Annotated in this window: 52 protein-coding genes and 2 pseudogenes (2 of these 54 cut by a window edge); 18 read left to right on the top strand and 36 right to left on the bottom strand. The window is 63.6% G+C overall.

Annotation, left to right across the window (positions count from 1 at the left end):
- On the top strand, positions 1–98 hold the 3' end of the coding sequence (locus JWS14_RS44875; protein WP_206016695.1) for a ParA family protein. Its footprint begins 760 nt before the window's first position; 98 of the gene's 858 nt are visible here — the last part of the coding sequence; its start codon lies off the left edge, out of view; its stop codon occupies positions 96–98.
- Positions 99–594: 496 nt separating this feature from the next.
- Here the strand turns inward: JWS14_RS44875 and JWS14_RS44885 are convergent, their stop codons facing one another.
- Positions 595–831 (bottom strand): hypothetical protein, encoded by a 237-nt coding sequence (locus JWS14_RS44885; protein WP_206016696.1) that lies wholly within the window; start codon positions 829–831, stop codon positions 595–597.
- 925 nt (positions 832–1,756) lie between these two features.
- On the bottom strand, positions 1,757–2,677 hold the full coding sequence (locus JWS14_RS44890) for a ParA family protein (RefSeq protein ID WP_043792356.1): 921 nt from the start codon (positions 2,675–2,677) through the stop codon (positions 1,757–1,759).
- 1,650 nt (positions 2,678–4,327) lie between these two features.
- Here JWS14_RS44890 and JWS14_RS44895 point away from each other — a divergent pair.
- On the top strand, positions 4,328–5,422 hold the full coding sequence (locus JWS14_RS44895; RefSeq protein ID WP_241031807.1) for an integrase: 1,095 nt from the start codon (positions 4,328–4,330) through the stop codon (positions 5,420–5,422).
- A gap of 252 nt (positions 5,423–5,674) precedes the next feature.
- The gene (locus JWS14_RS44900) at positions 5,675–6,784 is read left to right on the top strand and encodes a hypothetical protein (RefSeq protein WP_206016697.1); all 1,110 of its coding nucleotides are present in this window, start codon (positions 5,675–5,677) and stop codon (positions 6,782–6,784) included.
- 292 nt (positions 6,785–7,076) lie between these two features.
- On the opposite strand, the gene JWS14_RS44905 is transcribed toward JWS14_RS44900, so the two are convergent.
- Positions 7,077–7,583, bottom strand: coding sequence for a helicase associated domain-containing protein (locus tag JWS14_RS44905; RefSeq protein WP_206016698.1), 507 nt, complete (start codon positions 7,581–7,583; stop codon positions 7,077–7,079).
- A gap of 650 nt (positions 7,584–8,233) precedes the next feature.
- Between JWS14_RS44905 and JWS14_RS44910 the strand changes: the two genes are divergently transcribed.
- Positions 8,234–8,575, top strand: coding sequence for a histone-like nucleoid-structuring protein Lsr2 (locus tag JWS14_RS44910; protein WP_005564738.1), 342 nt, complete (start codon positions 8,234–8,236; stop codon positions 8,573–8,575).
- Positions 8,576–8,656: 81 nt separating this feature from the next.
- Here the strand turns inward: JWS14_RS44910 and mihF are convergent, their stop codons facing one another.
- On the bottom strand, positions 8,657–8,974 hold the full coding sequence (gene mihF, locus JWS14_RS44915; RefSeq protein WP_005564740.1) for an integration host factor, actinobacterial type: 318 nt from the start codon (positions 8,972–8,974) through the stop codon (positions 8,657–8,659).
- Between the two features lie 372 nt (positions 8,975–9,346).
- Here mihF and JWS14_RS52030 point away from each other — a divergent pair, with 372 nt between their 5' ends.
- Complete coding sequence (locus tag JWS14_RS52030) at positions 9,347–9,559, top strand: zinc finger domain-containing protein (RefSeq protein ID WP_420855168.1); 213 nt, start codon at positions 9,347–9,349, stop codon at positions 9,557–9,559.
- 536 nt (positions 9,560–10,095) lie between these two features.
- On the opposite strand, the gene JWS14_RS44920 is transcribed toward JWS14_RS52030, so the two are convergent.
- Positions 10,096–10,764 (bottom strand): ScbR family autoregulator-binding transcription factor, encoded by a 669-nt coding sequence (locus JWS14_RS44920; protein WP_275957911.1) that lies wholly within the window; start codon positions 10,762–10,764, stop codon positions 10,096–10,098.
- Positions 10,765–11,811: 1,047 nt separating this feature from the next.
- On the opposite strand from JWS14_RS44920, the gene JWS14_RS44925 reads away from it, so the two are divergent.
- A complete protein-coding gene (locus JWS14_RS44925; protein WP_206016968.1) occupies positions 11,812–13,659 on the top strand; it encodes an RNB domain-containing ribonuclease in 1,848 nt (615 codons plus the stop codon).
- Between the two features lie 453 nt (positions 13,660–14,112).
- Here the strand turns inward: JWS14_RS44925 and tnpA are convergent, their stop codons facing one another.
- Positions 14,113–14,559, bottom strand: a complete 447-nt coding sequence (tnpA, locus tag JWS14_RS44930; RefSeq protein ID WP_206016699.1) for an IS200/IS605 family transposase — start codon at positions 14,557–14,559, stop codon at positions 14,113–14,115.
- Positions 14,560–14,581: 22 nt separating this feature from the next.
- On the opposite strand from tnpA, the gene JWS14_RS44935 reads away from it, so the two are divergent.
- Together JWS14_RS44935 and JWS14_RS44940 are read left to right on the top strand one after the other, a co-directional pair.
- A complete protein-coding gene (locus JWS14_RS44935) occupies positions 14,582–15,730 on the top strand; it encodes an RNA-guided endonuclease InsQ/TnpB family protein (protein ID WP_206016700.1) in 1,149 nt (382 codons plus the stop codon).
- A gap of 128 nt (positions 15,731–15,858) precedes the next feature.
- Positions 15,859–16,071, top strand: coding sequence for a hypothetical protein (locus JWS14_RS44940; protein WP_206016701.1), 213 nt, complete (start codon positions 15,859–15,861; stop codon positions 16,069–16,071).
- Positions 16,072–16,318: 247 nt separating this feature from the next.
- Here JWS14_RS44940 and JWS14_RS44945 read toward each other — a convergent pair whose 3' ends face one another.
- The 12 genes and pseudogenes from JWS14_RS44945 to JWS14_RS45000 form a co-directional block, all read right to left on the bottom strand.
- A complete protein-coding gene (locus tag JWS14_RS44945; protein WP_206016702.1) occupies positions 16,319–16,966 on the bottom strand; it encodes an NUDIX hydrolase in 648 nt (215 codons plus the stop codon).
- 7 nt (positions 16,967–16,973) lie between these two features.
- Positions 16,974–18,266, bottom strand: a complete 1,293-nt coding sequence (locus JWS14_RS44950; protein WP_206016703.1) for an adenylosuccinate synthetase — start codon at positions 18,264–18,266, stop codon at positions 16,974–16,976.
- A gap of 82 nt (positions 18,267–18,348) precedes the next feature.
- Positions 18,349–19,335 (bottom strand): hypothetical protein, encoded by a 987-nt coding sequence (locus JWS14_RS44955; protein ID WP_206016704.1) that lies wholly within the window; start codon positions 19,333–19,335, stop codon positions 18,349–18,351.
- 6 nt (positions 19,336–19,341) lie between these two features.
- Entirely contained in the window at positions 19,342–20,406 is a 1,065-nt protein-coding gene (locus JWS14_RS44960) for a protein kinase family protein (protein WP_206016969.1), read from the bottom strand.
- Between the two features lie 571 nt (positions 20,407–20,977).
- A complete protein-coding gene (locus tag JWS14_RS44965) occupies positions 20,978–21,346 on the bottom strand; it encodes a histone-like nucleoid-structuring protein Lsr2 (protein WP_061697460.1) in 369 nt (122 codons plus the stop codon).
- A 254-nt stretch (positions 21,347–21,600) separates the two neighbouring features.
- Positions 21,601–21,945, bottom strand: coding sequence for a zinc-ribbon domain-containing protein (locus JWS14_RS52035; RefSeq protein ID WP_420855178.1), 345 nt, complete (start codon positions 21,943–21,945; stop codon positions 21,601–21,603).
- A pseudogene (locus JWS14_RS44975) lies at positions 21,849–23,253 on the bottom strand (IS1380 family transposase). The gene JWS14_RS52035 and the pseudogene JWS14_RS44975 overlap by 97 nt, the downstream one beginning before the upstream one ends.
- Positions 23,254–23,308: 55 nt before the next feature.
- A complete protein-coding gene (locus JWS14_RS44980; RefSeq protein ID WP_061697462.1) occupies positions 23,309–23,548 on the bottom strand; it encodes a hypothetical protein in 240 nt (79 codons plus the stop codon).
- A gap of 561 nt (positions 23,549–24,109) precedes the next feature.
- Positions 24,110–24,613, bottom strand: coding sequence for a Zn-ribbon domain-containing OB-fold protein (locus JWS14_RS52040; RefSeq protein WP_082833262.1), 504 nt, complete (start codon positions 24,611–24,613; stop codon positions 24,110–24,112).
- A complete protein-coding gene (locus tag JWS14_RS44990) occupies positions 24,514–25,647 on the bottom strand; it encodes a thiolase C-terminal domain-containing protein (protein WP_206016705.1) in 1,134 nt (377 codons plus the stop codon). The genes JWS14_RS52040 and JWS14_RS44990 overlap by 100 nt, the downstream gene beginning before the upstream one ends.
- A gap of 65 nt (positions 25,648–25,712) precedes the next feature.
- Positions 25,713–27,035 carry an MFS transporter gene (locus tag JWS14_RS44995; RefSeq protein WP_206016706.1) on the bottom strand — a complete coding sequence of 441 codons (1,323 nt, stop codon included), beginning with the start codon at positions 27,033–27,035 and terminating at the stop codon, positions 25,713–25,715.
- 273 nt (positions 27,036–27,308) lie between these two features.
- On the bottom strand, positions 27,309–28,055 hold the full coding sequence (locus JWS14_RS45000; RefSeq protein WP_206016707.1) for a GntR family transcriptional regulator: 747 nt from the start codon (positions 28,053–28,055) through the stop codon (positions 27,309–27,311).
- A 182-nt stretch (positions 28,056–28,237) separates the two neighbouring features.
- On the opposite strand from JWS14_RS45000, the gene JWS14_RS45005 reads away from it, so the two are divergent.
- From JWS14_RS45005 to JWS14_RS52045, 6 genes and pseudogenes are all read left to right on the top strand, one after another.
- Positions 28,238–29,494, top strand: coding sequence for a CaiB/BaiF CoA transferase family protein (locus JWS14_RS45005; RefSeq protein ID WP_206016708.1), 1,257 nt, complete (start codon positions 28,238–28,240; stop codon positions 29,492–29,494).
- Between the two features lie 51 nt (positions 29,495–29,545).
- Positions 29,546–30,310, top strand: coding sequence for an SDR family NAD(P)-dependent oxidoreductase (locus JWS14_RS45010; protein ID WP_206016709.1), 765 nt, complete (start codon positions 29,546–29,548; stop codon positions 30,308–30,310).
- Between the two features lie 100 nt (positions 30,311–30,410).
- Entirely contained in the window at positions 30,411–31,787 is a 1,377-nt protein-coding gene (locus tag JWS14_RS45015) for an aldehyde dehydrogenase family protein (protein ID WP_241031859.1), read from the top strand.
- A 12-nt stretch (positions 31,788–31,799) separates the two neighbouring features.
- Positions 31,800–32,543 carry a carboxymuconolactone decarboxylase family protein gene (locus tag JWS14_RS45020; protein ID WP_241031808.1) on the top strand — a complete coding sequence of 248 codons (744 nt, stop codon included), beginning with the start codon at positions 31,800–31,802 and terminating at the stop codon, positions 32,541–32,543.
- Positions 32,544–32,722: 179 nt separating this feature from the next.
- Complete coding sequence (locus JWS14_RS45025; protein WP_206016712.1) at positions 32,723–33,598, top strand: SDR family NAD(P)-dependent oxidoreductase; 876 nt, start codon at positions 32,723–32,725, stop codon at positions 33,596–33,598.
- 509 nt (positions 33,599–34,107) lie between these two features.
- A pseudogene (locus JWS14_RS52045) lies at positions 34,108–34,421 on the top strand (hypothetical protein); the annotation flags it as partial.
- Positions 34,422–34,526: 105 nt separating this feature from the next.
- On the opposite strand, the gene JWS14_RS45030 reads toward JWS14_RS52045, so the two are convergent.
- The 17 genes from JWS14_RS45030 to JWS14_RS45110 all read right to left on the bottom strand — a co-directional run bounded on the left by JWS14_RS45030 (position 34,527) and on the right by JWS14_RS45110 (position 53,058).
- Complete coding sequence (locus JWS14_RS45030; RefSeq protein WP_206016713.1) at positions 34,527–34,910, bottom strand: ArsR/SmtB family transcription factor; 384 nt, start codon at positions 34,908–34,910, stop codon at positions 34,527–34,529.
- Positions 34,907–36,178: an MFS transporter gene (locus JWS14_RS45035; protein ID WP_206016714.1), complete on the bottom strand. Its 1,272-nt coding sequence runs from the start codon at positions 36,176–36,178 to the stop codon at positions 34,907–34,909. The genes JWS14_RS45030 and JWS14_RS45035 overlap by 4 nt, the downstream gene beginning before the upstream one ends.
- A complete protein-coding gene (locus JWS14_RS45040) occupies positions 36,175–38,265 on the bottom strand; it encodes an acetate--CoA ligase family protein (protein ID WP_206016715.1) in 2,091 nt (696 codons plus the stop codon). Before JWS14_RS45040 ends, JWS14_RS45035 begins: the two co-directional genes overlap by 4 nt.
- The gene (locus JWS14_RS45045; RefSeq protein ID WP_206016716.1) at positions 38,262–39,074 is read right to left on the bottom strand and encodes an enoyl-CoA hydratase/isomerase family protein; all 813 of its coding nucleotides are present in this window, start codon (positions 39,072–39,074) and stop codon (positions 38,262–38,264) included. Before JWS14_RS45045 ends, JWS14_RS45040 begins: the two co-directional genes overlap by 4 nt.
- 21 nt (positions 39,075–39,095) lie before the next feature.
- Positions 39,096–40,709, bottom strand: a complete 1,614-nt coding sequence (gene mctP, locus JWS14_RS45050; protein WP_061043332.1) for a monocarboxylate uptake permease MctP — start codon at positions 40,707–40,709, stop codon at positions 39,096–39,098.
- On the bottom strand, positions 40,706–40,906 hold the full coding sequence (locus JWS14_RS45055; RefSeq protein WP_241031809.1) for a DUF3311 domain-containing protein: 201 nt from the start codon (positions 40,904–40,906) through the stop codon (positions 40,706–40,708). Before JWS14_RS45055 ends, mctP begins: the two co-directional genes overlap by 4 nt.
- A 233-nt stretch (positions 40,907–41,139) precedes the next feature.
- Positions 41,140–41,358 (bottom strand): hypothetical protein, encoded by a 219-nt coding sequence (locus tag JWS14_RS45060; RefSeq protein ID WP_206016718.1) that lies wholly within the window; start codon positions 41,356–41,358, stop codon positions 41,140–41,142.
- 65 nt (positions 41,359–41,423) lie between these two features.
- The gene (locus JWS14_RS45065) at positions 41,424–42,530 is read right to left on the bottom strand and encodes an enoyl-CoA hydratase/isomerase family protein (protein WP_206016719.1); all 1,107 of its coding nucleotides are present in this window, start codon (positions 42,528–42,530) and stop codon (positions 41,424–41,426) included.
- Complete coding sequence (locus JWS14_RS45070; RefSeq protein WP_206016720.1) at positions 42,523–44,070, bottom strand: CoA-acylating methylmalonate-semialdehyde dehydrogenase; 1,548 nt, start codon at positions 44,068–44,070, stop codon at positions 42,523–42,525. Before JWS14_RS45070 ends, JWS14_RS45065 begins: the two co-directional genes overlap by 8 nt.
- A 25-nt stretch (positions 44,071–44,095) precedes the next feature.
- Positions 44,096–45,256: an iron-containing alcohol dehydrogenase gene (locus JWS14_RS45075; RefSeq protein WP_206016721.1), complete on the bottom strand. Its 1,161-nt coding sequence runs from the start codon at positions 45,254–45,256 to the stop codon at positions 44,096–44,098.
- Between the two features lie 17 nt (positions 45,257–45,273).
- Positions 45,274–46,095 carry an enoyl-CoA hydratase gene (locus JWS14_RS45080; RefSeq protein WP_206016722.1) on the bottom strand — a complete coding sequence of 274 codons (822 nt, stop codon included), beginning with the start codon at positions 46,093–46,095 and terminating at the stop codon, positions 45,274–45,276.
- Positions 46,096–46,154: 59 nt separating this feature from the next.
- Entirely contained in the window at positions 46,155–47,138 is a 984-nt protein-coding gene (locus JWS14_RS45085; protein WP_206016723.1) for an NADPH:quinone oxidoreductase family protein, read from the bottom strand.
- Between the two features lie 44 nt (positions 47,139–47,182).
- Entirely contained in the window at positions 47,183–48,451 is a 1,269-nt protein-coding gene (gene ccrA, locus JWS14_RS45090; protein ID WP_420855179.1) for a crotonyl-CoA carboxylase/reductase, read from the bottom strand.
- Positions 48,452–48,637: 186 nt separating this feature from the next.
- Positions 48,638–49,465, bottom strand: a complete 828-nt coding sequence (locus tag JWS14_RS45095) for an enoyl-CoA hydratase/isomerase family protein (protein ID WP_061043339.1) — start codon at positions 49,463–49,465, stop codon at positions 48,638–48,640.
- Positions 49,462–51,054, bottom strand: a complete 1,593-nt coding sequence (locus tag JWS14_RS45100; protein WP_061043340.1) for an AMP-binding protein — start codon at positions 51,052–51,054, stop codon at positions 49,462–49,464. The genes JWS14_RS45095 and JWS14_RS45100 overlap by 4 nt, the downstream gene beginning before the upstream one ends.
- Before the next feature lie 2 nt (positions 51,055–51,056).
- Entirely contained in the window at positions 51,057–51,626 is a 570-nt protein-coding gene (locus tag JWS14_RS45105; protein WP_061043341.1) for an OsmC family protein, read from the bottom strand.
- 55 nt (positions 51,627–51,681) lie between these two features.
- Positions 51,682–53,058 carry an MFS transporter gene (locus JWS14_RS45110; protein ID WP_206016725.1) on the bottom strand — a complete coding sequence of 459 codons (1,377 nt, stop codon included), beginning with the start codon at positions 53,056–53,058 and terminating at the stop codon, positions 51,682–51,684.
- Between the two features lie 351 nt (positions 53,059–53,409).
- On the opposite strand from JWS14_RS45110, the gene JWS14_RS45115 reads away from it, so the two are divergent.
- Both JWS14_RS45115 and JWS14_RS45120 read left to right on the top strand, forming a co-directional pair.
- Positions 53,410–53,697, top strand: a complete 288-nt coding sequence (locus JWS14_RS45115) for an ArsR/SmtB family transcription factor (protein ID WP_061043342.1) — start codon at positions 53,410–53,412, stop codon at positions 53,695–53,697.
- 52 nt (positions 53,698–53,749) lie between these two features.
- On the top strand, positions 53,750–54,142 hold the full coding sequence (locus JWS14_RS45120; RefSeq protein WP_206016726.1) for an OsmC family protein: 393 nt from the start codon (positions 53,750–53,752) through the stop codon (positions 54,140–54,142).
- Between the two features lie 17 nt (positions 54,143–54,159).
- Here JWS14_RS45120 and JWS14_RS45125 read toward each other — a convergent pair whose 3' ends face one another.
- A complete protein-coding gene (locus JWS14_RS45125) occupies positions 54,160–55,053 on the bottom strand; it encodes a LysR family transcriptional regulator (RefSeq protein ID WP_061043344.1) in 894 nt (297 codons plus the stop codon).
- 982 nt (positions 55,054–56,035) lie between these two features.
- On the opposite strand from JWS14_RS45125, the gene JWS14_RS45130 reads away from it, so the two are divergent.
- Positions 56,036–56,872, top strand: coding sequence for a phosphoenolpyruvate hydrolase family protein (locus tag JWS14_RS45130; protein WP_061043345.1), 837 nt, complete (start codon positions 56,036–56,038; stop codon positions 56,870–56,872).
- A 45-nt stretch (positions 56,873–56,917) separates the two neighbouring features.
- Positions 56,918–57,671, top strand: the 5' portion of a protein-coding gene (locus tag JWS14_RS45135; protein WP_061043346.1) for an SDR family NAD(P)-dependent oxidoreductase. 56 nt of this gene lie beyond the right edge of the window; the window shows 754 of its 810 coding nt (coding positions 1–754); the start codon lies at positions 56,918–56,920; its stop codon lies off the right edge, out of view.

Below are 57,671 nucleotides of genomic sequence, written 5' to 3' on the forward strand. Positions count from 1 at the left end.
ACGGTTACAGGGCAAAGACGGTCACTAGCGACTACCGAGCCGCGCTGACTCACATGCAGAAGGTGGGGCTGTTCGGACAACGGGCAGTGGTCGCGTAGGGACTGGAGGCCACCTGTGGTGAACGATGTTGGGCGGCACATGCGGCCTTCACGAGGGACAAGCACAGTCAATGTGCCCCATGATCTGCACGCGCTCGCCCGGGCCGCGGTACGCCTCGTGCGTCGCAAGACCGGGCGACCGTACTCGCTTATGCAGTTCACGCAGGAGGCGTTCGCAGCGCAACTGAGAGTGATTGCCGAGACCTACAACGATGGTCGCGCGATTCAGCCCGACGCCGAGCCGTTGGAGCCCGGTAAGGCGGTGTGAGGCAAGGCGGGTGGCGTGGAGAGCTCTAGAGGCAGGCGGAAGGGCCTGTGACAAGCCGTCGATGCAATCGCCGCGGCGGTAAGCCCTCTGCTGGATCGTCATAGGCAAGCGAGGGCTACCAAGCGAGGGTCGCGAGCCAAGTCGGTGTGGTCGGCGGCGCGGTTCCGTCGCCACGATCGATAGGACTGGGCTGTCCCCTTCCCGCGTTGATCGTGCCGGACGGTGCAGTCAATCGTGTGTTGGACGACGGAAGCGGCTCCAGAGTCCACGGCATGCGTACGCCGTTGCCGCACTGCCGCCAAAGATCAGAACGATCAGAAACAAGATCCCCGTAACCAACGTGCTGCCCTCGCCACTGACCCATTTCCAGCCCAGCGAGAGGCCGGGCACCAGTGCCGCCAGACCGACCGTGAGGAGTGCGACCAGACCCACGATCGTGTCTCGGGAGAACGTTGTTTCGGCCACCGCGTCACCATATCGGGACGGGTGTCCGCAGGGACAACCTTTTCCCGGAGGGTCCGCGTGCGATGTGGTGTCCGACGGGCTGGGGACGCCACCGCCACTTTGTCGAGGCGACGATGGCTCTCTCCACGACTGGACGCCCCTCCCCCGGTTCCCCGCCCCGTTCGATTAGCGATTCGCGCGTGTCCTGGTGCGGTTGCCGCTATTCAGTCTGGTCTGACGCCCAAATACAGGCGGAGTGCGTGTTCGACCAGCGCGCTACGGCTACCCGCGCACCACTCTTCGGCTAGAGCATCGAGTGTGGCGGTATCGGAACCGATGATCCCGGCAAGAGGCACACGAGCTTGAATCTCGCTGTGCCGTCGGCGGCGCGGTTGCGCACCTGCCTCGCGCCGCTTGAACAGTCCAGCGCTTGCTTGAGGTTCTGCGGCGCTCCAGTGGCGTTGAAGTTCGCCGGCGTGCCTCTCAACAGCGTCGAGGACTACTTGCCCATAGGGACGCGCCGTTGCGCGGTCACGCTGTCTTTCCTCGAGCGTGAGTTGGCGCAGTGCGGTGTATACCGCCGGGGGGAGATAGACCTCAGGAGGGGCGGTCCGGATCGGCACCGTGCTGCTGTCGCTGCGTGTTTTGGGTTTCCGACGGGGCGCAACGACCGGCTTCGAAGCCTCGGACTGCAGTTGGGGGGCTTCAGTTTCAGCGTTCGGCAATTCTGGCGACGCGTCGTCCGACTCGGGGGGATCGGGCAACGCTGCGGGTGACGGTTCCGGTACGGTGGCCGCTGCATCGCTTTCTGGGTCGTCCGATGAGGGTGCGGACTGCGGGGCAGTCGTTTCGTCGACCGTTTCGGTGACGATGCTCAGCGTGGGGAGCAAATCGTCGAGATCTCCAAGAGCTCCGGGATCGAACGCGGCCTTCCGGCGTCGTGCACTCACGCCACTCCCCCGGAGACTTCGTCCTTCTCCGCCGACGCCAACCGGCTGAGAACTTCTCGGGTAAGGGATTGGTAGTCACTCGCGAGACCGGACGGGTCTCGGGACCACAAACGCTCTCCAAGGCGCTTCTTGTCGCGCAGCCGCTGGATCCGATTCTTCAGTTGATCCTCGGCGGCGGCGACCAGTTCCGCGGGGGTCAGGTGACGGATCCGGAGATCGACGGCGGCTGCACGATCAGAGCGAATGAAGGTTTCGAACGGAGCAGCGCCGCTACCTTCGAGCAGGTCCTCAACCTGCTCGAAAACTTCACGGTTCCGCGCTGTCGCGCGTGGGTTCGCGTCAAAGAGAACGACACCGAGAAGTTGGATGAGGGAACCGTTCTCCCGTGCGCGAAGGTAGCGGGCCGCGAGGAGCTCCACTCCCGACAGGCTTGCATCGTCGTCCTTGGTCGGCACGAGGAGGTACCGCGCGGTACCCAGCAGTGCGTCGAGCAGTGGGGCGTCTCCGGGGCCCGAGTCGATCAGAATCAGGTCGTAGTGTTCGACGGACTGCAATTCGGTGAGGGTGGACACGAGGTTGCCCCGCAGATCCATTCCTGATTGGGCGGCGGTCGCTGCGATCGCGCCGATCACCGCGAGTGCCGGTCCTCCGGGGATGAGATCGAGGTTCGGTCGGACCTCTCGGGTGGGTTCGAGCGGGTGCGCGTACTGAAGGGCCATGCTGAGGCCCTTCCCGCGGTCTCCCTCAACTCCGAGATCGGAGGCTGTGACGTTTGCCTGCTGGTCCGCGTCAACGACGAGTACCCGGCGTCCGGCGGCTGAGACCATGCCTGCGACCGCTGCGACGATCGAGCTTTTGCCGACACCGCCCTTTTGGTTGGCGATGAGCACACTGCGCGGGGGCTGCGTTGGTGACATGCATAGCACGGTACGGCTGGCCGGTCTCCTAGATGGCCAACGACACGCCCCTGTCTAAGGGGGTGCAACACGTCATGAGTATCGCCGTTGCTAAGGCTATTACCCACGCCTGTTCAATGGTGGTTGGAAAGGTTGCGCAACAGGTCTTGGTAAAGGCTTTGTGAATGGTGTTGACAGTGGCCTCATGGGCCGTCTTGCGAAAGGTCGGGTTGATGTTCGTGTACACGGCCTATTCGAGGGCGGTGTATCTGGGCATAAACAAGGTGACTGTGACGATCATGTCACCGGCGGTAATCACGGTGTTTGTTAAGGACGTTGCCAAGGCCATATTTAAGGCCATAGATATACGAGCAGTTCAGAGGGTATTTTGTTCGTTCAGATTGGCAGACGTGAACGGTTCACATAGCGACGAAATTAGTTCTCTTGTTGCCCGAATCTGCGCGGTGGGGGAGTGGTCTCTGCCTGCTCGACACCGACCATTCGGTGCCACGGTGGGTCGTTCCCCGACACGGAGTGGCGAGGTAGGAACCTGGTCTTGCTGACGGCAGCCGAAGGTGGCCTGGCGCCTCTCGTGAAGCGCGGAGCCATAAACCTCCTGTTCAGAGGGGGAAATAGCTCTCGTTGCTGCATACCCGGGCCGGGGGAGCGGGGGTGGGTGCCGGCTGGCCTTCGGTGCACCACCAAGAGCGCGATTGGCGTCCATGTTCAACTCCTGGATTCAGCTGCCATGAACAACTCATATAAGGCCATATGCAAGGCCATACCAATGGCCATTAGCATGGTCGCCACTGCGGTCTCTGGTTGGCCGGGGCGATCGGTGAAGAGTGTCGCCGAGTAACGCCTGGAATCCGCTCTTAGGTGCGCGGCCACGCCTGGAACCAACCCACATTTAGCCCGCCGCACCCCCACCCGGTGTTACGTCACTTGACGAAACGCCGGGAAGGGGCTGTCCTATCACTTTCGAGATAAGTGACGGCCCCAGTCTCGGTAGAAGGGACGCCTGCAAACGGGTCTTGATAGCTCGGAGCGAGAAGCGGGGCCGAAGGCATTCGTCACGTCATCGTCAATGAGCGCAAAGCCGTCGGCGCAGTGCCTCCAACCAGTTATCGCGTGCCGGCGCAAAATGGGGAACCGTTGCACAAGTCATGCTGACCGCAGCCATCACGTCTGATGGCAACGAAATGCCTGGTCAAGAGGTTTCGGTGTGGTTTCTAGCAGCGGGATCTAGGCCCGTCTGCCCCTCGGCGAGCGGTAAGTATTCTGCGGAAACGGCGAAGGCAAGTAGCTAGGTCCAGTCACTTCCACAATCTGTTATCAGACCCACGCTAAAAGGAGCTCAGCACTCGATGTGAGGAAGAGTCCCCAGGTCAGGACCTCTTCCAAGAGTATAGGCGCCATCCGAGCAATGGAAGTTGCGATCGACTGTTGCGGGGAGCTGCCTCGGGTTCCATCAACGTCAGAAGGAAGTGTCAGGGGGTGGTCGTGTGAGGGTGTGGGGAGCGGGGTCCGCTTCAGTCGGCCGCGCGACCGGGGTGATGCACCGTGCATCACCACATCCGGCAAACGAGAACATCGCGTCCGCAGCTGTGCCAGCACGGCACGGCGTGGCGGATCCACGAAAACGACCGCTACGCCTGGAATGATGTGCGCGTGAGCAATCACGATGTGTCACGCCCTGCAAGCTCGACGTCAGCGGAGGCCATGCCTACCGTTCCGTCGGGCGGTGACGCGACGGAGTCGCTGCCGGGAGTTGATGATCGAATCGTCGCCGAACTCGACCGGCTGCAATCTGCCAGCACTGCACGAAATTACCGGCAGGACTGGGTTAGGTTCGCGAGTTGGTGCGCGCCCCGTGAAATTTCATTGATGCCGACCGATCCTCGTGCTGTCGCCGCCTATGTGCGTGAGAGCGCGGAGACGCGGTCCGAGGTGGGCGATCGGATGTACTCCATTGCGACATTGAGTCGGTGGGTGGCGTCCATCAACTATTGGCACCGCGCATCTGGATTGCCCCTGCCCGGTCGGTCGCCGTGTGTCAAAGACGCGCTCGCGAAGGCGCGAAGGGCGTACAAGCAGAACGGTGACCGCCCGACCAAACGGGCGCACCCACTTCGTATCGGCGAGCTCGAAGGAATTGTCGATGCGAGCCGTCGTGACGCGACGACATGGGTCAAGCGTGCGCGCGAGCGCCGTGACAGCGCACTGTTGCTCATGGGTTTCGCGGGGGCACTTCGGCGCTGCGAGCTGTCCATGCTCACCATTGCCGACGTGGCCCAGTGCGGAGACGGGGATCTCCGCGTCCAGATTCCAGGTCCGCACGGGGGTCTGGTCGATGGCTTGATCAACCATGTCGAGTCATCGCGGGATCACACAATGTGCGCGCCGTGTGCCTACAGGCGCTGGCTCGAGGTGGTTTCGGCTGTCGACGGCTTCGGTCGTCCAGGTGTGATTCGGTTGCTCCACCAACACGAGGAGTTCGAAGGCCACGTCTGCCTTTCCGCAGCGCCAGTTGTCCAGGATCCGGCGCTACCGGTTTTCCGTGCGATCCGTGCGAACGGCAACATAAACTCGGGCGCGCTCTCGGGCGCTGCAATTCATGCCGCGATACGGCGGCGCGCAGCCCTTGCCGGCCATTCCCACGAGTTCGTCGAAAGGGTAGGGGGAGAGTCGTTGCGGGCCGGCTCTGCTGCGGGGCGCCTGGACAACGACTCGCAGCGCTGCCGATCTTTGCGCCGCACGGCTTAGTGTCGTGAGTGGTCTTGGGAGCGAGCGTAAGAAGAGTTGGGCTCCGGGCCCGATCTCGCTATTGGGAGCGAAGGTGACAGAGGGCGGGGCTTTGGTGAGCGTGCGGTTGCATCTTCGTCCGTTGCGCGGCTGGCCCGGGGGACGAGGCCGAACGTGCGGAGGGGGCAGCAGGCCGACTCGGGAAGAGAACTCTCTGGGGGACACATGGCTCGGGTGCGTGATCGGCGGCATCGTATTGCATAGCCTCGTACTGTGACGATCGGGCAGTCGGAAATCAAAGGCGTGCAGGATTTTTCCGCGCTGTTTCCCCGGCAGGGTCAGGGTGCACAGTACCGATACGATTGGGCTCTGTTCGCTGATTGGTGTACTGCGCTGGCGGCGTCGGCGCTCCCCGCTGATCCCCTTGCCCTCGCGAGCTTCCTTGACGAGCATCCGGCGGCTCAGTCCACCCAACGGCGCCGTGTCGCAGCGATCAATTGGGTGCACAACGCCAGTGGGTACCCCACGCCTGGGTCTGCTCGAGTGATCCGCCAAGTTCTGTCAGCACGTGCAGGTAGACGCGACGATCTCTCTCGCACCGCACGCGGGGCGTTGTTGACGCTGCCAACTGTCGGTTGGCCACAAGGACTGTTTGGCCGAAGGGATGCGCTCATCCTGGTGCTCAACTGCATTGTTGGGATGTCCGCGATCGAGGTGGGGGACCTTCAACGGAGCGACGTCACGTATGACGGGAGTATCGTGGCCGTCGGCGCCGGACACGCTGTGGAGCTGCACCCATTAGCGGACGACCCTCGGTGCTGCCCTGTCGCGATCTACCTGAGATGGGCACGCCTTCAGGCGTTCTTCGATCGCTACCCCTCGAACCGAGTGCTCGCTCGAAGTCTTGCCAGTGCTCATGAAATCGCCGATGACACAGTGGAGCCCTACGGGAAGCTGCCGGGTCTGCGGGAGGGCCAGGACGGGCCCCTGCTGCCGAGCTTCGATCAGTGGGGACATTTCGCCGCACTCCGCCGCGATCGCCGCGGGGTGTCCGGCAAGTCGGTCACGGCGATCGTTACTGCGCATCTGACGGGAGTCACTTCGGCGAGTCATTCCCGCTCCGATCCGACGGACAGGCTTGCCGATGTCGAGGTGGAAGATGAGGTGTCCTCGTCTTGTGTCGACGGCTCCGAGAACGGGATGGACTTCACATCGTTCGGCCCGGACACACTTGCCGATCAGTATGAGGCGGCTATCGCTCGGAAGTATGCGGATGTCCGGGCATTGGGAGACCTCGCCGAGGCGTTCGAGGATATCGATCGGAAGGCCGACGCGATCCTAAGTCGCACTGAGGAGCTGCTCGCGCAGATGGGCCTGGCGTAGTCGCGGGCGGTGCGACCGCCGGGAATGCACAAGACCCTGTAGGGCAGTCCTGTCCCAGTGAGTGAACGCTGAACAGTGTCCTTCGCCGAGAGGTTTGAGGGTGGGTGAGGATTCCGCCGTGCAATACGGGCGTACGTATTGCACGGCATGGGAACGTCCGACCGCGCAGGCGGATGGCGTACGACAATTCCCGCACCTGGATTTCTAAGGACCTCCGCAATGGGCATAGTGCGAAGATGCAGAGACTGCTCTATGCCTGTTAGACGGAGGACTGTTGGGTCGGGATCGGTGGCTACGCTGCGGTTCTCGGTCCGCGCGGGCGGGGACCGGGAGAGACTCCAAGTGCGGCGAGTGGGCCACGCTCTTCGTCTGGTAGCGCATCGGCTCTCCACTTCTTCACTGCCCGGTAGAGCCACTGACCGACCTGCTCGCCGTCAGCGTTGACATAGTTCGCGGGAACGAGTGCATTGCCATGCTGCTCACGGTAAGCGGCGATCTCGGCCAGCATTCGACGTCGCTTGCTGTCTGTCCGGGTGACCGCGGGTAGTGGGGCGTCGTCTTCGCTCCATACGAAGCCGATTGAATCGAGTTGGTGAATGCGCTCTGCCGGAAGAGTGCCGAGCATTCGCGCGACGCGCTGGCGGTACTGCCAGCGACCGAGCTGGAAGCCACATCCAGTTACGTAGTTCTCGGGTATCGCTGTGTGAGGATGTTGTTGCCGGAATGCTGAGTACAGCTCCAGCGCCGAGGCTGCGGACCGGTGAGTACGCATCGAGATCAGTCCTTCTGTGGAATCCATATATTTGTAAAGTACATAGCTTCTTCTTCAGCGATGTCAACCACATCGACCGCGTGTCATGAAAATCGCCCAGATCGAGGTAAGGCGACCACCGGACTGTCGGCGAGCATCTGTTCACCAGATTGCCCGATCGTGTCCTTTTGCAGTCGTCCTCAGTGAGACGGCCGAAGGCATTCCCTCCGTTCGCATCAGCGGGATCTGGAAGTGTCGCATTCATTTAGTTCGGGGTCCTGTTGAGCTGTGTGGACATCCGAGGGATCCTCGCAATGGCCGCATGTTGTTGCTCCTCGCGGGCTCCGAAGGTCCGCGCCCGCCGAGAATATGACATCTCGCTATCGGGGATTCATTGTCGCGGTTGGTGTTCAGGCCGCGTAGGTCCAGGAGTATCAGCTGGCGGTGGGGCATCATGGTTGCGCGCATGCCCGTGAACCAGAGGCCCTGCCGTCGGCGGGATGTGGACTGCTTGAATTTTCGCGGCTCCAGTGCGATGCGAGTTGTGAGCCGGGACCTATGCCGAGTGGGCAGTGATCGCGCCGCCCTACTCAACGCTGGAATCAGCGGTGTTCTGTTCGAAACCTGTCACGGAGTGGCAGGGGAACATTACTTCGCAGTAGTGTTCCCCGGGTTATCGACGATGAAGGAGTGGAATAGTGGCGCGCAAGATTGTTGTCGAATGCATCGACGACATCGACGGAACTCCGATCAAGAACGGTAACGGGGAGACGATTGCGTTCTCTGTCGACGGCGTCGACTGCGAGATCGACCTGAAGGACAAGAACGCCAGGGAATTCCGCAGTATTCTTACCTACTACATCGAGCACGCAACTCGAGTCGGCGGAAGGAAGCGTCGGTCGACTCCTTCAGTAGAAACGTCGCAGGGGCGCAAGCGGGCAAAGGAAATTCGGGAATGGGCGACCACGGAGGGCTATCAGCTGTCCGCGCGCGGACGTATCCCCGCTCAAATCGAGGAAGCGTACAGCGCCGCTCACTGAGTCCACGCCTTCGCGCGAATTCGACAAACAGCCTCCAGCCAGCTCACTTCGAGTTGGCCGGAGGCTGTGGCAGTTCCAAGGTCAGGAGGCGGACGACGCTTCTATCAGTGCCTGGCGCTGGTTGGCTCCGAGTCCGCCGATACGACGGGTCTCGGCGATCGACAGTTCCTCAAGGAGCTTCGCGGCCTTCACGGATCCGACGCCGGGGAGAGCCTTGAGCAGCGCCGAGACCTTCGTCTTCTTCACGATTTCGTCTGTTTCGGCCTTCGTGAGTACCGCTTCGACGCTGAGGTCGCCAGCTTTCACTGCGGAGAGGAGTTCGCTACGCGCCTTGCGTGCTTCAGCGGCCTTCGCCAGTGCTTCGGCGCGTTGTTCGGGTGTTAAGACAGGCAGTGCCATGATGGTGCTCCTTGTTGCGTTGTTCGGCCAGATCGTGTGGCTGTCCCTTGCCATCGTGCCAGGTGGAACGGAAATGTCCGCGTCTTGAGCGGTTGGGACCGACCTCCGGATGGCTGTTCTTACGTCTACGGATGTGGGCGACGGTGTATTCGAAGAATACGTCGTCTGGGTGGTCATCGTCGCAGAGTCGCTTCTCGATACTTCGAGGTGCATGAGCTTGGGTCGGCGTGCTACCCACCTCCGTGCCGGCGTTAGGAGGGGCGGCCGAAGGTTCCTCAGTTTCGTGCGCTCGGATGGATTGCGCAATGGTGTCGGTGGTGGCGTGTGTGTCGGTGCGGCATGATTCGCCATACATGGTCGTGGAGGTGAGTGATGGATCCATTCGAGTTCGTTGCTCATATCCCCTGTCCGCACTGCCGCGTAGGCATTGGTGAACGGTGTGTCACCAAGGACGGGTACGTGCGGAAGATCCCCTGCCTTCACCGCGTGAAACTCGCTAAATGGCCTGACCCGGAAGAGCTTCCAGATAGTGGGTCCAAGTCGGAGCGTGATGATGGCGAGCTTGGGGGCTCCCTCGACGGGTGAAGTGCGCCCCTGAATCCGACGTGGCGGCTGATGCACAGGATCCCACGATCAGCAAGCTCCGACCATCTGGCTCCTGCCTAGTAGGGGCCGCTGCAACAACGTCGTCCGCTACTGGCCGGGGCCACCGCTCCGTTGGCGATGGCCAAACTACACCTACGACATCCTGCACGCGAATGTCCGACTCATCCCCATCGAGAATCGACTGGTGTCCGCCTCACCGAATTGAAGGAAAGGGCGTTCATCGCGCGGCGACGCAGCCGCCAAGTAACTACGGTGCAGACTGCGACGACATGCTGTTACCCTACCCACGTATTTGTTCAACACGCTGTTGGACAAGTATGGAATTGTCGGAACGCATGGTTGCGACGGCGTTATCCGGCGATGACGATGCTTTGCCGCCCATAGCGTCTCGACGAGTAGATGCTCGGGGCGATGGTCCTAATTTGGCACCCGGGGTAGGTCGGGCGCCGTCGTCTCTTTCAGTGGACGGAGGTGGGGTTCGGGTCCGCACCTGGTCGACCGGGTGACGCGTTTCGCTAGGAGGGCACGAGGTAGGAGGATAGCCGACGAGCGGCGAACTGGGAGAAGTAGTCGACTTTCGCGTCGTCGACTAGCCCGGGCAGGAAGACCTTCCACGCGGTGGTCATACGCTCAGGCAGTTCCCTCAGTGTGTCGGTTGCCGCTGCCAGTAGACGCGTGCCGAATGCCATCTCCAGCAGCAGACGGCCCGCCTCATCCGGATTTGTGTCAGCGCGGAAGTCGCCTTCTTCGACTGCCCTTGCCGCCAATGCCTGGTAGGTCGAGATCCATTGATCGAAGACCACGTTCCCGGTGCCTCGGAAGTCGCCCATCTCGTTGAGAAGGCGGAATGCGGCCAATACCAGGTCGTCGTTGTTGGACGGGTCGATCATCACATACGAGATCCCGATCAACGTTTCCAGAGCTGGTGTGCGGGAGTCGAATTGTTGAGAGCATGCCGATTCGAGGGTTGCGCAGCCCTCGTCGATAACTGCCCGTGCCAACTGTTCTTTCGAGCTGAAGTGGAAGTACAGTGAACCCTTCGTCACCCCGGATTCGGCGATGATCTCCTGTAGGCCCGCCTTCACGTAACCCAGGCGGTTAAACACCTCAGCTGCGGCGGCCACTACAGCCTGCCGCGTAGCGATTGCACGCTTCTGCAAGGCGTTCCCTTCTGTATTTCCCACTGTTCATATCAAACCTACAGGTTGGTATTAGTTTGCAAAACTGGACAAATGTCCTATTTTCGCTGCGCATGGAGGTCTCCGGCAAGGCTGTCTCCGGTGCGCGGGTGGCGCCGACTCGCCCAGGGGCGTCGCCGGGCGAGTCGGCTTAGTTGCCGAGAAGTCGGCAAGATGTCGGCACGGGCGATTTGATCAGTCGGCGTCCACCTGCCGTCGAGGCCGAGGAGAGAAGCGTGTCAGCTGGATTTGGTGGGGGAGGATGGCCACACAGGGAACCGAGTTCCGTCCTTGTCGTAGCGGTCGATCTGGGCGATGCCGCGCCGGGGTGGATGGGGCCGGTGCGTCTCGTTAATCGCGTGAAAGTCTGATTCGAATGTCTTCTCGCTCGATGTTCCATCATCGAGCGTTACCAGGTACCTGGGCATACTCAGAAATATGCCACTGCGGCTCGCGGTTCGGGCAAATTCGTAGGATCCGCCGATAAAACAGTCAGGACCGACTTCGATTCAGCGACAGCATTTTCCATCCGCGGTGGCCAGCGGCCAGCCGGGCGGTGGAGACGGTGACGGGGTGGAGTGTTGGGTGGACCTCGGCCGCGCAGGTCCACTGGCAGGTAGGGGGCAATGTGAACTCTCACCGAAGACACGGCGCGCCTCGCGTCAGGTTGTCGGCCCGGGTGTTAGACCAGATCTACGCTTTTTGAGCGAGGTGATCGTCTTGTTCGTGCTGGTCGGGCGTGTTCGTGCACGCTGGAGACGCTCCCGTACAACGCGGCCCCCGTTTCGGTGGTCGTCAGATCCGGAAGCAACGGGTACTCAGGGGCACGAGACCGGCACCAGGGGCGTGGGGGACACCACGGTGGGCGGGGACAAAGCTGCCTCAACAGGGCGTTGGCGGCGTAGCCGCAAGTCCGCTGGATCGGTGGGCGTGTCGAAGGGAAGAGGTGATCGACACTGATGTCCGTCGCTGGTACTGATGGTTTCTGGTGCAGTGTCGCTGCCGATTTCTGGTTGAGGAGGCGCAGTGTCCAATAGTGGTGTGCCATTGTTGATGGTGGATCGGTCCGAGGCCCTCGATCGCGATGATGCGTTCGCGGTGACCGAACTCGCCGACGGTTCGGGTTGGAAGTTGGAGGTGCACATCGCCGGGGTCGCGGACGTCGTGGCCCTAGGTTCCGACGCCGATGCGACGGCATTCCTGCGCCGTGAATCGAAGTATCTGTCCCGTCGGACGGTGCCGATGCTTGGCCGCGACACCGAGCAGGCGGCGACATTGACCGAGACAGCGGAGAGGTCCACGCTGCGGGTACTAGCAGATCTGTCCGCGGACGGGGTGGTGTCCGGGGTGAGCGTCGATCGCGGGCGGGTGCCGGCCGGTAGGTGCATCGCGGTCGATCATGCGCAGATCACCGAAATCCTCGGCTCGGTCGACGACCCGCTACACGAGGGCGTGCGAGCCGCGAATGACGCCGCGCAGGTGCTGCTCCAGGGACGTCGCAGGTCCGGTGTCTTCGCCCTCTACGATCTCGCGCACGGCTGGGGCTCCACCGAGGAAGGGGGAATCGCGCCGATCCCACTGGACGTGCGCACGGTGGGATATGTCATCGTGCAGGAGTTGATGATCGCAGCCAACGAGGTCATCGCCATGTGGTGTGTGCAAGAGGACCTTCCGGTCCTGTTCCGCAATCATCGCAGCGCGGTGACCGCGGGCAGCACCGAGGACCTCGCGGCGGAGGTCGCGGTGGCGATGACCGATCCAGTGCTGTTCGAGAAGCTGCGTTCGCGTCTGCAATCGTCGTATCGTGCTGCCACCTACGCCCCGACGGTGCACGGCCATCACGGGCTCCGGCTGGCGGCGTACACGCACGCAACGTCGCCGCTGCGCCGGGTGTCGGACCTGATCACCCAGCGGGTGATCTTCGCCCACCTCGACTCCGCTCCGGCCCCGTACACGAGCGAGCAACTCGGCAACCTCGCCGCCGATATCAACCGGCGTATCGCAGCGGACCGGGAAGAGAAGGCAGCGCACTTCAAGGCACGTGATCGAAAGGTGACCGCGCAGGTCGTCGCCGCCGGCGAACTCGCGGTACTCGACTCGAAGCGGTGGGCGAAGGTGCTCGCGGCTGCAACAGCACGTGACCCGATCGGTGACGTGGTCAACGAGTTGCGCCGCCGCGTGCAGTCCGACGACGTGACGGTGACCGCGATCGTGACGTTGCTCGAAGCCGGGGAGAATTGGGCGCCGATCCGACGTGAGGTCTTCGACTGGGCATCGCGGGCGCATCCGGAGTTCGGGCCGAGTGTGGTGTCGATGTGGCTGCAGGCGCATCCCGACCTGCCCCGGCCCGAGATCGACGGCGATCACCGCGGGCCCTCGCACACGCCGGTGTTCGCGGCACGAGTCCGGGTGGGTCAGGTCTGTGGGCCGTGGGCCACCGCGGGCAGTAAGAAGCGAGCCGAGCAGGACGCAGCGTGGGGCCTGACGAAGGCCGTCGCGGCAGGGGAGAGCCATCCGGAGGTCGACTCCCCGCTGCGGGACGACCCGCAGCCGGTGCCCCCGAGCACCACGCATGCAGGGGTACGGGCGCGGCCGGCATCAGCGCGCAGCGGACCCATGGATTCGGACTCGGGCCAGGCATCGAGACGGCGGGAGCGAGCGCAGAAGAACCCGATCGCCTGGGTGATCAGCCATGCCGAACACCACGGCCATCCCTCCCCACAGTGGGCCGTGAGAATGGAGGGCGCCGCCCACGCGCCGGTGTTCACGTGCGAAGTCCGCTACCTCGACCACACAGCAACCGGCAGCGGGACAACAAAGAACCTCGCAAGAACCGCCGCGGCAGCGGACCTTGTCGATTCGCTACTTGACGAGACGTCCCCAGCCCGATCACACCGGTAAACCCGAAGCTCACCCACCCGTCCGTTTCGATAACGACTTTATGGCGCCGCCGTGGCCACGGGCGGGGGCGAGCTCTTGATCCCTCGGCGGCGAGCGGCCCTCCGGCCAGCGAAAGGGGAGCGCTGGTCGTTGGGCCTGGCTGCCACCGGGGCCGTCGAACCCGCTGTGCAGCGTAGGTCAGGAGTACCCGCGGAACATCGAATTACTCCGCGCTTCGCCCCGGAGAAATCCGACCGCAATGCGGTCCGTGGGCGAGCCGCATTCCACCTCGCCACATACGCGGCCGGCGCACTTGTGAACCCACATAGCCTGAGCACAGATCGGCCGGTGGTTGTGAGTTCGTCTGGTGGGCGCGGATAGGTCACGCTTATGCTCCGAAGGGCAGCCGAAGAAAGGTGCAGTCCATGAGTGACCGCGGAGCGTAGCGCGCAAGCCCGGTCCTTCAGGGCCGGGTTAGCGCATCGACTTCGGCCTGCCGGGAGCGCGGGGCGGTTGCCGCTGCTGCTCGATGTACTGCCGGATGATCGAGATGGGTGCCCCGCCGCACGATGCGGCGAAGTAGCTCGGGGACCAGAGGTGTCCGTTCATCGAGTGTCGGTTCACCCATTCTCGGTACTGGTCGCGCAGGCGGCGTGCGGAGACGCCTTTGAGGCTGTTCACCAGCTTCGAGATTTGGATGGTCGGAGGGTATTCGATCAGCAGGTGCACGTGGTCGCCCTCCCCGTTGAACTCGACCAGCCGAGAACCGTAGTCGTCGCACACGCTGCGCATCACCTGTTCGCAGGTGGTCAGCATCTCGTCGGTGAGGACTCCGCGCCGATACTTGGTAACAAAGACCAAGTGGACGTGGAGGGCGGAAAACACGGAGCGGCCACGTCTGTATTCAGGTTCAGAAACCATAGACCAATGTTATTGTTTGGGTGTGCAGTTGCGATACCAGTACCGCGTCTATCCGACGCCCGGTCAGCAGGACATGCTGGCCCGGTCGTTCGGGTGTGCGCGGGTGGTGTTCAACGACTGCCTGCGCATCCACCAGGACGCGTATGCGTCCGGGGTGAAGTTGTCGGATACCGCCGTGCAGAAGCAGGTAGTCACCGCAGCGAAGAAGACTCCGGAGCGGGCCTGGTTGGGCGAGGTCGCATCGGTGGTGCTGGTGCAGGCGTGTCAGGACGCGCGGCGGGCGTACCGAAACTGGTTCGACTCGCTCTCCGGGAAACGGAAGGGCCGCAAGGTCGGCGCGCCGCGGTTCCGGTCCCGCCGGGACAATCGGCAGGCGATCCGGCTGACCCGCAACGGGTTCTCGATTCGCCCGAACGGGAAGCTGTACGTGGCGAAGGTCGGCGAGTTGGAGGTCGCCTGGTCCCGCGATCTGCCCTCGGAACCGTCCTCGGTGACGATCATCAAGGATGCAGCGGGCCGGTACTTCGCGTCGTTCGTGGTCGAGACCACCGACGAACCTCTGCCGCCGGTCGATGCGGAGGTCGGTATCGACCTCGGGTTGGCAACGTTCGCGGTCCTGTCGAACGGCAAGACGATCAGCTCGCCGAGGTTCCTGCGCCGTGCAGAACGCAAGCTCGGCAAGGCGCAGCGAGTTCTGTCGCGCAAGGAGAAAGGCAGCAACAACCGGGTCAAGGCACGTATTCGCGTCGCGAAGGCCCACGCCAGAGTGTCCGACGCTCGCAAGGACTGGGCGCACAAGCACTCCACGGCGATTATCCGCGAGAACCAAGCGGTGTTCGTCGAGGATCTGTGCGTCCGGGGGCTGGCGCGGACACGGTTGGCGAAATCGGTCCACGACGCCGGGTGGGGAATGTTCACCCGCATGGTGGAGGAGAAAGCCGCCCGCTACGGGCGCACCTTCGTCAAGGTGGACCGGTTCTATCCGTCGTCGCAGATCTGCTCCCAATGTGGGGTCCAGGGCGGCCCGAAACCGCTCTCGATCCGGGAGTGGGCATGCAAGGCGTGCGGAGCGGTTCACGACCGCGACGTCAACGCCGCGAAGAACATCCACGCCGCAGGACGTGCGGAGTGGCTAAACGCCTGCGGAGGGGCCGTCAGCCTTCCCTCCTAGAGGGAAGCGAGCCCCAATGAAACAGGAACCCACCCAAGCGGCGCGCAGCGGCGCAGAAGGAATCCCGGTCGTTCACGGCCGGGAGGACGTCAAGAGAGCGAGAAGAAGTCGGCGCGTCACTTGATGCGATGCGCGTGGGCACCCGGGTGCTGGTGCGTAGGCAGCCTGAGGCAGCGACAGGCGTGATCGTCGAGGACTACGCCGAACTGACCGATACCGCTGGACGCGGCCACGATTGGGCACCTGTCCATAGGTGGGCGGTCGCCCTTGACGACAGGCGTCTGGTCTTCGCCGACACCGAGGACCTCACGGTCGATATCGGCACAGCAGACTCCGAATAGGCGGCAGCACCACTGACGAGTGGTCGATAACATTCGCATCGGGGAGCCGGTGCTGCTTCCCCAAGATCATCCCGAACAGCACCGAGCAGTACCTGGTGACAGTTGATGAGGTGTCGAATCCGGAGCCGTGACCCCGAACGGCGGCGACCAGGCGTCGCTACGTCCATTCTCGCATCAGCGACCGAGGTCAGCAGGGACGGTAGCGCCGCTCGGTGCGCTAGTGGCACGGTGTCCGCGAGAATGTCACTTATGTTGTGGTCCAACGCCATACGACTGCCGGTCGGCCGGTAGCCTGCACGCGGACGCGCTCGTCAGTACGTTCGAGTCCCGGTATCGCCTTGAGCGTGCGATTGAGATTGCCTTGATCGGGCCGGCTGCCGGTGAGGGCAGAGGTGACCGTGACGGCGTGGGTGGCGGGAAATTCTGCGCCGAGGAGGGCCCGGGTGAATGTTGCGTCCCGCCAGAGGAGACTGGTGGCGAGGATGCGGCGTCCTGCCGCGACGATGCGGTCGTGGTCGAAGGCGAGGTTGCCGTGTTCGTCGAAGCCGCGCCACTGCGTCGCGGCGGCCGGGTCCGTGGTGATGTTGTCGGCGGTGATCACGGCCCACATGGCGATGGACAGGGTCGGCCCTCGCGGGTCGCGACTGGGTTCGTCGAACACCTCGAGTTGTCCCACGGCCAGGATCGCGTCGTCCGGGATACCGAGCTTAGTGGTGACGGCGCGACGGGCTGCCATCTCGAGGCGTTCACCGGCGCCGAGAAGGACACCGGGCAGGGCCGTCTGCCCGGTGTACGGCTCCCAGCGGCGGGGCGCGACGCCGTAGCGCAGCGAGCCGGGTTCGGGATTGCCGAACCGGAGAGCGACCACGTCGACGGAGACGGATGACTGTTCCATACGGTGATCATGCGACAGCAGGCTCTCGGACGCGACGAGCGGCCCGACTGGGACCGTCGGAGGTGAGCACCACCGGTGCGCCGACCAGCGATCCGAGGTGCGCCGCGACGTCTGCTGGATGTGTCGGCAACTCGACTGTGTCGGGCGTGAGTGCGGACAGGACGTCGGTGAGGTGTTGTTGATGCGTGAGGTCCTTCCACGGCCCGAGAGGCAGCAGCTCGCCGACGCCGGGGTACCGGCGTGCGCTACGGAGGGGAATGCCGGCCGCTGCGGCACGGGTGACGGCGTCGAGGTGGGTGACGGCCAGACTGTCCACCCCGCCGCATACCTTTGTCGCGTACCGCATCAGTACCTCGTCGAGGTCCCCGATCCGGAAGGTGCCCTGGTAGCTGCCGGTGTCGTTGTGCAGTTCGGGAAGGACCGCACCGAGCGTTGGGTTCTCGGTGGGCATCGGGCCTGCACCGTGCCGGGTGGTGTAGGTGCGGGTGACGCCGAGCACGTGGCTGTCGCGGCCCTGCTCGGCGGAGAGTGCGCGCGCGTTGCTCGGTTCCACGGTGGACCAGGTGGTGTGTGGGTGGAACCCGCGCCACTCGTCGAGTAGCACTCCTTGTGCGCCCTCGTAAACCAGGCGCCCTCCGTCCGCGAGGGCGGCGAGGTCACCGTCGTCGGTGATCCGGACCGCGGCCACGAATTCGGAGTACATGATGACCATGTCGTCGAGGTCGGGCCACCGGTGCACGCTGGGGGAGACCAGGTGACGGTAGTGGTCGGCCATCGCGGAGAGCTTGGCGCGCAGAACCGCTGGGCGGTGGCAGTCCCCGACTGTGGGTGCGTCCGGGTGGTCGAGGGCGTAGGCGGCGGTCTCGCCGATACCTTTGCCGCAGGAGCCGTGCCGGCCGTCGCCGCGGGCGTCCTCGCGGGCGCGGTTGGCGGCGACGTGGATCGGGGTGGTCAGTAGCGCGTGGGCGTCGATGTGCAGTAACTGGAGCGGATTCGGTACCCCCAGCGCGGCCAGGGCGCGGGCCTCGGCGGCGAGGGCGATAGGTTCGACGAGGACATGCTTCGACAGCACAGTGGGAACGCCGGAGAAGGTTCCGGACCCGAACTGGGAAAAGGTGTGGTGGCGACCGTCGGCGACGACGTTGTGCGCGGCCTGTGCGCCGCCGTTGAACCGGACGACGGCTGAGACGTCGAGGCCGGCGTCCGGTGCGCAGAGCCAGTCGGCGGTGGCGCCTTTACCGGCGTCGCCGAAGCCCAGGTCGACGACGATGATGTCGCGGTCACCGAACACCGTGGTCATGGGATCTCCTGTCGTAGAAGGGGGTCGGGAGGCGGGGCTCGCACCCGAAGCGGAATCGAATGCCCCGCCTCCCGAACGGGTGTCAGGTGAAGGACACGTCGTCGCTGCCGGCCGGATCGATCGGCAGCGGACTCACCGCGACGGGGGCCCGCGCCGCACTGAGGACGGCGAGCGCGTGACCGACGGTGTCCGCTTCAGCGGCGGATCCGACGTCACGCAGGTCCGCCAGACCCTCACCGAGGTCGATGCGGTCCTCGCCCATGCCGACCGTCAGAGCAATCAGCTCGCACACCGCGCCCGGGTCGTCCAGCTTGAGGAACCGTTCCCCGAACAGACGTTGCCAGTGCTCCGCGATCTCGGGATCGTGGAAGTACGCCGACTGATTCGGCAGTACGAAGTAGACGTTCCACCGCCGTTCGAGTTCCCGGTACACCGACTCGACGGTGACATCGCGGTCGAGGTCGTCGCCGATCACCGCGCGCACGTGCCGGGCCGACAGTCGGGCCTTGTTCAGCTCGTCGCCGATGATGAACAGGTACCCCTTGTGGCCACGTTTGTCCCACGCGTCCGTGGCGGTGTGCCGCGCCATGAAATATGCGGCCAGCTCGTAGCTCTCAGACTTCTGACCACCACCGTTGCCTTCGAGGAAGATGGTGCGGAGTTGCTCATCCATAGCGTTGCCGGACTCGAATTGACCGACCTGCAGGGGCACTCGGTCGGAGTCGGCGTCCCCGATGCCGCCGAACAGGATCTGCGGGTCGTCGGCATACCCCTTGCGCTGCAGCAATCCGTGCAGTTTGCCGAGCTTGTCCTGCATGATCCGCGGTACCGCGCCCATCGAACCGGTGACGTCGAAGAGCACGGCGATCGGTAGCGACTCGGGGTGCCCGGCCGAATCCCGGCATTCCCGCACCGTCACACCCAGCGGGTCCAGGGTCGGATCGGCCTTCCACTGGTCTCTCGGCCGTGCGTACATCGCGCTGGTGTAGCCGAAGTCGTCGACGCCGCGGGCGGCGCGGAACGTCTTGGCCGCGGTGTAGGTGTCGTCATCCCATTTGCCGTATCCCATGGTGGATCACTGTCCTTTCGTGGTGGGCATGGTGAACGGGCGGAAGCGTCGCCGCCCGTAGAGCGTGTCGAGCAGGTCATCGAACTCGTCGAGCAGATCGACGGCGTCAGGTCGCAGACCAGGTTGTGGTTGCATGCAGCCGCATGCGAACGCGCGCAGGCGGTCCGGGGCCGTGTCGGCGAGCATGGTCAGCATCAACTGATGGGCCATGAACACATCCCAGGCCGGGGTTGCGGGGGATCCGGTGGAACTTTCCGGTGGATAGTGATCCCGCCGAGAGGGGATCGTCGCCAGCGGAACCGTGCCTGGGCGTGTGGCGAACGACCACCCGGCCAGTACCACTCCATGCCGCTCAGGGTGAATGAGCACGTTGTCCGCGGTCACTGCGGTGTGCACCCACCCGGCGCGATGCGCGGCGGCCAGAGTCCGCAGCAGACGCCGGTGCATCCACACCCAATCCCGCGGATCGAGCCCGCCCGGGTACGCAGCCCGGACCTCGGCGAGTGTGACGAATCCGGTGGTCAGTGAGTCCAGCACGTTCACCTGCCGCCGGGCGCCGGTCACAGGGTCGGCGTGGGTGAGGTGGTCGATCAGCTGCGGGAAGTACGCGCGCAGCCAATCATTCCCGCCTTCGGCGGACGCCGCGATCTCCGTGAGCGCGGCCCGTTCCGCGTCGATCAGAGCGTTCGAGGAGACATTGCGGGGAACCTTGATCACCACGCCCGCGCCGCCGCTGTCGGTGGCATGGTGCAGGTCGGCGATCGAACCACGGGCATGCCGAGTCCCGAGTCGGTAGGAGCCGCGACTGCCGTCCAACACGATCGCCGCGGCCGCGGCCGCGGCCGTGGTAGTCGCAGCCTGCTGCCAGCGGCGATATAGGTCGGACGCATGTGTGAATGCTGCTGCCGCGCGGGCGGCGTACGCGCGATCAACCCGATCCGGGTGAATCAGAACCGACAGGCGGCGGAACCGCCGACGGGCAGCGCGCTGAGCCGCCGGATTGTGGGTGATTGGGCCGAACAGGTCGCTCGGCACGATTGCCGCTCCCACAACATCGAGTGCCTCCGTCATCGTCTCCATACTTTTAGTCTAGATGACTAAAACATTGGTCTGCAACCCGTGAGGATCGGTCAGAGGCGTGTGGGTCGCAGGGCAAACAGTCCGAGCTCCGAGGAGTGAGCAATGCTGGAAAATCGATCGAACCGGGGCACTGGCGATGGAAGCCGCCGTCGTTGCTCCCGTGGACGACTCGTTGGACGGTGCGCCGACGGCGATGCCAGCACGGTGCGAGGTCTTCGCGCCTACATCAAGATTGCAGGATCAACTTATCGGGATGTATCGGCATAGTGCAGGGCAATGAGAAGTGATTAACGGTGGGACTGGATTCGGTGTTTCATCGCACCCGACGACAGAACTTCGGACGTCCTCGTGCATGACTCGGAAATCTCGGCCAGCAGCCAGGGCAGACGTTCCTGGAGGGTTCGAAATTGGTCGCGGTTCCTCGAATACCTGGTGTTCGTTCGAATGTCAAAGAGTAGGGACTCTCGTTGATACGCCACCTGCGATTGCCGTTCGCTCCTAGCCTTCCACTTCATCCCCTCGACCGAAAGCCCAACGAGTAATTTCGCTCTCCCGACAGTCGTCAGTGAGCAGCGTTGTATGCCTCCGCGATCTCGGTAGGAATGCGCCCGCGAACCCCGATGTCATAGCCCTGCTCCTGAGCCCATTCTCGCACTGCCCTCACATGATCACGGTCCCGCCGCGCAGGCTTCCGCTTGACCTCCTCACCCGACGTGAGTGTGCCCGCTGATCGATTCTTGCGGCCACCTACTCTTGTGGCGTGATCGATGTAATAATCGAGTTTCTTGTGGAATTCCTTCGCATTCTTCGCTGACAAATCAATGTCGTAGTCGATCCCATTCACGGAGAATGCGATCGTCTCGCCCCTTCCCTCCGCAATAGGGGATCCGTCGATATCGTCGACATGCTCGACAACTACTTGGCGCGCCATTTCCACTCCTTCGTCACCTTTCGCACCCACTCTACGTCCATTACGCAATGCTCGCCTCAGCGAATATGAGGGTGCGTCAGGCTGCGGCATCAAGAATGGCTAAACGGACGGAAAGATTTGGACGCTAACCCATCCGTCAGGCGGCGAGTCCCAACTATGCCGACTCCCAACGTCGAATGGATTTCGTCGTGGCGTCAAGCCTTGAACCATTCTGCTCCCCGACTAGATCTCGAGTGGCGCCGCTGAGATTGGGTTCAGACCGCTTTGCGTGCAGAGCTGTCGCGGGTAAGGACACCAGGCGTCTTCCTCGATCGTCTTGGGCAGATGCCCCATCGATGAGTTCTCGAGCGGACCCTGATCTTGATCGGCGCCGACCACTCGTGCCCGCAGTCGCCGCACCTCCACCAAACCTTCCTGGCACTGTTCACGCCGACCTGATCTGGTGTGATGTCGGAGTTTCTATCCCAGTTCCAGTCTGCGACGACGTCCGGCCGCTTGTCAGCTAGTGACGTACCTGGCTTCGGCGGGCGACTACTGCCGGCCTTACGCGAACAGATGCGACAGCCGCGTCCATACGTCCGGGCTTGAACGGTGGCCAGTGGAGAGGCAGGTGAAGTACTGGTCCGGCGAATCGGGCGGGGACGTTGACCAGGTACCGGCGCAATGTGGCACCACGAGCAACGGCGTGACTTCCTCCGCAGACGGTGCCCGCGGCGCGCAGCAGGTTGTGCGGATCGCGGCGCAGAGCACCCAGGCGCTGTTCGCGCCGAAGCGCCTGGAGGGAATGTGGCAAGTGGTCCGTCGATCAAGTCCGCGAACACCGTTTCGACGATCGCGTGTTTGCGATGAGTGAGGTCGGCGTCGACGGTCTGCAGGTCGGAGTTGGTGAAGAACGGGTGATGCCGCCCTACCGGGAACAGCGCGTCGGGGTAGTTGGCGTCCTTGACGCGGCGCACGATCAGGCGGGCGGTGACCTGGTGGCGTCCGGAGAACGCGGTGTACTCGACCTCGGCGACCTCGGCGTCGGAAATCAATTCCCCGGTGTCGGGGTCGGTGACCGCACCGGGAGAGTGCAGGGCATCCATTCCCTGCCCGTCAATACTGTCGATGGCCTGGGTGATGCGCGGGTTACGGGTCATCACCAGCGAGAACTCGATGCCGGCGGTGACCGCGGCGCCGATGACGGCCTTGTTGCCGAACGCCGAATCGCCGCGGGCCATGATCTTGCCCGTCGCCCGCAGGCGCGGGCGGTGGTGATCGCCGAGCGCAATTGGGAGGCAGCGCCGCGCCCGGAGCCGGCCTTGCCTGCCCGTAGTCGCATCTCCGCGATCACCGGTGCCGCCTGCGCGGTGGACAGGGCCGTGACCTGCGGCGAGAGGCCCTTGCGGAGCAGGGCGCGACCGGCGATCTTCGCGTGCCCGTAGGAGGTCCTTGCTTCTGGTGCCCGTAGACCGGCCGAAGCAACGAGTCGATGTCGAGGTACGCCAAGTCCTCGATGCCGGGCAGCAGTGGTGTGCGGGCGGCGAGGCCGATCAGGTGTCGGCGCAGCACCGCCCCGAGCTGCGGGCTGTGTCCGTAGGTGAACTCGCGCAGGAAGATCCCCAACGTCGACGGCGCATACACCTGGTCGAACACGATCGGGCTGCCACCCGCCCGGATGGTGTCCACATCGTCGATGTTGTCGGCTCCGGTGAGCGTCCCACCGACGATCGAGGTCAGTTTCCCGACCGCGTTCGCGCCGCACCCGAGGCCACCCGCGTGGAGTCGAGGTCGACATGAGAGTCGATCAGCTCCGACAGGCCGGACTGTTCGGCGAGTTCGAGAACCGGCACCAACCCGGCCGCCGACACGAGATTGCGTTCGTCGAACACCGCGGACCCAGCCGTGAACGTGTGCGGAGATTGCACTGAAAGTGCCTTTCCGCATGTGGACAATCGTGACCTGAGAATCTCGATTCTCTCACTACGGGAAGCGCTTTCGCCATTCGCACGCCGTCGCACCCACAGCAAACTCCACGGATCCAGGCAAAGGTTTCTCCTCCATTTTCATCGCGAGGTGATCATGGGCGCGGATCTCGCGGACCTTTGCCTTGAACCGTGACGGTGTCATCCCGAACCGGACAAGTATTTCCTCTGCGGGTGCGCCGCCATAGGGGGCCCACGTTCGGACAAATTCGAGGATGTCCTCGGCCTCTTTGTCCACTTTGGGTTCTTCGGCACGGGTCCGATTTGCCGCTCGGCGCCGCTGTTGCCACTGTCGGTAGCGGCGTATCTCAGGGGCAGTCTGCGCGCCGGGACTGGGGCGAGATGCTGTGTTTCTGTAGGACTCCGGATTCGTGGGTTCCATCATGCTTCCTTCATCATGGTCGAACTGTGGGGTCAAGTTCGTGCTACCGGATGGGACCGCACTCGGATCGCGTAGGAAATCTCCGCGGCCATGTGGCAGGGTGTTTCGGTGCGGAGATGTCGGCACGTCGGGCCCGCCCGATTGAGCGGAACTAGGCGCCCACACCGGCCCACACCCGCTGCACATGGACGAGTGCAGTCGCGTGCCGCTGAGTTTGTGCCACCGGAGGGTGCCGTTGTTAGCTATCGGAGAAAACGGACGCGAGGTTAGTGATTCGCTGTGCACGTGCGAGTTTCGGAAGATCGCTACCGTCCCGGGCCCGTTCACCACCTAAGCCGAGTTCATCGATCTTCCGGTAAGTCAGGCTTCCTGACGAACGACTGATCAGATGGATCTCGCCAGGCATCGGAAATGGCGCTATCGGTGGAGGGCCCATTCGAGCATTGTGAATTCCTCGTCGATGTCGGTGAATAGGCCCGTCACACGATCACCGATTATTGGCGCACTGTCCTCGTCGCACAGGATGCGCCCTGGAATGACAGGCCCGGCAGCGAGTTCGATCAACGCAACCGTGTACGGGACGGCGTCCTTCAGTTCAGGATGTAGTGCGCGCTCGTACACGGTGTAGCTCCAGATGGTCCCCGTGGGTTCTACATCACGCCAGTCAGCGTTTCGGGACCAGCATTCCGGGCATAGTTCGCTTGCCGGGAATCTTGTATATGAGCACTGGCTGCACTGCTGGAGTGATAGCCGCCGTTCGCGCATTGCGGTCCACATCGGTGCCGTCAGATCATCGCCCGGGGCGGGTCGAATGTGGCTGTTCATGCTGCTGCCGTCAGTAGTGTGGCAGCGGCTTTCAGGAAGTCGTGCGACGAGCAGTCGAGCGCGGTTCGCGCCCCGGGCACCTGTCGCTCGCCGCATTCGCCACGTAGTTGTCGAACTGACTCGCAGAGGTTGAGCCAACCCCACATGTAGCTCTCTGATAGTTGCCCCCCACTCGTGTTTACCGGTAGTGATCCGCCTGGTCGAGTGTTTCCTGCGGCGAAGAATGGCCCGGCGTCGCCTGGTTCGCAGAAGCCGTAGCTCTCGAGCATCTGGAGGGTCCACACAGAAGTCGCATCTTGAACGTAGACGGCGTCGATTTCCGAGGGGCGCATACCCGTGGTGTTCCAGAGCTGTCGGGCAGTCGCGCCCAGCCAGGGCCGCATGAGATTGTCGGCGTTCTGGTCGGCTCGTAAGGCCGTCTTCTCTGCGATGCCGACAATGTGAATCGGCTTCTTGGGTGAATACTTTGCGCGATCTGCTCGAGTCAGTACGAGTGCAGCGCCGCCGTCGGAGATCATTGTGAGATCGGGACGCCGCAGCGGCGCTGCGACGTAGGGGTGGGAGAGGTAGTCGTCGATCGTCATCTTTTCCTTGAAGATGCTGAGGGGATTGAGGCGAGCCCATTCCCGTTGGGATACCGACACCCATCCGAGCTGTTCCTCGGTCGTTCCGTAGAGGTGCTGGTGTCGACGGAAGGCCATCGCCGCCGAGCCGGCGACATGTACAAGTCCTGCCGCGGCGGCGAATTCGGCACCACCACCGACTGTGCGCCCGAACCCCACGTGTTGGGAACGTTGATTCGTCCCATATGTGAGCACCACAGTGTTTGCCAGCCCTGCGGTGATCGCCATGACACCGAGGTGAAGTGAGAAGTTTCCGGTACCGTAATCGAGGGTGGCGCTGTAGTCGGGATTGATACCCAGCATGTGGCCGATTTGTTCATCGATTCCCGCGCCGCCAGTGAGATTTCGGCACGTGATCAGGCCGTCGACGTCGTCTTTGGTCAAGCCGGCGTCAGCGAGCGCCAGTTGGACTGCTTCTGCGGCTATTTCGTTGGCACTACGGCCCGGGAGTTGCCCCTGCTCGGTGGTTCCGACACCGACCACAGCGGTCTTCATGGCAATGGACATACTTCAACTCTCACTTTGAAATGCACGGTGTCGACCTGCGGTCAGGGTTGGTGGCCGGATACGAATTAGTTGTTCGCTGGCTGATCAAGATCGCGAAGATCTATGCCTTTTGTTTCTTTGATCAGGATGGAGCCGCCGACCACGACGGCTCCTAGTACCATGATGTACACGCTGAAGAGCGAACTCTTGCCAGTCGAGGTGAGCCAGGTGTTCAGGTAAGGGGCAGTGCCGCCGAAGATTGCAACTGACAACGAGACGACGAGTCCGACGATGGTTGCCCGGATCCGGGTCGGAGCTTGTTCAGCCACGATCGCGGGGTAGATCGCCCCGGCGCACGCCCACACGAGCTGGCCCAGCATCAGCGCGACGAACAGAGTCCACGGGGCGCTGGACACCATGCCGGCGATGGGGAACGCGAGTGCGATCATGAGCGCGCCTTGGGCGAACACGAATGGCTTACGGCCAACTTTGTCGGATAGGGCGCCCATGAAGGGCAGCAGAAGCACGATGAGGCCCTGAGACAGCAAGCTGACCACGAAGGCTGACGTGGGATGCATGTCGTGCTGCGAGATCGCGTTGGTTGGAGCGAACGAGACCCATGCGTAGAAGGAGATGTTGGTGCCGACCGAGATCATGATGATGCGTAGAGCGATACCGAGGATCTCCCGACCACTCATTTTGGTTGCGGGGGTATCGGATTCTTCGACGGTCTCGGCCTCTTCGAGAAAGACTTCGGTTTCGATGGCGGTCCGGCGGATCCACAACGCGAACAGTCCCAACAGTCCGCCGAACGCGAATCCGATCCTCCAACCGTACGAATCCATCTGTTCCGCGTCGAATATTCCGGTCAGTACTGCAGCACTGGATGTTGCGGCCATCAAACCAATCGTTGATGCTACGAAAGGCATCGACGACCATAACCCGCGTCGCGCCGGCGGAGCGATCTCGGCGGCATAGGTGTACGACACGCCGGCCTCGCCTCCGTGCGCAAGCCCTTGGACCAGTCGCACGATCAGCAGAAACGCCGAGGCCCCAATTCCGACCGCCGCGTAGGTCGGCAGCGCGGCCATTGCCACGCTCGACCCCGCGAGTAGGCACATTGTCGCGACCATGACGTTCTTTCGGCCGATCTTGTCGCTGAGTCGGCCGAAAACGAAGCCGCCGACGGGTCGGGCGACGAATCCTACCGCGAAGATCGCCAGCGTGCTCAGCAGAGCGGAGGTGGGATTTTCAGACTGAAACGCGTTGTGGGCCAGATAGACCGAGAAGATCGCGTAGAGATTCCAGTCGAACCACTCGAGTGCGTTTCCGACCCCGGCCGCTACCAATGAGCGGCGTTGCGCTCTGGAGGATGTTTGCTTGTCCGCAGACTGGGTGGTGCTTACCATTTTGTGTCTCCATGGGTACTGGCGAAGGAGTCGACGCGCGACTGAAGGGGCTGTGCCTACCTCAAACGGTTCGAAGTCGACCGCTCGCAGTGGGGGTTGACTTCGGTGGCTGCTAAACAGCTCGGCGAGAACGGACATGCGGGGGACGGTCTCGCCGTAGCGGCTGGACTGCTGGGCAATGTCGTCGGGATCACAGTCGACAGTACTGCCATCGCGTGTGCAAAAGCAAGGGCTATCGGCGAGATTTAGGCGAAAGTGTCGACTCCTGGCAAGTTAGCGAGAGTCGGGGCCTCTACCGTCGACAATGGCAAGCAGGCCGGGTAGAGCGTTGGTCGCCATCGCCCGGTTGAGTGCAGCTGCGAGCTGACCGTCTCGCTCGCGGAGTGCGAGCATCAATCGTTGATGGTCGGCAAGTGAGCGTTCGATTCTCCAGCCACGTGCCATTCCGAGGTGACGTAGCTGCATGACGCGGAGCCCGAGCCCGTCGATGGTTCGCTTGAGTGTCGCGTTCCCGCAGATGAGCGATGCTTGTTCGTGGAACAACACAACCTGCCAAAAGTATGCATCGTCGTCACCGCTCTCGGCTGCGCTTACCAGGCCGGCGAGGTGTCGCTCCAGAGTGTCGAGGTCTGCATCGGAGGCATTCTCCACGATTTGGCGGGCGACGAGACCGTACAGCTCGCTGCGTAGATCGTAGATCTCGATGATCGTCTGTCGGGTGAACTCGGCGGCCCTGGGTCGGCGACGTGCCGGGACCTCGACCATCCCTTGGCGTTCCAAGACGAGGAGTGCTTCGCGGACTGGTGTGCGGCTGGTGCCGAATCGCTGTGCCAGGTCAAACGAGTTGAGGTCGTCGGACTGTCCGACACGCTCTTCGATTATGTCCCGAGCGATTTCGATGGCGATCTTGCCGACCAACGAATCCTGGCGCTCGTCCACGCCGAGGAGTCTGGCAAGAATTCCATCGATATCGGCTGTGGACACACTCATCGGCCGCGCCGCGTTCCCATCGCTCTCCATGCGGACACAATAAACCCCCGATCGGTGCCCCGGCGTCACCTCCAGCCGGAGTCGCAATCCTCGCGCAGGCCCCGCTAGAAGCATGAAGTGTCGACTCTCTGGGCCTGATTTTGAGGATCTACTAGTAATTCGTCGACTGTTGTGCTTATAGTGGCGACACTTACGAAGAAGGAATCAACCCAATGGCGAACCCATCAACCGTTCGGCCACTGCCTCTCACCGGCATCAGAGTCTTGGACTTCACTACGTTTCTGTCCGGTCCGTCCGCAACGCAACTGCTGGCAGACCTCGGCGCAGACATCGTGAAAATAGAACCTGCAGTGGGAGATTCGAGTCGATCGATCCCTCCGCACTTCCTCGGCGACGACAGTGCGTACTATCTGGCCAACAACCGCAACAAACGAAGTGTTGCCCTCGACCTCAAGCGGCCGGAAGGACTCGACGTCGCATTGCGACTGATCGCGGTCTCCGACGTGGTCATCGAGAACTTTCGGCCCGGAGTCTTCGCGCGCCTGGGTATCGACAAGCACGCAGTCACTGCCGAGCGACCCGACTTGGTCTGGGCGTCCATCAGTGGTTTCGGCCAGTTCGGCCCACACCACCAGAGACCCGCCTACGACATGATCGTGCAGGCAATGAGTGGAGTGATGAGCCTGACAGGCCATCCCGACCAGCCTGCCGCAAGGCTTGGAGTCCCGGCCGGCGATGTCGTAGCAGGCATGTACGCCGTCATTGGGGTGCTCTCGGCGCTCGTGTCCAGGGCAGACTCCGGGTCGGGCCGCATCATCGATGTCTCCATGCTGGACTCCCAACTTGGTCAACTTTCCTACCAGTCCGTCTACGCGATGATGTCCGGGCGGGCTCCGGGGCGTCAGGGAGCCGGGCACGATTCGATCCCCACATACAGATCCTTCCGCGGCTCGGACGGCGCCGAGTTCGTCGTCACCGCCAATACGCAGGCGATGTGGGAGCGGCTGTGTGCCGCCGTCGGCGAACCGTCCCTGCCCGAAGATCCGAGATTCCGCGACCAAGCGACACGACTGCAGCACAAGGACGAGCTCTGGGACATCCTCGAGAAAGTGTTCGCACAACAGCCCGCCGACGAGTGGGTGTCACGTCTGATTGGGCATCAAGTCCCATGCGCGCCCATCCGCGATGTCGCCGAGGCCCTCGTCGACGCCCGCGGTGCAGGCCGCGGGATGGTCGTCGAACTGACCGACGGGAGTCACTCGTTCGAGGGCGTCGCGACTCCGATCTTGTTCGAGAACACCGAAACTCCACCTCTTCGATACCCGCCACGTCTCGGCGAACAGACGCGCGAGGTGCTCGAAGAGCTTCTTGCGCTGACACCAGCAGAGTGCGACCGCCTGGCCCAGTCAGGTGCAGTGTTCCCTCCGGCCCCCCAGGCCGATCCGGAGGAGCCGCATTCCGCCCTCTGAACAGACCATGATTTCGAAGTTCGAAACAAACACCGACAGAAAGGCTCTCACATGAAGCTACACGGCAAGGTCGCAGTCATCACCGGCGCTGGATCCGGAATGGGACGCGCAGGCGCGCTGCTGTTTGCCCAGGAAGGCGCTCAGATCGTCGTCGCCGACCGCGACGAAACCGCAGCACGAGAGACCGCAGAGCTGGTCCGCTCGAAGGGTGGCGAAGCATCCCCCGTCGTCGCCGATGTCACGACCCTCGAAGGCAACGAAACGATCGTTCGCGGCGCCGTCGAGGCCTTCGGCGGCGTGGACGTGTTCTGGGCCAATGCAGGCGTCGCGGCGCCGATGAGCCCCCTGGCAGAGCAGTCCATCGACTTCTTCGACACCCTCATGGCAGTCAACGCAAAGGGGCCGTGGCTGGGGGCTCGCGCAGCCATGCCGCTCATGCAGCAGCGCCCCGGCGCCTCTTTCATCATCACCGCATCCCTCTCTGGATTCCGGGCTCGACCGAACAACAGCGCGTACTCCACGTCCAAGGGTGCGGCAATTCAGCTCACGCGTGCATTGTCGATCGAATTCGCACCTCAGGTTCGCGTCAACTCCGTCGCGCCGGTATCCACCGAGACACCCATGCTCCGCACCTTCATGGAGCACCAAGACGACATCGAAGCGACCATCAACGCGCAGCGTGCCGGGGTCCCGCTCGGTCGACTCGCCCAAGCAGACGATGTCGCAAAGGCTGCGCTGTTCTTCGCATCTACAGACTCCGAGTTCATCACCGGTGTCACCCTCCCCATCGACGGTGGAATCTCGGCTCGCTCCTGAACCCGCCCTTGCTACAGAGAAAGAACTCACAAATATGCACAAGGAATATTACGGTTCGATCATCGACGGCAAGGAACTGCCCGAAGCAGGTACAGCGACGATGGACAGCATCGACCCGGCGACCGGCGGCGTTCTGGCAAGAATCCAACGGTCCGACTCCGCAGTCGTCGACGAAGCAGTCGCCTCGTCGCAACGCGCATTCGAAAGTTGGCGTGCAGTAGACGGTTCCGTTCGCGCCGATGCCATGAACGCCCTCTCGAAGGCGATTCTCGACAATCTCGACGTACTGGCATACCTCGAATCCGTCGACAACGGCAAGCCGCTGCGAGAAGCACAGGCCGACGTACGACTGACCGCCAGCTACTACGCGTACTACGCGGGAGTAGCCGACAAGATTCACGGCGAAACTGTTCCTCTCGGTCCCGCATTTCACTCGTACACCCGCGTCGAACCATACGGAGTCACCGCGCACATCGTCCCGTGGAACGCAGCCCTACAGCAGACCGCACGCGGTGTCGCACCCGCCATTGCCGGGGGCAACACAGCAGTGGTCAAACCCGCCGAGGACACGTCCATGGCGGTCGTCGAATTCGCCAGACTGGCCGTCGAAATCGCAGGAATCCCGCCCGGTGTGATCAACGTCGTCACCGGCCTCGGCGCCGAGGCCGGTGCAGCGCTCGTAGAACATCGTGATGTCCGACGTATCGCCTTCACTGGATCCGTTCCCACCGGCCAATCCGTACTACGCGCTTCGGCAACCCATCTGAGCCCGGTGACCCTCGAACTCGGCGGCAAATCACCGAACATCGTTTTCGCCGATGCCGATCTCGACAAAGCTGCAACCGGTTCGCTGACCGCGATCAACTTCAACGCCGGCCAGGTATGCATGGCAGGAAGCCGCTTACTGGTTCACTCGAGCATCCACGACGAATTCGTGGAACGGCTGACCCGGCTCGACCGCGCCGTCGGTCTCGGCCGCGGCATCGACAACCCCGACATGGGACCGATCACCACCGAGAAGCAGTACCGAAAGATCCTCGAATACTTCGACATCGGACGCTCCGAAGGTGCAGAAGTGGTCGTGGGCGGTGGCCCGGCACACGTCGTAGGACTGGAGGACGGCCGCTTTGTTCAACCCACCATATTCACCGGCGTGCGCAATGACATGCGCATTGCTCAGGAAGAGATTTTCGGTCCAGTCCTCTCGGTCATCGTGTTCGATGATGAAGAGGAAGCGATCCGGATCGCGAACGACACTCCCTACGGCTTGACAGCAGGCCTGTGGACCAAAGACCTCGCCAGGGCGCACCGCGTGGCAGGCCGAATCGACGCCGGCCAGGTATCGGTGAACAACTACTTCGCGGGCGGAATCCGCACACCCTTCGGTGGATACAAATCGAGCGGATTCGGCCGAGAGAAGGGACCCGACGCGGTCTATCACTACCTGCAAACCAAGTCCGTCGCGATTCAGCTCTGAGGAGGCATGCCGATGACAATTTCCAAGGAGAATTTGGCCCCCGTGCAGGCTCTATCCGGTCACCTCGGTGATTGGAACGACGCGCTCGATGCCGAGTACCGCGATTCCCCAGAGTTCTTCGACAGATTTGGCGCTATGGTCGACGTCCCCCGATCACGTGGGGCGCTCACCCCTATCGAACAAGCGCTGATTGGGGTCGCTGTCGTAGGCAACGCTGCCAGCACGAATTGGCCACGACTGCGTGCATATGTGCGGGCCGCTCTCGACCGCGGCGCGAGTCGAGCCGAAGTCCGTGACGTATTGCAGCTGGTCAGCATCATGAGTATCCATGCGCTGTCGATCGGGGCGCCGGCCGTTGCAGAAGTTCTGTCCGAACGGGGGATTCGTCCTCCATCCGGGCTGAGCGACCGACAGCGGAACCTGCGTGCGGATTTCGAACAGAAGCGCGGGTACTGGCACAAGAGCTGGGACGATATCTTGGCGCTCGACCCGGACATGTTCGAGGCCTACATGAACTTCTCCACCGTCGGGGCCCAATTCGGTTCGCTGCCAGTGAAGTTGCGTGAATTGATCTACATTGCCATTGATTGCGTGGTCACACACCTATACGTCCCAGGCGTGCAGATCCATACGCGGGCCGCGCTGGATGCAGGTGCCAGCGTCGAGGAGATCCTGTCGGCGATCGAGATAGCCACGTTCACCGGTGCGGATCCGTATTTCGAGGCAATGACGCGCATACCCGAATTGTTCGAGTGACGGGTCAACTCGGATTCCCTGATCCAGTCGGGTCGCAAACTTCGGTTGGTGTGTGACTCGACTGCGTCAGTCGTGCTGCGGCGGCGGTGATCGGATTTGCGCGCCGCAGGCACCCGAAGGTCCATGAATCCTGATCAGCACAAGAAGTGCTGCCAGGCAGAACTTTCAATCCTCCCACGGTGACTGTTTCGGATCAGGAGATCGGCATGGTAGAGCTCGAAGGCAAGGTTGCAGTCGTCACTGGCGGCGCCAGCGGGATCGGATTCGCAATGGCAGAACGTTTTGCCGGGGAAGGTGTGAAGGTCGTACTTGCCGATATCGAAGAAGGCAGTTTGGATATCGCAGTTTCGGCCCTGAGGGCATCAGGAGCCGACGCTATCGGTGTCCAGACAGACGTATCGGATCCCGAGAGTGTGCACAACCTGGCATTACGCACGATCGACGAATTCGCCGGCGTCCATATCCTGTGCAACAACGCGGGGGTCGACAGCGGCGCGTTGTTCTCCGACATTCCCCTGCGAACCTGGCAGTGGGTGATGGATGTCAACTTCTACGGCGTCCTCCACGGCTGCCGGGAGTTTCTCCCTCTCCTCCGGCAACAACCCGAGGCGCACATTGTCAACACCTGCTCGGTGGCTGCATTCGCGACCGGTGCACCAACAATGAGCCCCTACGTTGCATCCAAGTTTGCGGTCCTGGGGATGAGTGAAAATCTCGAGATCGAATTGCAAACGGCAGGAGAGTCGATCGGGGTCTCGGTGCTGTGCCCAGGTCCGGTCAAAACACGCATGACAGAGTCCGAACGCAACCGGCCCAGCGGCGTCGTATCCACGTTGGCAGATCCCGTTCGGCGTTCTTCGGTCGAGCGTCTGGCAGACACGACCGCCGCGTACGGCCTGGAACCGGGCCACGTAGCAGAGATGGTTGTCGACGCGATCCGAACCAATCGCTTCTTCATCCTGCCCCATCCCGACATGGCGTTGAAGGGAGTGGAGCGACGTATCGCGTGGATGAGGGATGGTACAGCGCCCGGCGCGCGCGAAGCGGGCACGTAAAGACCCACTCACATTGTCCGAGATGCTTGGCCGACGCACTTCGCCCGCCGAGCAGCGCTCTACGGCCCGGATCGAGGTTAACGCATTCGACGAGATCACCGACTCGACAACGACTGCTTTGCTGGCAGCTCACCGGGTGTTCTCGAGCGGGCACGCGCGGATCTCGCGGCGAAGTCTCGACTCCTGGATAGAACAGCATCCGGGGGCGCGTCTAAGTCTGATTTCATGAAGTTGAGATCAGACTCTCCGGATGCCGAAGGCTGCAGCACAGTCGCGCCAGTGACGGCGATGCTTAACGCCCACGCCGGTTCCTCGATGTTCATCGCTAAACTGCCGGGGCGCTCCTGGCGAGCTTGAATTTCGGAGAGTCGGTCAGGGTGATTGCGGCGGTTGCCATGCCGCCGCCGGATTGCCGACCATCCCCACAGGGCTCTCGGCGAGACCGAGCGCGTCGAACTGTTGGGCTGCATGGATGCCGTCGAGGGTGATCTGTCTGCCGAGTTCGGCACGTTCTCGACAACTGCGAGCGTTTGGTGGATGCAGTCGCCACGCTCTCCGGGAAACTGCTTCGGACCTGTCCCGAGCTTCGGATTTTGGCCACGAGCCGGGAGGCCCTCGGTATCGAAGGGGAGCGATACTGCGCGTACCGCCGCTGACGATTCCCGACACGGACGATGAGTTGTCCCTGCGCGGGCTGCCCCAGTACGACGCCGTGACGCTGTTCATGGAACGTGCCGCCGCCGCGGTGTCCGGGTTCGAGTTGATCGAGGACAACCGGATCACGGTAGCGCACATCTGCCGTGCGCTTGAAGGCCTACCCCTAATACGGAATCGATTGTTTTGGTTAGTTTTCGGTGCTCGAGTCTCAGCCGGTTATTGATGTCGAGTAACTGCATCGGAGTAGGCGGCGGCAGAGGATGAGCGGGATTCATTGTCGCCCCTGTTCTGCAGAGGAGGCCTGCGGTTCCCCATCGTCTGATGCTCGAATTCTCGGCAGTGCTTGCAGGGCCCGTTGTGAGGTGTCACGATCGACGGAGGCGGCCAGGAGTTCGGTGAAGTGACGCAGTGCTTCTCGTTCGAAACGTACATATCGGCGTCGTCCGTCGATGGCGACGGTCACCAATCCTGCTTCGGTGAGCATCTTCACGTGGTAGGAGACGGTGGATGCACCGACATCTGCGTGGTCTACGAGGTGCGTACACGAAATCTCCCGCATTCGAGCGATGATGGTAAGCAGGTGCAGTCGCACGGGGTCTGCGAGGATGCGGGCGATGCGGGCGATTTCGTCTGGGAGGTGGGATTCTGAGCTCATTCGCCGTTCTCCGTCGGCAGGGACGTTGTGATGTCGCGGTCCGCCCGAATGAGGAGCGCCATTGCGGCTGCCCCGATGACCGGCCCCAGCGCGAGAGTCAGCAGTGCGGCAGACCAGGACCAGTGCTCGACCAAGACCGGAACCAGCCACAGGGTGAGGGTTGTCGTGAGGTAGCCGAGTGCGAGTTGGATCGAGACCGCACCGCCGACGTAGACCGGGTCTGCGCGTTCGGTCACTAGCGCCGAGAATTGTGCGGAGTCGGCGATGACCCAGAATCCCCAGAACACACAAACAGTGAGCACGATCGGTAGCGGTGCGGTGTCGAGGATACTCAGCCCGATTGCTGCGGTTCCCGAGCAGATAAGGCAGATCAGTGCCGATTGCGCGCGGCCATATCGGTCGCTGAGACGGCCGCCGACGAAGCACCCGATTGCGCCGGCACCGATGCAGGCGAAGGAGAGTGCGGACCCCGTCGCGTCGGGGTGGGGGCGGGTGGCGATGGCAGGAAGGGTGGCGAGGAATGCCCCGACCCAGGCCCACATGGCGTAGAGCTCCCACATGTGGCCCATGTAGCCGATGTTGGCGAGAGCGACGTGTTTGTTCCGGAGGCTGGTGATTGTGGCGGTGAGGCTGAACGGCTGCCGGGGAAATGGGTACGGGCCGGAGGTGCGCAGTAGCAGGATCAGGCCGCCACCCGCCGCAGTCATGATGGTGGTGGCGGTGATGACGTGCTGCCACTGCACATCTCCGAACGAGTTGACCAGGTGGGGCAGCGCCGACCCGAGTGTGAGTGCGCCGATCATGACTCCGAGTGCGGTGCCGCGCCCGGTTCGGAACCAGGTGGATACTTCTTTCAGTGCCGGCGGATATACCGCGGCGAGGAAGATGCCGGTGAGTAGCCGCAGAGGTATGGCGGCGGCGAGGCCATCGGCGAAGAGTAGGCCGAGGTTGGCGAGGGCGGCGCCGACGGCGCCGCAGGAGATCAGGATGCGGCCGGGTACGGCGTCGGCCAGGCCGGTGGCGGCGGAGGTGACCGCGCCGATGACGAAGCCGAACTGGACGGCGATGGTCAGCAATGACGATCCTGCGGTGGACAAGTTCCAGACCGCCACCAGCTGTGGGACCACGAACGACGCCGAGAACCACACGCTCATCGACAGGAATGTGCTGATGGCGATCAGTGTGAGCGCCGTTGCGGGGCGTTGCGCTGGCGCAGCGGCCGGTGTGTGCGCGGGCGCTGGTTGGAGCTCGGCGTCGTATGGGCTCACTGCAGGTCGCCTCCCGGGTTCTTGGCGTGGCGGGTCAGCCACCGGACACCACCGAGAGCGTCGATCGCGCGGTCCACCGAATCGAAGAGGGCGACCTTGGCTGCGGCGGCGACGGGGCGTAGCTGCCGGATCAGCTCGTCCTGGTTCTGGTCGAATCCACTGCGCAGGACCAGCGCGAGGGGGATGCCACCGCGCTCGGCGTTGACGAGGTCCTCGGTCAGCGACCGCACCAGCTTGTTTCCGGGCTCGATGGCCTGCAGATCGAACACGGTGCCGAGATCGAGGAACGCGCAGATCGCGTCGATCGAGTCGTCGGTGGCGACGGCGGAGACGATGGAGCCGGTGAAGCTCCCGGTCTCGTCGAATAGGGACCAGATCGGTATGTCGATCGGATTCGACAAGCTGGTTCCCGGGGCCTCGAACGGCGTGAGGCGTTCGCGTGTGGATTCGGCGAACGGTGCCATCTTCAGGTTCCACCGGTCTGCACGGTCGGAGCCGACCACGGCGACGCCACCGCCGCTGCCGACCAGGGCAAGGTTGTCCCCGTCGAGTGTGGGGACGAATTGTAGCGCCGTGAGGACGTCGAGCAGCTGGTCGAGGTCGTCGACCAGTAGCACTCCCGCCTGGCGTGCGGCGTCCTCGAGAAGCTGTGGGTCGCTGGCGAGGGCGCCAGTGTGCGAGGCGGCGGCGGCGCCGCCCGCCGCGGTGCGGCCGCCCTTGAGTAGGACCACGGGTTTGGTCATCGTGCGAGCGAGTCGGAAGAAGTCGCCGGCCCACCGGTCGTCCTCGAGGTAAAAGGCGGCGGCGTGTGTTCGGGGATCGGCTTCGCAGAAGGCCAGGAGCTCGGCGGGACTGACATCGTCACAGTTGCCCACTGAGCTGACGAAGCTGAATTGAAGACCGAGCTCTGTTCCGCGCCGCAGGATGTCGCCGGCGTAGGTGCCGGACTGCGACACCACCGCGAGGTGCCCCTCGGTCGTGCTGGACGCGTCGGTGCCGATCATGGTCATCCGCTCGTACGGTGTGTAGTGGCCGATGCAGTTGGGCCCGAGAACCCGTAGGTCGCTGGTGTTGAGGATGTCGTTGAACGGCGGGGTGTCGGCGGTGAGGATGTGTGCGGTGCGTGTGCCGCGTGCGGCGAGTGCCCGCAGCGTGTCGGGCACCGCCGCGGCCGGCAATGCGAGGACCGCGCGGTCGATGTTCTGGGGGAGTGTGTCGATATCCGGAACGGTCGGGACACCGTAGATGCTGGTGTTCTTGCTGCTGATCGGGAGGATTTGGCCGGTGTAGCCGAAGTCGACGAGGCTGCGTACCGCGCGGAAACCCATCTTCCGTTCGTCGGCGGAGGCGCCGACGATCGCCACCGATCGCGGGTAGATGGCCGGCCGCAGGGCCTCATAGCTGACAGACGGATCGGGGACCGAATGTATGTGGCATTCGGTGACATCGAGTGCGTTGGCTCGGGCGTCGACGGCGACGATGCGATCGGAGGTGATGACGACGGGGTTGAAGTCGACCTCAGTGACGTCCTCGTTGAGCAGCAGCCCGGAAGGTCCGCCTACGGCGACGAGCATCTCGATGACGTCGTCGAGGCGCTGCGGGAATCGCTTCTCGATGACCCGTCCGAGTCGGGTGCTCGACACCATCCGCCGGGCCTCGACGGTATCGATCGGGGCAAGGGCGAACACGACGTCGTCGAGGATTTCGATGTCGACGCCACCGTGGCCGAACATCACGACGGGACCGAAGCCGGGTGCGTCGAGACCGCCGACGACGGCTTCGAGACCGGCGTCCACCATCGCCTCGACAGTGACGCCGCGGACCGTGGCCCCCATGGCGCGCTGCGTCTCGAGGAGCTCCTCGGTGCGGCGGCGGGTTTCTTCCGGAGCCACCCCGAGCAGAACACCACCGGCCTTGCTTTTGTGGACGACGTTGTCGGCGACGACTTTTACGGCTACGGGACGGCCGATTGCTTCTGCGATCTGGCCGGCCTCGATCCCGTTGGTGGCGAAGGTGACCGCGTTGGCGGCGACACCGTAGCGGATGGCAAGGTCGCGGATGATGTCTTCGCGGAGTCGTTGGGTCATCGGTCTGCTCCCGCCTTCTCGAGCTTGTCCTGCAGATCGGTGGGTGCATTCGGGTACTGCGGAGGCCGCTTCTGCAGGAAGGACTGCACACCTTCGTCTCCGTCGGGCAGGTCACGGACCACTGCGGCGAGAAGCGGCTCGAGTGCGTTGCCGGCGTCGAGTCCGTTGTGCAGGGTCACCCGCAGCCCGGTCTTGATCGCCCGCACCACGGCGGGTGATACTTCTGCGATCTGATGTGCGAGCGTCAGTGCGCGGGCGAGAGTGTCAGCCGGGTCGCATACTTCGCTGACGAATCCGGATTCGCGGGCGGCGTCGGCGGCGACTGGTGCGGCGGTGGCCAGCATTTTGAAGGCGACCGGGTAGGTCACGATGTCCAGCAGGCGGCTCAACTGCCCGCCGACGGGGACCAGGCCGATTCGGGCGCCGACAGCGCAGAATTTCGCATTGTGGCCGGCGATCCGGATGTCGCAGTTGAGTGCGAGGATGAATCCGGCGGCATAGGCTGCGCCGTTCACGGCCGCGATGACGGGGGTGCCGAGGTCGGCGGGCAGGGTGAAGGCGGCATTGGCCTCGGGGTTACCTGCTGTCTCCGGGTTGTGCAGGACTTCCTGCAGATCGTGTCCGGACGAGAAGGTGTTGGCGTCACCGGTGATCACGATGGCCCGGACGGATGTGGTCTGATCGGCGTCGAGCAGTAGCTTCCGCAGTTGTGGGGCCATGTCGCCGCTGAATGCGTTGCGCTTGGCGGGGTTTGCGATGGTGAGAATCCGGACTGGACCGTCGTCGGTCCGGTTGATGGTGGCAGTCATGGAAATCGGCACTCCTGAAGGTCAGTGGGCGGCGGGGGCGTTTGCGACGGCACCGGCGTTCGTGCCGGGTGCGGTCGATTCGGGTGATATCGGTGCGGTGGTGTTGATCTGCCGGGTACGGCGCAGTGTCGAGGTGATGCCGCTCCAGATGAGCGTCACGACGAGGTTCAGGATCAGCGCGGAGATGGCGATGTACATCGGCGAGGACAGGAAGAACGGGGCCGCCGTCGAGCCGCCGAAGTGACTGGCCTTGGGGGATGAGACGTTGTAGGCGGCGATCGTGCCGTAGGCAATACCGACTGCCCACCCTGCCAGCAGTGCCCGCTTGTCGGCGAAGCGTTCGGTGAACAGGCCGAGCAGCACCGTGGGGATGGTCTGCAGAATCCAGATACCGCCGAGCAACTGGAAATTGAGGGCGAACTGGCTGTCGAGGGTCAGGACGAACACCAGCGCCCCGAGCTTGACCAGTACGGACACTACCTTGGAGATCTCGGTTTCCCGGCGGCTGGTGGTTTCGGAGCGGGAGAACTGGCGGATGATGTTCCGGCTGACCAGGTTCCCGGCGCCGATGGCCATGATCGCGGCCGGTACAAGGGCGCTCATCGCGATCGCGGCGTATGCGACGCCGACGAACCAGGAGGGGAACATCTCTTGTAGCAACTGTGGCACGGCGAACTGCGGATTGCCGTTGAGGGGTTTGATTCCGGCTGCCAGGGCCATTATGCCGAGTAACGCCACGAAGCCGAGGAGCACTGTGTAGATCGGGAGGACGGACATGTTTCGGCGTACCGTGCGGGCGCCGCGGGCGGCGAAGACACCGGTGATGGCATGCGGGTACAGGAAGAACGCCATGCCGGAGCCGAGCGCGAGGGTCATGTAGACGCTGGCGTTGACGCTGATCGTCGCCGCTTCCGGGTCGGGGGAGTTGGTGCGTTCGGCGATTGCGGCGCCGGCGTCGGCGAAGATCTGCCCGAAGCCGCCGAGTTTGATCGGGATGACGATGACGGCGACGATGACCACGATGTAGGTCAGCCCGTCCTTGAGGAACGCGATCAGTGCCGGCGCGCGGATACCCGAGGAGTAGGTGTATGCCGCGAGGACTCCGAACGCGATGAACAGGGGGAGGTCGCGCACGATCCAGCTGGCGGTCGGGCCCGCTTGGATACCCATGGATGCGAAGACGACCTCGAGGCCGACGAGCTGCAGTGCGAGGTAGGGCAGGGTGGCCAGCAGTCCGGTGAGGGTGATCGCCAGGCCGAGGGCTTGTGATTTGAAGCGGTCGTTGACGAAGTCGGTCAGCGTCACATAGCCCTTCTTGTGGGCCAGCCGAACTAGACGGGGCAGGAATAGGAAGCCCAGCGAGTAGAGGACGACCGCGTTGGGCACCGCGTAGAAGCCGAAGGCGCCGATGCTGAAGATCGCTGCGGGTACAGCGATCAAGGTGTAGGCGGAGTACAGGTCTCCGCCGAGAAGAAACCAGGTGATGAATCCGCCGAAGCCGCGGCCGCCGAGGGCCCATTCGTCGAGTTGGTGTTCGTTCTTGGCTCGGCGCCATCGGCTGGCGACGAAGCCCATTCCGGTAACCAGTACGAACAGGACCATGAACACACCGAAGGTGACGCCGTTGAAGGTCATTGTGCGTCCCTGATTTCAGGTTCGTTGCGGAAGGCGATGTAGTAGGTGGCGCCACATCCGCAGGCGGCGGCGATCGCCATGGTCATCTGGAACCAGTAGAAGAATGGCAATCCGCCGAGGGTTGGTTCGGTGTGCTGATACAGCGGAACGGACAGTGCGAGCGCGACCGGTGTGGCTACGAGGATCGTGCAGATCACGCGTTTGGTCCATGACAAGGTCGGTCGAGGGTTGTCCGGAGGGGTGCTGGGCGGAGGCGCAGGAATCATTTTGATACTCCTAAATCTATCGAAGTATTGGTTGTGAGAATCAGATCACATCGGCGGTCGCTGGGTCAACGCCCAAGTTCTCGACACCGAATATGCCCAACAAATGATCGAAAATATGGTGGGACAACCACATTCGGTGTCGCGGTTCCCGCGAAGTTGGGGAGTCACGATCGCGGACTGTCGTCGTCGACGTAGCAGGACAACGGGCGCGCCCACACGCAGCACAGCACCCCACCGGCGAGCAGGGAAGGGCCGCACATCAAGGCCACCGTGCGGAGAGTGAGGTCGACGGCTGGCCAGTGTCCGGAGGTGGGATCCTCCACTCGGACGAGGACAAGCGTCAGAACTCCGGCCAGGACGAGTCCCGCACCAGCGGTAACCACGTGGATCACTCTGGGGGACATCGCCGCATCCCCCCAGAGCACGCATCCCGCGGCGTCCCAGCAGGTTACGGTAGACGGTGCCATACGCTCGACCCACCGGCGTCGAACCCGCCGAACAGCGATTCTCCCCAAACGGGGGATCGATCCTTGTCGGCCAAACCCGCACGGACGCCTTCGACGAAGTCGGGCGTGCGGGCGAGATGGGTGGCGACGTCCAGCTCCATCTTCAAACAGCGCAGCAGGTTCCGTTGTTTGCCCGCGGTCAACACCGCGAACGTCACCTCCAAGCTCTGCGGGGACGCCGAATCGAGTACCGCGAGAGTGTCCCGTGACCATGAGCTGTGATGATCACGCAGGCGGGAGTGGATCTCGGACACGTTCGGTGCGCCGAAGCACCAATCGATCTCGCATCGGTGTTCGGCCAACCGGCTGGTGGTAGTCGGGGCTGCGGGAGGCAGTGAGCGCAGCACCTCATCGATCGGCGTCTGCGGGTTTTCCTCCAGCGCTGACACCACGAGGGCCACGTCGGTAACCCGGTGCGTGGCCAGCCCTGTGTACACGGCATCGGCAGCATCGAGACGGTAGCCCGTCAACCCGAGGTACATCCCGAGCGCACCCGGAAGTCGGGACAGGAAATAGCTACCGCCGACATCCGGGAAGAACCCAATCGCGGTTTCGGGCATCGCCAGCACCGCCTTGTCACTGACGACACGGAACGCACCATGCACGGACAATCCCATTCCGCCGCCCATGCAGACCCCGTCGATCAGTGAGACCAAGGGGGTCGTGAGTTCCGCGATCCGGGCGTTGAGGCGGTACTCGGAGGCGAAGAAGTCGTCGCTGTCGCCGTATGCACCGGCGACAGTGTTCTGGCGGATCTGACGTATGTCACCACCGGCGCAGAACGCCTTCGGGCTCGAACTCTCCAGAACCACAGCGGTCCCCGGATTCTCTTCCCACTCGTCGAGGGCGCGATGGAGCTGAGTGATCATCGATGTGGTCAGCGCGTTCAACGCCTTCGGGCGATTGAGAACGATTCGAGCGACCGGACCCTGGTGGTGGAACCGGATCTCGTCGGCGTCGTCGGGGACGATGGTGCTTTGCTCGGGCTGAACTGTGGTGCGCTCATGCGTGAGGGTGTATCCGCACCGCCCGAATCGGACCTCACTCATGGGTGGGCATGGAGAAGTCGGTGCGGGTCTGGGTGTCGTTGGGCCAGCGGGTGGTGGCGGTCTTGTTGCGGGTGTAGAACCGCACGCCTTCGGGTCCGTGGATGTGGTGGTCACCGAAAAGGGACCGTTTCCAGCCGCCGAAGGAGTGGAAGGCCATCGGCACCGGGATCGGGACGTTGATGCCGACCATGCCGGCCTTGACCTGGTGGAGGTAGGTGCGGGCGGTGTTGCCGTCGGCGGTGAAGATGGCGGTGCCGTTACCGAATTCATGATCGTTGACCAACTGGAGGGCCTTCTCGAAGGATTCGGCGCGCACGATGGACAGGACCGGTCCGAAGATCTCCTCGAGGTAGATACGCATGGTCGGGGTGACGTCGTCGAAGAGGGTGCCGCCGAGGAAGAACCCCTCCGCCCCAGTTGCCGGGATGTTCTGCCGTCCGTCGACGACGAGTTCGGCGCCTTCCTCGACGCCGAGGTCGATGTAGGAGGCGACCTTGTCGCGGTGCACCCCGGTCACCAGCGGGCCCATCTCCACGTCGGGGTCGGTACCGGGGCCGACCTTCAGATCGGCGAGAGCGGCGACGAGACGATCGCGCAGCGCGTTGGCGGTGTCCTCGCCGACCGGGACGGCGACGGAGATGGCCATGCAGCGTTCACCGGCGGAGCCGTAGGCGGCGCCCATGAGGGCGGAGACGGCCTGGTCGAGGTCGGCGTCGGGCATGATCACCATGTGGTTCTTCGCGCCGCCGAGGGCCTGGACGCGTTTGCCCTGCGCGGAGGCGGTGGTGTGGATGTACTCCGCGATCGGGGTGGAGCCGACGAAGCTGATCGCCTCGACATGATCGTGGGTCAGGAGGGCGTCGACCGCGACCTTGTCGCCGTGCACGACGTTGAACACCCCGTCCGGCAGGCCGGCCTCGGTCAGCAGCTTCGCGAGTTCGACGCTGAGGGTGGGGTCCTTCTCTGAGGGCTTCATCACGAACGTGTTCCCACAGGCGAGGGCGACGGGGAACATCCACATCGGGACCATGGCGGGGAAGTTGAACGGGGAGATGCCGGCGACGACGCCGAGGGGCTGGCGGAAGGTGACTCCGTCGACGGCGCGGCCGACGTTCTCGGAGAACTCACCCTTGAGTTGCTGCGGGATGCCGCAGGCGAATTCGACGACCTCGAGGCCGCGGGTCACTTCACCCTTGGCGTCGGAGTGCACTTTGCCGTGCTCGGCGGTGATGATGGCGGCGAGCCGGTCTGAGTGCTGTTCGACGAGGTCGCGGAATCGGAACAGGATGCGGGACCGGATGTGCGCGGGGGTGGCCGACCAGGCGGGGAAGGACGCGGCGGCGGCGGCGACCGCGGCATCGACATCGGCGGTGGTGGCCATGGCCACGCGGCCCGTGATCTGCCCGGTGGCGGGGTTGTAGACGTCGGCGCGGGTTGCGGCGGCGCGGGCGTCGATGTGGCCGGCGATGTAGTGGTCGATGTCGACGGGCGCAGCGGAGGTGGCGGTGTCTGTCGCCGGGGTGGGAATGGTGGCAGTCATGTGAAGGGTTCTCCTGAAAGGGTTTTCAGCCGTAGATCTGGGCGTAGAGGTCGCGGATCTCGGCATCGGTCGGGACCAGCGGGTTGTTGTTCGGTGACCCGGAGCCCAGGGCCTGTTCGGCCATGAGCGGGATCAGTTCGTCCCAGCGGGCCTTGTCGATGCCGTATGCCTTGGGCGTGGGCACAGCCACGTCGCGGCACAGCTCGCGCAGCGCGTCGACGAGGTTGTTCGAGGCGGTGGTGTTGTCGTCGCCGGTGGTGGCGACTCCGAGGGCGCGGGCGCAGTCGGCGTACCGGGATTCCGCGGCGCGGACCGAGAACGCCGTGACAGCGGGGAAGAGCATGGCATTCGATAGTCCGTGAGCGACGTGGAAGTGGGCGCCGATCGGCCGGCTCATCCCGTGCACCAGGGCGACGGAGGAGTTGGAGAACGCGATCCCGGCTTGGGTTGCGGCGAGCATCATCTGCTCACGGGCCTCGGCGTCACTACCGTCGGTGTAGGCGCGGCGCAGGACCCGGCCGATCGTGCCGATCGCGGTCAGGGCGAGGCTGTCGGCGAAGGGGTTCGCCTTCTTGCTGACGTACGCCTCGATGGCATGGGTGAGGGCGTCGACGCCGGTGTCGGCGGTCAGCCGGGGCGGCATCGACACGGTCAGCTCGTAGTCGATGACCGCGGCGATCGGCAGGAACGCCAGGCCCGGGCAGAGCATCTTCTCGTCGGAGACGCTGTCGGTGATGACGGTGAACTGGGTTGCCTCCGAGCCGCTTCCGGCGGTGGTAGGAACGGCGATGACCGGCAGGGCCGGCCCGGTGTTGTTGCGGGGGGCCTTGTAGTCGCGCATCTGCCCGCCCTGGCGGCCGAGGATTCCCAGGGCCTTGGCGGTGTCCATCGGGCTGCCGCCGCCGAACCCGATGACCGAGTCGGATTCGTGCTCGGCGATCGCGGCCAGTCCGGCGTCGAGGGAGTCGGTCGTCGGATCCGGGACGGTGTCGGCGAACAGGCGCGGCGACAGACCGGCGGATTCGAGGGTCTTGATCATCTGCTCGGCGGCGCCGGTGCCGACGAGGAACGAATCGGTGACCACCAGCGGGCGGGTGAGCCCGAGGCTCGAGACCACCTCGCCGATCTCGGCGACGGCGCCGCCGCCAATCCGCATAATCCGCGGGAGTGCGATTGGTGAAGCCATGTGCAGATCTCGCTTTCTCAACGGTTGGTGAAGGACGGCTTGCGCTTGTCAAGGAAGGCGGTCATGCCTTCGGTCTGGCCGTCGGTGGCGAAGGCGGCGTGGAACAGGCGACGCTCGAACCGCAGGCCCTCTGCCAGGGGGGTCTCGAAGGCGGAGTTCACGGCCTCTTTGGCCATCAGGACCGAGGGTCGGGAGAATCCCGCGATCTGCTGCGCGATGGCGATTGCCTCGTCGATGAGGGTGTCGGCGGGGACAATGCGGGCGACGAGGCCGATCTTCTCCGCTTCCTCGGCGTCGATGGTGCGGCCGGTCAACACCATGTCCATGGCCTTGGACTTGCCGACCGCCCGGGTCAGGCGTTGGGTGCCGCCGGCGCCGGGAAGGATCCCGATGGTGATTTCGGGCTGACCGAATTTGGCGGTGTCCGCGGCGATGATCAGGTCGCAGCTCATCGCGAGTTCCGCTCCGCCACCGAGGGCGTATCCGGCGACCGCGGCGATGATGGGCTTACGGGTGGTCGAGGCGCGTTCCCAGCTGGCGGTGATGAAGTCCTCGAGGTAGACGTCGGTGAACGACTTCGGCTGCATCTCGGCGATATCGGCGCCCGCCGCGAAGGCCTTGGCACTGCCGGTCAATACAACGGCACCGATGCTGTCGTCGGCCTCGGTGGCATCGAGCGCGTGGGTCAGTTCGATGGTGAGAGCATCACATAGGGCGTTGAGCGCCTTCGGGCGGTCGAGCGTGATCAGCGCTACCTGACCGCGGCGTTCGACGCGGAGGTGTTCGTACTCGTCCCAGTTGCCGTCGAACGACGGGGCTTCTTCGGCCATGGAGGTCATATGCCGCACTCCTGTTTCTTTTGTTTCTTTGTGGTCTCTGCGATGGGTGACGGACGACGTCAGACGGTGATGACTGTCTTTCCTTGGGTGCGTCCGTGGGCGAGCTGGTCGAGGGCTGTGGGTACATCTTCGAGGCCTAATCGGGCGGTGATCAGCGGATCAATCAGGCCGGCGGCGGCCATCTCGAAGATGGCTGCTTGGGCGATGTGTACGAGGTCCGGTCGGTGTTTGCGGTACAACGACCAGTGCAGGCCGGCGATTGTGTAGTTCTTCACTAACGCGTGGTTGAGGTGCGGACGTGGAATGTAGCCGCTGGCGAATCCGATGACCACGATGCGTCCTTCGAAGGCAATGTATTTCGTTGCCTGCTCGTAGGCCTTGCCGCCGACCGAGTCGAACACGATGTCGGCGCCGGCCGGTGCGGCTGCCTTCACCTGCTCGATCACGTTGCCGTCGGATCGGTCGATGACCACGTCGGCTCCGAGACGGGAGGCGGTAGCGGCTTTGTCTGCACCGGACACGATCGCAATCACGGTCGCGCCTGCCGCTCGGGCGACCTGCACGGCTGCCGAGCCGACACCACCCGCAGCGGCGGTGATCACGATGGTGTCACCGGCCTTGATCGACGCCCGTCGGTGCAGGCCCAGCCAAGCGGTCAGATAGGTCAGATTCAAGGTTGCCGCGACACTGTCGTCGATGGCGCGGGGAACGATGTAGACCTCGTCCGCGTTCAGCAGGGCAACGTCGGCGAAGCCGCCATGAGGGAGGATTGGCTGGCCGACGACCCGCGAGGCGAGCAACATGGGGTCGACTCCGCCACCGATGTCGTCCACCCAGCCGCACACCTCGAGGCCCGGGGTGAACGGCGGATCCGGCTTCTGTTGATACTCGCCCCGGCACAGCAGAACGTCGGCGAAGTTACACGAGGTGGCGGCCACTCGAAGCCGCACCTGCCCGTGGCCGGGGGTGGGTACGGTTGCCGCTTCCAGACGGAGGACGGACGAGGGCTCACCGTACTGACGGACTTTCCATGCTCGGGACATTTTGTGCACCTTTGCTTGTGGTTCTGCTGTGCCGTTGCGGGTAGTCAGGCTCGGCGACCCTCGTCGGGGGATGTGGCACCGATGAGGTGGACCGTGTTGCCGAAGACCTCCTCGCCGCGGCCCATCTGGGCGTGGGAGAGCGGAATGTCGGCCATGGGCAGGACGCGGCCGACGACCGGGTCGATCCTCCCGTCGACGACCAGCTGGTTGTAGGCGATCGCCTGGGCGTCGTTGGTGCCGTGCGAGCCCTGCAGTCGCTTCTGGCGGGTCCAGTGGTATCGCAGGTCCACCATGGCGTCGAAGCCGGTGGTTCCGGCGCAGATGGCGACCATGCCGCCCGGTTGGCACACGAAGATGCTGGTCGGAATGGTTGAGGCGCCGGGGTGCTCGAACACGATCGCCGGGTCTTCTCGGTTGCCGGCGATTTCCCAGATCTTCTTGCCGAACGCGCGGGCGCTGGCGGTCCACATCTTCTGGCCTTTGGCGTCGTCGACCAACGGCGGGATTCCCCAGTGATCGAATTCGCGGCGGTTGATGTAGCCGATGGCCCCGTACTTCATCGCGTAGGAGCCGCGTTCGTCGTCCGATACCACGGCAACCGCCCGGCCGCCGGCTTCGCGGACGAGCTGGCAGGCCTGGGTTCCGAGTCCGCCGGAGCCACCCCACACCAACACCAGGTCGCCCTCGGTGACGGTGTTCCCCTGCCAGCCGTGCAGCATCCGGTAGGCGGTCGTGCCGACCAGGGTGGGTGCAGCCGCTTCGGCCCAGCTCAGGTGTGCCGCTTTGGGGAGTATTTGGTGTGCTTGAGCGCGGGCGAACTGCCCGAACGAGCCGTAGTTGGTGTCGTAGCCCCAGATCTTCGCACTGGGTGCGATCATCTGGTCGCGTCCGGAGGTGATCCACGGGTCGTCCTCGTCCCACACTCCCGGATGGACGACGACCTCGTCGCCGATGCTGATGCCGCTGACCCCTTCACCGACGGCGTAGACGATGCCCGAGGCGTCCGACCCGCCGACGTGGAAGTCCTCGGTCTCGCCCCGTCGCTGCCGAGTGGCGACCTGATCTACCGGGTAGCCGCGGGCTGCCCAGACGTTGTTGTAGTTGACGCCGGCCGCCATCACGGCGATCAGCACTTCACCGGTACCGAGCTGCGGGGTGTCGACGACCTCGTGGACGAACGCGGTGGCGGGATCGCCGTACCGCTCCGGGCGCACGACCTGCGCGTGCATGCTCTTGGGAACCACGCCGAGTGGGGGCAGCGTTCCCGGCTCCACCGCGTCGGTGGTTGGGTCGGCAACGGACTGGCGCTCCATCAGTTCGGTCACGATCATCTCCTATATATTCATATTCGTAGAATCATCAAACTATTGATCGGGTGCTATCTCCCCCGACCCCCCGACCCCCCGGCCCCTTCAATCGGAGAGGCGCGTCGGCGGGGATCAGATTTCGGACACCGGTTGCGTGAGAAGAGAGTTCTCGCGCAACCGGCGCCGGAACTGTTACTGCTCGACGGCGCCGTACCGTTCGTCCCGCCACGCCAGGGCGGCCCCGAGTCCCTTGGACGCGACGAGCTCGGTGAACTCGGCACGCTCGGGAGTTTCGGCCGAGTTCAACACCGCGGCGATATCGAGATTCGACTCGACCGCGCTGGTCAGCCCCATCGCGTCGTAGGCACGAGTGATGGCCCGCTTGGTGTACCGGAGGATCGACAGGGGAGTGAGTGCGATCTTGCGGGCGAGGACGTCGACGGTCTTGTCCAGGTCGGCCTTGCTGACCACACGGTTGACCATCCCGAGCGTTGCAGCTCGTTCGGCGTCGATGATGTCTCCGGTGTAGAGCAATTCGTTGGTTGCCTTCTGCCCGAGCAGGAACGGCATCAACAGCGTCACAGGCCCGGAGCCGAACCGGATCTCAGGCTCACCGAACTGGGCGTCGTCGGCCGCGATGATCAGATCGCACGCCATCGCCAGTTCGCAGCCACCGGCCAGACACCACCCGGAGACAGCGGCGATGACCGGCTTCTTCAGTCGCCACACCTGCATCGACAGCCCGATGTTGTTGGTCAGGCCGGCATGCCACTGTTCGGCGGTCGAGACACCCATCTCCACTTCCTGGGCGATGTCGTAGCCGACGCTGAACGACTTCTCGCCGCCCTGCAGGACGACGACCTTGATCGCCGGGTCGGCTTCCGCGGCGGTCAGGGCCTGCGACAGTTCCTGCATCAGTTCGACCGACAGCGCGTTGAGTTTCTTCGGCCGGTTGATGGTCAGCCAGGCGACTTCTCCGCGGTACTCGGTACGGACGAGATCGTCAGTGGATGTGGTCATGCTATTGCCTCGCTTCGCAATTCGATTTCGGAGTCCGACTGCGTCCGCAGACGGGCCTTGTCGACCTTGCCCACGGCGGTCCGGGGCAATGCGTCGACGACGATGAACTGGTCGGGAATCCACCATCGGGGGAATCGCTCACCGACGTGCGCGCGAAGCGCGGCGTCGATGTCCCCGGTGGCGTTGTCGGCGGCCACGATGTAGGCGAGCGGCCGCTCGATCCATCGCGGATGTGCCATCGCCACGATGGCGGCCGACGACACGGCCGGATGGGTGCACAGGTATTGCTCGAGTTCGGCGGTCGCGATCCACTCGCCCCCGGACTTGATCAGGTCCTTCTCCCGGTCGTGCAGCCGCAAACGGCCTTGCTGGTCGATCGAGGCGATGTCGCCGGTGTCGAACCAGTTCCTGCTGCCGTCCCGTACTCCCACGATGAATGGCCCCCGTACCTGCAGCTTGCCCATGGTCGGCTCTGAGCCGTCCTGAGCGAACTCTCCAGTGTCGACACGTAGCTCCACCAGGGGAATGGGGACTCCGGCCGAGGTCGTGGGTTCGAGGCGTTCGTAGGTGCTGCACGCCATGGTCTCGGTCATGCCCCAAGCCGTGCTGACGGTGGCACCGAGAACGGTCGCCACCGCGTCCACGACGGGCTGCGGGACGGCAGTGCCACCACTGAAGACCTCCCGCAGACGGTTCGGCCGCGGTGCGTGCCCGGCGGCGACGGCCGCGCATACGTCGTGCCAGACCGTTGGGACCGCGGCAGCGGCGGTGACGGACTCCTCGCTGAGGATCGTGGCCACGCGGTCCGCAGCGAGGTCACCGCCGCAGAGGACCAGCGACGCTCCGGTCAGCGCGCAGGTCAGAGGCAGCCCCCATCCGTTCACGTGGAAGAACGGTGCCAGTGGAAGGACCCGGTCGGAGCTGTGCAGCCCCGAGGCGGCGGTGGTGGCCTGGCTGAGGGTGTGCAGCATGACCGCGCGGTGGCTGACCGTGTAAATCTTTGGCCGCCCGGTCGTTCCGCTGGTATGGAACAGGTACGCGGTAGTGTTCTCATCCTCCACCGCAGCCGGCGCCGACAGGGTCGCGTCTGCCTCGGTCAGGTCGCGGTAGCGGACGACCGTGTCCGCGTGCTCGGTCCAGTCGCGCTCGCCGACGACGATCAGGGGTACCCCGGCCTGGCGCAATACGCCCAGGACCGACCGGACGTTCCGACCCAGGACCGGGTGGTCCACCATCTCCCCGTCGACCACCACGGCGGCCGGTCGGGGAGACATGGCCTGGTCGATGAGGAGCTCAACGCTCAGGCGTGCGTTGAGGCTGTTGACGGCGGCGCCGAGAAGGGGCACGCCGAGCATGACCTCGAAGTGCTCGAGAGTGTTGAACGCGAGTACCGCGACCGTGTGCCCTGGCCCGATGCCCAGCTCTGCGTGCGCACCGGCGGCCAGACGCTGCGCTCGCGCCGCCACATCGGGGAAGGACCAACGTGTGGTCGGCGACCCGCTGGCTTCTCCTGCGACGCTCACGACCTCCGACTGCGGATGAATGTTGCTCATTCGCCACAGCAGATGGTCGACGGTCAGGGGAAACATGGCTACTTCACCAGGGTGGTGACGACCTGCACCGGGTTGGCGAGGGTGTCCCGAATCGGTGAACGCTTCTGCACAGCGTCGGTAAGCTCCTGCAGCTGCGCGGTCGAGGCGTTCGGGGACTCGGCGTGCACGCTAATCCGGATCTCCTGGGCGCCGGGGCGGACGCTGTCGTCGAGATTGAGGAAGCCCTGGAGATCGAAATCGGTCTGCATCTCCAGTCGCAGCGAGGACAGTTCGATGCCCCGCACGGCCGCGTTGGTGGCGTAGGTGACCGCGTAGCAGCCGGCGAGCGCCTGGAGCACGTACTCGGCGGGGCTGGCAGCCTTGTCCGTGCCCAGCAAAGCCGCCGGCTCGTCGGACTCGAGGACGTACGACGCCTCCCGGCTGCTCACCAGCTCACCGTTCTGGTGCAGCTCGCCCGTGGTCGAACGCTGATGGCAGCCGTCGAGCCACTCGGATCCGAGTGAGAACGTCACCTGGGCGAGTGCGGGGGTCTCGCGGACCGCGTCGATCGTGGAGTGGAGGGCCTGCTTGTCGACACCGTTGATGGTGGCTGAGGAGGTGCTGGTCATGAGGTATTGCCTTTCGTTTCGTGTGAGCGTGCGCGGGCGTCGAAGGATGCCTTCGCTAGGCGTTTGAGGGAGCAGGGGAGTGGTTGTCGACCGCAGCAGTTCTTTTCGGTGAGCTGTGGGGATCGAGATCGATGTCCTTTTTGTTGGTCTCCGGTGCGAGGTAGGCGCAGACCGCGGTGATGACGCTGAGGACGGTGAAGTACCCGACCACCAGCCACGGGCTTCCGTTTCCGACTGCGAGTAGTGATGTGGCGATCAGAGGTGAGAAGCCGCCGGCGAACACCGAGCCGATTTGATAGCCGACTGATGCGCCGCTGTATCGCACTCCGGTGGAGAACATTTCGGAGAAGAAGGCCGCTTGCGGGCCGTACATCGCGTCGTGGAAGAAGTTTAATCCGATCACCATGGCGAGGGTGATCAGGACCGGGTTCCCGGTGTCGGCCAGGAGGAAGAACGGGCCGATGAACAGTGCGCTGGTAACGGCGCCGAATAGATATAGGGGGCGTCGGCCGAATCTGTCGGACAGTGCTGCCCAGATCGGTACGGAAAAGAGGCCTATCGCTGACGCGATCAGGACGGAGTTCAAGCCGACGCTGGTCGCTGTGCCCAAACTTCGGGCGATGTAGGCGATGCCGAACACCGTGTAGAGGTAGTAGATCGCGTTCTGTGACAGTCGCATTCCGGTTGTCAGGTACACCGCCCGTCGTTCGTGGCGGAACAGCTCGACGACGGGCCTTTCGGCGATGGTGTCGTTCTTCTTCATGTCGGCGAACTTTTCGGGTTCCGACAATCCGATGCGGATTAGTAGGCCGATGAAGACCAGCAGGCCGCTGATGAGGAAGGGGATGCGCCAGCCCCAGGCGAGGAAGGTTGCGTCGTCGAGAACGGTGCGAGCGATGCTGAACGCTCCGACGGCAAGCAGCATGCCGGCGGAGACGCCGATCTGGGTGAAGCTCCCGTAGAAGCCGCGGCGGTTCGGTGGCGCCGACTCCACGGATATCAGCGCTGCGCCGCCCCATTCGCCGCCGACGCCGAATCCCTGTGCGAGACGGAGAACGAGCAGGAGGATCGGTGCCCAGATGCCGATTGAGGAGTGGGTGGGTAGGACGCCGATGAGGGTGGTGCTCGCTCCCATGATCAGCAGCGACGCCACCAGCATCGCCTTACGTCCCACCCGGTCACCGATGTGGCCGGCGACGATTCCGCCGATGGGGCGGGCGAGGAAGCCCACCGCGTAGGTACCGAACGCTGCGATGAGTCCGATCGCGGGGCTGACGTCCGGGAAGAAGAGGGGGCTGAATACCAGGGCTGCGGCGGTGCCGTACAGAAAGAAGTCGTACCACTCGATCGTGGTGCCGACGAAACTGCCGAGCGCAACCATTCTCGGAGAGTTAGGTTTTCGGGTACCCGACGGCGCGTTCGATGAGCTCATAGCCGGGGTCTCCTCTCGGGAGGTGGGTCGCCGCTGAGGTTGCGGTGACGTGTCGAAGGGTGTGGCGGGTGTACGGGTCCGGGTCGTCGCCGGCCGCGACCCGTAGTGGATTTGGGCTTTGAGGGGACGGTCGAATCGTGGTTGTGACGCCCGACCCGCCATCTCTCTGGTGTGTCTCAAGTCTCAACTGGGGCAACCGGGGTGGCAATAACCAAAGCGTCGCGAGGCTCTGCAAATTTGCACAACGGCAGGTGGACGCGGGTATCCGCGGTTCGGCGCCATCAAATCAGGCGTCACGATATAGTTGGATTGTTGGCCATCAGTAGAAATATCGAAGGATTAGGAGTGCCCATGCTCCACGGCGCCGCCCCCACGCTCGACGAGTTGGTGGACGTCCTCAAAGCGCTGGCGGACCCTGTGCGGTTGGATCTGCTCAGGCGCATCGCGGCTGTCGACGAGATGGCCTGTACCGACCTGGTCGAGGAATCCCACGTGTCTGCCTCCACCGTCTCGTATCACGTCAAAACGCTGAGGACCGCCGGCCTGGTGCAGGTGCGTAAGGAGGGGCGCAACTTCCACTACACATATCGGCCGGAGACTGCCCGGTCGCTGACGGCTGCGCTGAACAGTTTGGGATGAGCTCGTGGTGTACAGATCAACCGTCAGCGGTCGTGGGACAGGTGTGTATCACGTGGCGCACGGTGCGGATCCGGCGCGCCCGCTACGGTTCGACGGCGATCCCGCGTTCGGCGGCAAGGACCGGGCGCTTGGCCCCTTCGAACACCTTCTCGGAGCGCTCGGTGCCTGCTGCCAAATCACTGCCGATATCGTCGCGCGGTCACGGCGAGTGACGCTGGGGCAGGTCCGGACGACAATCGAGACGAGCTTCGACAACTCGGTGCTTGTGCGCGGCATGCCGGGAACTTCCCAGTTCAACACCCTCGACGTCGACGTTGCCGTGGAATCGTCACTCGGCACTGAAGAGCTCGGCGACCTTGGGCGTGAGGTGGAACGCCGCTGCCCAATTTTCCAGCTCTTCGTCGCGAGCGGCGTTCGGGTCAGCAGCTCGTGGACGCGGCTGTGAGGCGAAGGCGATAGCGGCTACCGAGCCAGGTGCAGTCCGCTGGCGTTCGCGACCAGCTTCTCGATGTGCTCGGACATGACGCGAACTCGAGCCAGACGCACCAGGTCGCGTGGAACGGAAATCCAGTAGCTGCGTTCAATCTTCGCCGTGATTTTCGTGAGTCGTTGCAGGCGAGGATTTCCATCAGCGATGAATGAAGGAAGCAATGCTATTCCCAGGTCCGCTTCTGCAGACTGGATGAATCCGGCGATGTTGTTGGTCTGAATCTGGGCTTGCGCGTTCGGCAGCAACTCGTACAGCAGATTGAACGTGCTGAAGTCGAGCGCTGTATCTACGTACCAGATCAAGACGTGGTTGTAGAGATCTTCTAACGTCTCTACCGGCGGGTGTGAGGCTAGGTAGTCATGCGACGCATAGAATCCCAGCGAGTAGTTGGCGAGTCTCTGAACTGTCACGGCGCGAGCTTGCGGACGCTCAATCGTGATAGCGAGGTCGAACTCCCGGGGGGTGAGTGACGCGTGTCTGTTCGCCGTGACAACTTCGACTATGAGGCCAGGATGCTGGCGTTGAATATCTCCGAGACCGGGCAGGAGCAAATACGCTCCGAATCCGTCAGGAGCAATAATGCGCACATGGCCGGTCAGGGATGGGCCCCGCGACAAGCAATCTTCCTGCGCTGCAAGCACAGCCGCTTCCACCATCTCGGCATGGACCAGCAGTTGGGCCCCGGCATCCGTCAATGTCCAGCCCTCAGACGTGCGATCGAACAAGCGATTCTCCACCGCTCGCTCAAGGCGAGTGATGTGGCGGCTGACCGTGGTGTGGTTGATCTGCAAGTGCTTGGCAGCCTCGGTGAGCCTGCCACGACGTGCGACTTCCAGAAAGAGTTTGAGATCATCAGCCGAGAACATTGGTTCACTCTAGTCAATTACGATGTGTCTCAACCAGGCCCAAACTACGTAGAGACTGCTATGGGACGTGAGAAACTGACCGAGGGACCCTGAAGGGTCGGAAGGCGCTCTTCATTCGGCCTTTGCACCGGCGCCGCAACAAAATACCCGGTAGACTTTCCCCGCTTCCTCACCCTTCGGCTACGCCGCGTGCAGCACTCGACGATGACGTTGGCACCGCTATCGGCGGGTCAGATGCCACCCCGGTCCGCCTCCGGGCATAGCAGGTACTCGCGTTCCCTTGAAGCTGGTGCTCGACTGACCAACCACGTCGCCCGATTGGTCGCGAGCATCGAATCCGACACCGACCGGTCGTTATCTCAGCGTCGGTGCCGATGCCGCCATATGGGGATGACGAAATCCCCAGGTCGTGTGCACTTGGATGAGATTCAGTCCGTCCTACCCGCCGAGATCCTCCACGCGAAGTTCACCGTCTCGTCGGTGGCCTTGGCGGGGTGGCGCGGTTGGATACTTCATCGCGACTTCCTTTCGTCCTGCGGGGATGCCGACGTGTGCGGTTTGCCATGCACGACGACCCGAAGGTCGGCGTGTCATACGGGGTGGGGTCATTGGCGACGAGTCGGCATGACGAATTGGTACGCCGGTGGGCTGCGTCTGGCTGCCCTCCGACACCGGGCTCATGCGAAGGTGCGGACTCCCGGTGCCGAAGCGCTCATCTGACGCGCGGTGTTGTGTCTTCCTCCGGCTGTCGTTCCGACGCCCGTAGCGCCTCGACCAGCGCACATGTGTCTCGGTGATGACGCATCTTCACCGCCAGGTGCTTCTGGGTCCCGGGCCCCAGTGTGGGTCGTCGAGGCGCTTCGGGTCTTGTGCAGAGCTCGTCTGCGGAGGTTGACAGCGAATGTCGACAGAGATACGTTGATATTCGACATAAATAAGTGATGGCGGTCACGCTATCCGAGGTTTGGAAAGGGCGGCCCAAATGTCGTTCACGCGAGAGCAGGTTGTCGACCGGCTACGCACTCAAGTCGGCCACCAGCGCCCGATCGTCGGCGCGGGGGCGGGCACCGGCATCTCGGCGAAGTTCATCGAACGAGGGGGAGCTGATCTCATCATCGTCTACAACTCCGGACGCTTCCGCATGGCAGGTCATAGCTCGATGTGTGGGCTTCTCCCGTTAGGCGACGCAAACGCGATCGTTCTGGAGATGGGTGAGCGTGAGGTTCTCCCGGTTGTGCACGAGACACCTGTCGTGGCGGGCGTGAACGGGACCGACCCGACCAGGGACATGCGTCGGCTGCTTAACCAGGTTGCGGCGGCGGGCTTTTCTGGCGTCAACAACTTCCCGACGGTGGGACTGTTCGACGGTCGTATCCGGGAGGAACTCGAGGCATCAGGTCTGGGTTTCGAGCGTGAGGTTGAGATGATCGACATCGCACACGACTTGGGCCTGTTCACCATCGTCTATGTCTTCACCCCGCAGGAGGCCGCGGCCATGGCAGCGGTAGGCGCCGACGCGGTAATCGCCCATATGGGGCTGACTGTGGGCGGCAGCATCGGCATGTCGACCGACGGCGCCTTTTCTCTCGAAGACGCCTGCGACCGGGTACAAGCGATCGGAGAGGCGGCACTCGCGATCAAGGACGACGTCATCGTTCTGTGCCATGGAGGGCCCATCGCAACACCCTCCGACGCCGAGTACGTGATGAAGCGAACGAACGCCGTGGGCTTCGTCGGCGCCTCCAGCATGGAACGACTTCCCGTCGAGGAAGCTCTGACCCAGACGACCAAGGCGTTCAAGGCAACAACGACCGCCTGAGGTCGGAAACTCCCTATCTCACTCACCACATCAAGAAGGACCACCATGATTGCCCACCTGCAAGACAACTTCGACTGGGCGGCCGTCGGCGACAAGCTCGCAAACACGGTCACGCTGGTCGTCGGAGGTGCCCGCGGAACGGGCAAGACCACTGCCGATAATCTTCTCCAACTGGGTGCCCGAGTCGCCATCTCGGACCTGAACAAAGAACGAGTCGATGCCGTTGCCGAAGAATTCAAGCACTACGGTGACCGATTCCTCGGCGTCGCAGGAGACGCCACCCGGACCGACGACGCCGAGCGGGTCGCCGCCCAGACCGTCGAAGAGTTCGGGGCGCTACACAATGTCGTGTACTCGGCTGGCGCCTACCGTGCCCAACGTCCCACCCTCGAAATAGGAACCGACGAATGGGACCTCATAATCGACTCTAATCTCAAGGGCGCCTTCGTCACCTACCAGGCGACCATCCCGCACATTGCTGGGGCCGGCGGTGGCGCGCTCGTGAGCATCTCGTCGCTCGCCGGGCGCACCTCCAGCCCCTTCCTTGGTTGCCACTACTCCGCTGCCAAAGCAGGAATTTTAGGGTTGACCAGGCACATCGCCAAAGAATTCGGCCCTCAGAACATTCGTGCAAACTCCATCTGCCCCGGCGGGATCGTCGGGGTACGCATGAACGACTTACTTGCGGATCTGCATCGTGAGGCAGATCTGGTGGAGCTGGCCAAGCAGACTCCGTTGGGACGCAACGTGTACGAGCAGGATGTCGTCGGGGCCACGCTGTTCCTTTTATCCGACCTGT

Source organism: Rhodococcus koreensis (assembly GCF_017068375.1).
Classification (GTDB): Bacteria; Actinomycetota; Actinomycetes; order Mycobacteriales; family Mycobacteriaceae; genus Rhodococcus_F; species Rhodococcus_F koreensis.

Bases quoted from the DNA above. Each gene is read 5' to 3' on its own strand.
- JWS14_RS44890 (WP_043792356.1), bottom strand. From the start codon at position 2,677: ATGTCACCAACGCAGCCCCCGCGCAGTGTGCTCATCGCCAACCAAAAG.
- JWS14_RS44905 (WP_206016698.1), bottom strand. From the start codon at position 7,583: ATGGATTCCACAGAAGGACTGATCTCGATGCGTACTCACCGGTCCGCA.
- mihF (WP_005564740.1), bottom strand. From the start codon at position 8,974: ATGGCACTGCCTGTCTTAACACCCGAACAACGCGCCGAAGCACTGGCG.
- JWS14_RS52030 (WP_420855168.1), top strand. From the start codon at position 9,347: ATGGATCCATTCGAGTTCGTTGCTCATATCCCCTGTCCGCACTGCCGC.
- JWS14_RS44925 (WP_206016968.1), top strand. From the start codon at position 11,812: ATGGTGGATCGGTCCGAGGCCCTCGATCGCGATGATGCGTTCGCGGTG.
- tnpA (WP_206016699.1), bottom strand. From the start codon at position 14,559: ATGGTTTCTGAACCTGAATACAGACGTGGCCGCTCCGTGTTTTCCGCC.
- JWS14_RS44940 (WP_206016701.1), top strand. From the start codon at position 15,859: ATGCGCGTGGGCACCCGGGTGCTGGTGCGTAGGCAGCCTGAGGCAGCG.
- JWS14_RS44945 (WP_206016702.1), bottom strand. From the start codon at position 16,966: ATGGAACAGTCATCCGTCTCCGTCGACGTGGTCGCTCTCCGGTTCGGC.
- JWS14_RS44950 (WP_206016703.1), bottom strand. From the start codon at position 18,266: ATGACCACGGTGTTCGGTGACCGCGACATCATCGTCGTCGACCTGGGC.
- JWS14_RS44955 (WP_206016704.1), bottom strand. From the start codon at position 19,335: ATGGGATACGGCAAATGGGATGACGACACCTACACCGCGGCCAAGACG.
- JWS14_RS44960 (WP_206016969.1), bottom strand. From the start codon at position 20,406: ATGACGGAGGCACTCGATGTTGTGGGAGCGGCAATCGTGCCGAGCGAC.
- JWS14_RS44965 (WP_061697460.1), bottom strand. From the start codon at position 21,346: ATGGCGCGCCAAGTAGTTGTCGAGCATGTCGACGATATCGACGGATCC.
- JWS14_RS52040 (WP_082833262.1), bottom strand. From the start codon at position 24,613: ATGCGGCGAGCGACAGGTGCCCGGGGCGCGAACCGCGCTCGACTGCTC.
- JWS14_RS44990 (WP_206016705.1), bottom strand. From the start codon at position 25,647: ATGTCCATTGCCATGAAGACCGCTGTGGTCGGTGTCGGAACCACCGAG.
- JWS14_RS44995 (WP_206016706.1), bottom strand. From the start codon at position 27,035: ATGGTAAGCACCACCCAGTCTGCGGACAAGCAAACATCCTCCAGAGCG.
- JWS14_RS45000 (WP_206016707.1), bottom strand. From the start codon at position 28,055: ATGGAGAGCGATGGGAACGCGGCGCGGCCGATGAGTGTGTCCACAGCC.
- JWS14_RS45005 (WP_206016708.1), top strand. From the start codon at position 28,238: ATGGCGAACCCATCAACCGTTCGGCCACTGCCTCTCACCGGCATCAGA.
- JWS14_RS45010 (WP_206016709.1), top strand. From the start codon at position 29,546: ATGAAGCTACACGGCAAGGTCGCAGTCATCACCGGCGCTGGATCCGGA.
- JWS14_RS45015 (WP_241031859.1), top strand. From the start codon at position 30,411: ATGGACAGCATCGACCCGGCGACCGGCGGCGTTCTGGCAAGAATCCAA.
- JWS14_RS45020 (WP_241031808.1), top strand. From the start codon at position 31,800: ATGACAATTTCCAAGGAGAATTTGGCCCCCGTGCAGGCTCTATCCGGT.
- JWS14_RS45030 (WP_206016713.1), bottom strand. From the start codon at position 34,910: ATGAGCTCAGAATCCCACCTCCCAGACGAAATCGCCCGCATCGCCCGC.
- JWS14_RS45040 (WP_206016715.1), bottom strand. From the start codon at position 38,265: ATGACCCAACGACTCCGCGAAGACATCATCCGCGACCTTGCCATCCGC.
- JWS14_RS45045 (WP_206016716.1), bottom strand. From the start codon at position 39,074: ATGACTGCCACCATCAACCGGACCGACGACGGTCCAGTCCGGATTCTC.
- mctP (WP_061043332.1), bottom strand. From the start codon at position 40,709: ATGACCTTCAACGGCGTCACCTTCGGTGTGTTCATGGTCCTGTTCGTA.
- JWS14_RS45065 (WP_206016719.1), bottom strand. From the start codon at position 42,530: ATGAGTGAGGTCCGATTCGGGCGGTGCGGATACACCCTCACGCATGAG.
- JWS14_RS45070 (WP_206016720.1), bottom strand. From the start codon at position 44,070: ATGACTGCCACCATTCCCACCCCGGCGACAGACACCGCCACCTCCGCT.
- JWS14_RS45075 (WP_206016721.1), bottom strand. From the start codon at position 45,256: ATGGCTTCACCAATCGCACTCCCGCGGATTATGCGGATTGGCGGCGGC.
- JWS14_RS45080 (WP_206016722.1), bottom strand. From the start codon at position 46,095: ATGACCTCCATGGCCGAAGAAGCCCCGTCGTTCGACGGCAACTGGGAC.
- JWS14_RS45085 (WP_206016723.1), bottom strand. From the start codon at position 47,138: ATGTCCCGAGCATGGAAAGTCCGTCAGTACGGTGAGCCCTCGTCCGTC.
- ccrA (WP_420855179.1), bottom strand. From the start codon at position 48,451: ATGGAGCGCCAGTCCGTTGCCGACCCAACCACCGACGCGGTGGAGCCG.
- JWS14_RS45095 (WP_061043339.1), bottom strand. From the start codon at position 49,465: ATGACCACATCCACTGACGATCTCGTCCGTACCGAGTACCGCGGAGAA.
- JWS14_RS45100 (WP_061043340.1), bottom strand. From the start codon at position 51,054: ATGTTTCCCCTGACCGTCGACCATCTGCTGTGGCGAATGAGCAACATT.
- JWS14_RS45105 (WP_061043341.1), bottom strand. From the start codon at position 51,626: ATGACCAGCACCTCCTCAGCCACCATCAACGGTGTCGACAAGCAGGCC.
- JWS14_RS45110 (WP_206016725.1), bottom strand. From the start codon at position 53,058: ATGAGCTCATCGAACGCGCCGTCGGGTACCCGAAAACCTAACTCTCCG.
- JWS14_RS45115 (WP_061043342.1), top strand. From the start codon at position 53,410: ATGCTCCACGGCGCCGCCCCCACGCTCGACGAGTTGGTGGACGTCCTC.
- JWS14_RS45125 (WP_061043344.1), bottom strand. From the start codon at position 55,053: ATGTTCTCGGCTGATGATCTCAAACTCTTTCTGGAAGTCGCACGTCGT.
- JWS14_RS45130 (WP_061043345.1), top strand. From the start codon at position 56,036: ATGTCGTTCACGCGAGAGCAGGTTGTCGACCGGCTACGCACTCAAGTC.